Below are 57,671 nucleotides of genomic sequence, written 5' to 3' on the forward strand. Positions count from 1 at the left end.
CTCCTGCGGACTTTTACAAACGTAAACAGCTAGGCGAAGTTACCACAAAGGAAGTCAGACTTTAAAAATGACAGACAGGCTTAGTTTGAAAGTGATTCTGTCCAATTTTCGGGGGTTAATCCGCTTGAGGCTGGTATCCTCAAGGTCTTTCTTTTACCTCCATCCAGTGCCGAATGAATCGGACGGTTGTAATTTAAGTTCCTTATGATTTGGCAACACGTCTATAGAACTTAACACTCATCACATTTGTATGATATTTCCAAATATGCCTGTAACCAACCGACGTACGAATGGAGTTTGGTAAATGAATAATTACAAAAGGTTCATTAGCAGTAAAAAACAATTTGAAGAATCACTGAATTTGATTAAAAAGGTGTTCAATTATGAAAAGCGACTTCCTGAACAAGTTTTCAAAATGGAATTTTCTAAAAACTATGTATTTGACTTCGATATAGTAATGAGTTCTTCATTTTGGGGTGAACTGGAGCGACTTGTTACTTTATCAGATGACCAGCACATATTGATGGCAGTATTAGATCCGCACCCGGAAAGTTATTATTATAAAGAGTTTTCTCAATATAATTGGTGCATCCTTTCCAGAAATTTTACAGAGAAAGAGTATTGGGAGACTATCGAGTCAAGTCCAGAGGCTAGTCCTGCGGATGCTATTGTGTTTAATTCGGAAACGATAGTCTGGGTATCATCTTCTATGAAGTGGGCAATGTGGGGAGAGAGGAGTTACGGTATTTGTATTTTAGGTATAAGCGACGGAGTAAGTACGTTTGAAAGTGAAGTGAATTTAACGTTAGAGCAAGCAATTAATGAATTGGTATCACTAAATTTTGGGGGAGAAGTTTCTAAGGAAGTAGTATCAAAATTGATGATGAATTATTAACACTTGATCAGATCAATAGTAAGATCTGAATTACCAATAGCAAATCAGGCAACATTTTAAGGTTTCTTCGTATTATTGAACAGATGTCATGCATTCCAGTGGTCAGTAAATCGGATGTTTGTTGAGCCAATTGCTACAAAGTAATCACAACACTGACAACCATGTATGTTGGGTTGAAAGCGGAAGGTGGGTGTTTCCATACTTCCATACCTATTCGCTTTGGTCTTTAATGTAAGGAGCAAAAAATATGAAAAATAGAAAAAACAAAAAAATATTTATAATCATTTTGATAGGTCTAATAATTTTTGCTTTAATCGCCATTATTGGAACAATCGTTTTGCATCATAAGCATATGAATGAAATTGAACGTATTATAACATTACATAGTGGAGAAGTAGTTGAAGTAGACAGAGTAAGGCTATCAAAGTCTCCATTTGCAGATGAGAGTGGAAGCCATAACGTGGCCTATAAGATACTTTTTAAAAAGGATGGTCAACATTATGAAGCCTGGTATAGAGGAATTAAAACAGTGAATGATATTCATAGCAAACGACCAGATAATGGAAGAGGTTATCCGGAAAAGTGGATATTCATTGAAGATCCTATCACTCCATAATGAATTCGAATTCTTCCATAAGAATCGTAAGTTTACGGCACATGCAAAATCAAAGGAAAGCTTTACGAGCGTGAACTCGCATGAAGAAACACTTTTTAAACTAAAGACTTGAGGTCAAGTGATGAATTCTTGGAGAAAATACTTTCTAATTATTCTATTGGTACCCCATATTGTCACAATTTTTTTAGGACTTTATAGTTGGTATAAAATAAATAAAACGAGTCACTGTGCCAATAAGAATGGGCTGACATTCATGAAAAAACGCCCAATAGAAATGGTGGATACGGAACTGACCCCATAACGTGAGACAAATCAAAACACCTTCAAGAAAAGATGACCATGTCGTATGATGTGGAGGACAACTTGGAGGTGTTTTTGCGTTGGCAACTAGATTTAATTATCCAGTGGGGAAACCGTACAGCTACGGAAAAGGGCCGGCGCACTCTTCAGAACCCGAGATGTCTTCCCTCATAACAGTCGGAATCGTGACACGAACATAAGATGCTCATCATTTGGTAATAACTATTACCATGAATTGGAGAGATATAGATGTTACCCAAATTGATTGCATGGCTTTTCCTTATTGTTCCGTGGATAACGTTGTTAGGATTGAGAAAAAAAAGTTTGAAGCGCTTCATGCCTGTGGGCATCTTGGCTTCTTTTATTATGGCTGTGTACAATGTTATCGCCTCTCATCAGAAGCATTGGATCATTAAAGTGAATATTATTCCCTTGTTGAAGCCACTTTTTGTTCCCGGAGTGTTTGGCATGTTTTTGGTCGTCACGATCTGGGTATTTCATTTAACATATTCACGTTTCTGGCTTTATTTGGCTGCAAATATCGGGATTGATTTTATGTTTGCTGTCTTCCCTGTTCATTATTTACTGCAAGACGTGGTGGGTATTTATGAATTGGTAAACATTACAACGTGGCAGCGGATGCTGCTGTTTGTTGGCTTTTCGATCATTTTATATGGATTTCAAAGATGGCTGGATGAAGTCCTAATTGAAAATGCAGAACACCATGCTTGATCCAAAACCTCAACACGTGTCAAATGAAGTCAATGGATAACTTTGCTTTTGTAAACAAACACACATAAAAAAGAGAAGACCCCAGCCCAGTCCAAGAATAAAGCCAAAGCCAAAGCCAAAGCCAAAGCCAAAGCCAAAGCTCAGACACGGACACAGGATATCTTCTCTTGCATGATTAGATGCTTCATGAACTACAAAACGATCCCACTCAAGCAGGCCATAAAAATGCAGAACCATGAAAGCGTATGGATGTTTCATTTGAAACCATTAATAATGTTAATTTGAAACCATTAATCAGGTAAATTGGAATCTTTGAGATTTTTGAAGTCCTTGTCCTCTGATCTATTTGACTGAGTGCCCTCCTGCTCTTGCTCCTCGTCAACTCCCGCCTGATTGACCTCGCCTGCATCGGACTCTGTGTTTCCATCCATTTCCCTGCTTCTGAGCAGATCCTGATTTTCCATTTGGTACGCGTTTCCCGGCACGTTGGTTGATCGGCTGTACTTGCGCAACAGCAGAAACAGCGGAATACCGATGATCAGCAGAACGACCAGAATGGGCAGAGCACCAGCGAAGAAAATGACGAGACTTTGGAAGAACATCTTCAGGAAGTTCAAACTACCAGTCATCGCTTCACTGACTTTGTCTGCAAAGGGCCGTTCCTTCTCTTCTTTGCTATTTATGGCCGTCTCTTCGCGCGGTTCATACATTCGCAGCTCAATGGTTGAATAGGATACATTTTGATCCAGGTAGCGAAGCCGCCCCTTCAGACGCTCGATCTCTTCCTGAATGCTGGCCAGCTCTTTCGAGTAGGAGAGCAGATCCTGGCTGCTCTTGGCCGTTTCCATGAAAGACAGCAGTCTCGCTTCTACAACTTGTTTGGCCTTCAAACGGGATTCGATGTCCACATATTCCTCCGTGACATCCTCGCCTTGAATTCGTGTTTGCAGATCCGTTGGATTCAGCAAATCGAGCTGATCGATGAAGGATTGAAATCCACTCGCAGGTATTTTGAGTGTGAAGGTTCCCCCGTTTTCATACTCCGTCTGTCCTTCACTAAAGTGCAACATATAGCCCTTGGACAAATGAACCATATTTCGAATCTTTGACTGTGCTGCCGCATAGTCTTCTACTTCCATCGTGACATTTGCCGTATAAATAATGCTTCGTTGCGTGCTGCTGATCGCGGTCTCATCCCCCAGGCTGGCTTGCGAAGAGACATCCATGTCCGCACTTGTTTCTCCCGCCGTCTCAGCTTCAACACTTGGCTCGCTCAACGACTTGCTGCTGTGATTGGCATCATCCGTCGCCATATCTGCATTTCCGTACTCCATGCTTGCGTTGTCATCGTTTGAACTGCTGCAAGCAGCCAGGACCAGCAGCATGGCCGCCAGCAAGATGGCCACCCATTTGTTTGTTTTCATCTTTAGACCCCCATCTAAAAGATTATTCGTGCAATTTCTTAGACGATCCCTTTTTGTAAAATGTTGCATACGATATGAAGATCGAATGTGCTGGACGATAGGGGACATTCGGTATAGAATAGCAAACGTGTGAATCGGATCGATGAGCTGGCTGGGGATGCCTGCTGGCTGGCTATAGACTGGGAAATACCGCGGAAGAATGAACGGGGTTGAAGGGAGCAAGCGGATGGCACAGTTATACTTTTATTATGGAACGATGAACTCATCGAAATCTGCGCAATTATTGATGGCCAATCACAATTATCGCGATCAGGGCAAGAACACCATTGTGTTTAAACCGAAACGGGATACAAGAGATGGCCCTTATGTTACGTCCAGAGCATTCGAGGAGCAATTGCCTGTCATCTGGATCGGTGAAGATGAGCAGGGCCGAATGTGCGCGACGACGAGAGAACAGATGGCAGAGCGTGACATTCATTGTGTGCTGGTCGATGAGGCACAGTTTCTTACTCCTGCCCAGGTGGACGAACTGACGGATATCGTGGATGAGTTGCAGGTCCCTGTGCTCTGTTATGGGTTGATCACGGACTTTCAGACCCACTTTTTCGCAGGCAGCAGAAGACTGATGGAAATCGCCGACAAGCGCAGCGAGATCAAGACGGTCTGCTATTATTGCACCTCCAAATCCTTGATCAATATGCGCATTGATGAACAGGGACAGGCGGTGACAGCAGGAGAACAGGTCAAGATCGGTGGAAACGATACGTATCGTCCGGTATGCCGAAAATGCTACAAGCAGCGCACGACCAGATCGACTAGGAAGCAGCAGTAGAGCGTGGGGTTACAGTTTTCCTTTACGGGCTTTTTTGCAGATGAGCTTGTAGCGGCGACCGTATCCTTTGCCGTATCGAACGATTTTGCGTAGCGGCCGTGGGTCGTCCAGCAAGGTGAACGGACACGGGTCAGGACGGGTATTGACCTCAAGGATCCATGGGTAGCCCTTTTGATCGAGCGCAATATCCAGTCCAATTTCGCAAATGGCAGCATGGTGGCGGCGGAGCTCTTTGGCTGTCAGCAGCGCAATATGTTCCATCTGGCGTATACGCTTGCGAGTTGCGCTGATGCCGATGGTACGCTCCAGCAGCGGTTTGACCGGAAGAATACTTCCACCCTGACTGCCATTGGTGACGATTCGTCCCTTTTTGGCCATACGGGCAACCATACCCGTGCATATGAAAGTGCCCTTTTCATTTTTTTGTACCATAATGCGGATATCGAAAGGCTGTCCGCGATGCTTGAGCAAATGAATGCCTTTTTGAATCAAATAGGCGCGATCTTCCGTCAACGTATTCAAAGACCTGTACATTCCGGCATAGGAGGTATAGGTCTTTTTTGTCAGGCCGAGTTGATATCCCCACAACTTCACGGCATGATGAAGAGTTCCCCCGCATTTCTTGCATCGTTTGTTGTGCGTGTGCTTTCTGGCTTCCGGGTGTTGTTCCACGCGCATGACCCCTCTGCCCATTGAGCCGCTTCTGGGCTTCATATATACCATGTGATATCGATTCAGCATCCGGGACAGGGTGGATTTGCTGAGGGTTTTTGTCTCCGGGATATAGGAGCGCAAGGTTGGGTGTTTCAGGAGCAATCTCGTCTTTCCTTTTTTATCATGCAAATGAAAGGTGTAGGTCCCGCTTCCATTCTTCTTTAATTTCCTTTGTTCTCTTGTCTCCCTTACCTGATTTGACTTGATGTTCTTGCTCGTCTTTTTAGACTTCGAGTTTCGGATCACGGTGATGGTGCCTGCTTTTGTTCTTCTTGTCTTTCGGCTCATGTTGGATAACCCCTTTCTAGTGACGGGTGCATGCACGTACACTCGCTTCTCTAACACTCATATGCGGCGACGAACCATTTTGTCTAGGTGGATAGCACGATCGAAGAACCCAATCCGCTGCGCCGCATATGGTGAAGCATAAACGGGATTTGAACGGAGGGAAGCCAATGAGTCCGAACCATGATGAACAGGTAGACAAACAGATAGACAGAAAAATTCGACAGGCATGTCAGGCGTTTCCGTGGCTCCAGCAGCTGCTGGAGCAGGAGGGTCAGGTGAACCTGAATCAACCGCTTCAGGCATCTGATTTGATCCGTTGTCCGTGGCTGACAGCTGAGCGTTTGCAGCCTTATTATGAGGGGGACTTTTCTCATCTGGGCACATACGTTTATCGGACTTCCGGTACGAGTGGAGGGAAGCGCAAGGCCATATGGTACTCGGAATCGGATGAGGAACAGTACATTGCCATTAAGACGAAGCTGTTCCGCTCATTGGTCAAAGACTTCGGTCACAGGCGGGTGACAGCCGATATGGGAACCGGTCATGCCGCTTATACCTCCACCGTCATTTTCAAGGCGCTTGGTATGGAAGTCGATGCCATTGATTATACATGGCCGGTGCAAGCGCATATTGACCGTCTGCAAGCTTTCAAGCCGACCTTGCTCTATACCATGCCCTCTATTCTGGAGCGCCTTGCGGATCACCTGGAAAACCCGCAGGAGCTGGGACTGAAGCAGATTCTGCTCGTTGGCGAGATGGCTTCACCGGCCTGGCAGCAGCGAATGGCTGAACGATTTGGCTTACCCGCAATGTCGATTCAGGATACGTACGGTTCGATCGAGATCGGCACCATCGCTTATTATGACCACCGTACAGGACGGTACCAAATTGTGGAGGGCATTTTTGCGGAGGGCCTGTCTGCTTCGGGAGCGGGGGAAGAGCTGGCGCAACTCGGACCTGACGAGCAGATTCTGGTGCTGACCTCCTGGGTAAGGGATGCCTTTCCGGCGCTTCGATTCGTGACCTATGATGTGGTTCGGGATTTGCGTACGGAATGGAGAGATGGCAGGTGGGTGCAGAGCTTCTCGGCGATTGTGAAGCGGGTAGGGCCGGAGCTGAAGCATGGAGAGAAGATCAGCCTGTATGATATCGAGCGCGTTATTTATCGTCATCTTAAGGAGGCTACGATTCGCGTGAAGATGGTTCAGCGTCAATTGCAGGTACATGTGCGGTGTCATCCATTATCAGAGGAAGAAGTTACGGCCATTCAGACCGATCTGCATGCATGTATGCCCGAAATTGGCGCCATGATCCAGGGGGGACTGCTTGGCAGCATCGAACTGATCCAGTCACATCCAGGAGACGGGATGGATGCGGACGGGCAAGGGCCAGTCAAGGGGAAGAAGATCTATTATGACTAACGAGACGGAACAGATATTCATGCGTCGTCATGGCTACTTCTCTGCGGTCGGTCACACGCCGCTCGTGAAACTGGGGAGATTATTTTCGGAGGAAGAAACCGGTCTTGAAGTTTATGCCAAACTGGAATTGCTCAATCCGGGCGGCAGTGCGAAGGATCGTCCGGCTCTCAGCATGCTGAAGAGGGCTTGGACAGAAGGCCGGATCGGTGAAAACTCTGTCATTCTCGAATCCAGTTCGGGCAATATGGCGATCAGTCTTGCTTCCTTGTGCGCCTGTTTGGGTATCCGGTTTATCAGTGTGGTGGACCCGAAGACGACCGCCCAGAATCTTCGCCTTATTCAAGCTTACGGGGGAGAGATCGAAGCGGTGACAGAGCCTGATCCGGTTACCGGTGAATACCTACCTGCGCGCTTGCATCGCATTCAGTCGCTGCTCGCCGAGATTCCAGACAGCTGCTGGTTGAATCAATATGAGAATGAGGCCAATTACCTCTCTCATCAAGAAACCATGGCTGAGATTGCAGATCGGCTCGGTCACGTGGATGTTGTGCTGGCGGGTGTGAGTACGTGCGGAACGGTACGTGGCTTGAGTGAATATGTACGGAAGACCGGAGGGTCCACGAAAGTGCTGGCAGTTGATGCAAAGGGAAGTTCCATTTTCGGAGGCGTGAAAGGTCCGCGTCGATTCCCGGGTCTTGGTGCTGGTATTTCTCCCCCTTTCAGTCAGGGCCTGAAGGTCGAGCGGGTGATCGAGGTATCCGATGAGCAAATGGTGCAGGGATGCCATGCGCTGCTTCAACAGGAATCGCTCATGGGGGGGGCTTCCTCTGGCGGTGTCATCGCCGCTTTGCAATCGATCGCGCCGACGCTACAGCCCGGCACCGTATGTGTCGTGCTCTTGCATGATCGAGGGGAAAGGTATCTGGACACCGTCTATTGCCCGGCATGGCTGGAAGCACAGTTTGGCAGCATAAAGCCTGAAGCAGACAGGAGGGGGATTAATGCTGTATTTGAATGAGGCGGATATTCGTGCTTTGCCTTATCAATGGTCCACGTTGATTGCGGAAATGGAGAGAGCAGTGCGGGTGATGGAAGCAGGCGATTATGCGCAGCCTATCAAGCCGTATTTGCGTTATGGAGACCCCGCCAATCGGATGATTGCCATGCCTGCATATTTGGGTGGATCGTTTGCGGCTGCTGGCCTCAAGTGGATCGCAAGCTTTCCTTCGAACCGGAATGAGGGGTTGCCAAGAGCACACAGTGTCACCCTGCTGAATGATCACAGGACTGGCAGACCGGTAGCCATGCTGAACGCCACCTTGCCCAGTATGCTCAGGACAGCGGCTGTCAGTGGACTGTTGCTGACTCATTACGTCCAGTCACGTCGATGGAGCACGATGAAAGTTGGTATCCTGGGATTCGGCCCGATTGGCAGGCAGCATGTAGACATGTGTAACAGTCAGTTTGGATCGATGATTTCCAGCTATACGATCTATGATCCTTCCGGTGTGGATTTGTCCGGCATCGCTGAACCGGCGCGGTCACGTGCGCAAGTAGCGGATTCATGGGAGGAAGTCGTGATGCAGTCGGATGTGCTGATTACCTGCACCGTATCCGACAAGAGATATATATCGAGCCTGCCGCGTCCAGGCAGCTTGCTGCTGCATGTGTCGCTGCGCGATTATGTCCCGGAGGCAATTGCACAAGTAAAACAAATGATCGTAGATGACTGGGAGGAAGTGTGCAGGGAGCAGACTGATATCGAACGGCTCCACCTTGGATATGGATTGATGCCAGAGCAGGTCTTTACCTTGCAGGACGTCGTATGTCGACACGTTCTGGATCAAATGGACCCCGAGGAAAGCGTACTGTTCTCTCCCATGGGCATGGGGATTTTTGATGTGGCGATCGCGTCCAGGCTCTTGTTACTGGCCAGGGAGCATCAAGCAGGAACCGCGCTCCCGTAAGACAGGGAAGCGCGGTTCTGTTTGTGTTGTATGCGATTAAGTTGTACGGGTTTAGCGAAACGGAATGGCATCGCCATCTACCAGTTCGGAGTTTGCTTTCATATAAGAGACCAGTTCATTCACCTGGGTATAGGCAACCGCGACATACGTATCGGCAGCGCCGTAGTACACCGCGATTCTGCCTGTCTCTGCATCATGCAGCGTCGCACAAGGGAACGCGACATTTGGAACGAAGCCCGTCGTTTCATACGGTTTCTCCGGTGTCAGTAAATAATCACGAGTCCGATACAGCACCTTGGACGGGTCTTCCTTGTCGAGGAGGGCGGCCCCAATGCTGTACACAAATCCATTGCACGTTCCCGTGACCCCATGGTAGAACATGAGCCAGCCTTCATTTGTTTCAATCGGAATCGGTCCGGCTCCGATTTTCACCCCTTGCCACCAGCCTGAACCGCCTTTAGCCATCACTCTGCGATGCTTGCCCCAGTGAACCAGATCCGGGCTCTCACTGAGGAAGATGTCACCGAATGGGGTATGTCCACTGTCGCTTGGTCTGCTGAGAAGCATGTATTTGCCGTTGATTTTTTGAGGGAACAGAACGCCGTTGCGGTTGAACGGAATGAACGGATTTTCCAGGCGGGTAAACGTCTTGAAGTCCTTGGTCATCCCGAGTCCAAGCGTCGCGCCGCCAAAGTCTGTGCACCAAATGATATAGTAGGTGTCTTCAATCTTCACCAGTCGGGGATCATAGGAGTAAGTAGGCTGATAGGATTGCCCCTGTTCGTCCACCCATTGAATCTCCTCATTTTCAATCTCCCAGTTCAGTGCATCCTTGCTCCGTGCCACATGTAGCTGTGGCTTGCCATGCTTGTGATCCGCGCGAAGCACTCCGATAAATTCCTCGCCATACGGTACGACCGCGCTATTGAAAATACGTGCGGTTTTGGCTGTCGGATTCCAGTTGATAATCGGATTCTCTGTGTGTCTCCACATCACACCCTCTTCGTTAGCAGGCTTATCCTGCCAAGGCATGTTAGGCAATGCTGCCCCGATGATCTTCACTTCATTTTCACTCATGTCCTTACCTCCTTGATAGGGTCGAATGGGTCACCATACATGTAATCATAACAATATTATTTTTGTTATGATAAATAAAATATATAATACTAACAAAACTATAATGTTATGATAACGTTTCCCTTGCCGGTTCGTCAATGATGAATTTCGCAATCTGTGAAAAGGGAACGAAACGCGCAAAAAAATACGAAAAAAACGGTAATATAATGCCCTAAAATACAGCCAGGGTTGGCGTATAATAGAAAAAAATAGATGTATTAAAGGGTAGTAGAGGAGGAGAGTCATGCAGAAGACGTGGTGGAAAGAAAGTGTCGTCTATCAGATCTATCCACGCAGTTTTATGGATTCCAATGGAGATGGCATCGGAGACTTGAACGGCATTCGCTCCAAGCTGGATTATTTGAAAGAACTTGGGGTGGATGTGATCTGGATTTGTCCCATCTATCAATCTCCCAACGCAGACAATGGCTATGACATTAGCGATTATTACGAGATCATGGATGAATTCGGTACGATGGAACAGTTTGATGCCCTATTGGCTGAAGCCCATGAACGGGGACTGAGGGTGATTATGGATCTCGTTGTCAATCATACCTCAGATGAGCATCCGTGGTTCATTGAATCCCGTTCTTCCACGGATCATCCGAAGCGGGATTATTACATATGGAGAAAAGGGAAGCAGAGCGGGGACCCGCAGGCGTATCCGAATAACTGGGAGTCCGTATTCGGCCATTCGGTCTGGCAGTACGATGAAGAGACCGACGAGTTTTTCATGCATATCTTTACGAACCGACAGCCTGACCTGAACTGGGAGAATCCGCGCATGGTGCAGGATATCCATGAAATGATCAGGTGGTGGCTGGACAAGGGCATTGACGGTTTTCGTGTGGATGCGATCAATCATATTACACGGGAAGAAGGGCTTCCGGACGAGGAGAATCCCCAGCAGCTGAAGACCGTTCCGGCTTATAAGCGCTTCGCCAATTTGCCAGGGGTGCATGATCACATTCGCCATATCCATGAACAGGTGCTGCGGCATTATGACATCATGACCGTTGGGGAAGCGGGTGGCTCTACGCCAGAGGACGCTTTGCTGTACGTAGGGGAAGATCGCCATGAACTGAATATGTCTTTTCATTTCGAGCACATGGGATTGGATCGGGTAAATGTGAACAAATGGGTTCACCGTCCGTGGCAACTGAGCGAGCTGAAGTCAGTCATGAGCCGTTGGCAGGAAGTGCTGCATGGCAAAGGCTGGAACGCGAATTACTGGAACAATCACGATCAGCCCAGAGCGGTCTCCCGGTTTGGCGAGGATACCGTTTATCGCAAGCCGTCTGCCAAGCTTCTCGCTACCTTTATTCACATGCTGGAAGGCACGCCATTTGTTTATCAGGGTGAAGAGATCGGCATGACCAATATTCGCTTTCAGGATCTCTCGGATTACCGGGATATTGAAATCTTCAATTATGCCCGTATCTCGAAGGAAAAAGGAATGCCGGAGCAGACGATGATGGAAGCGATCTGGCGTACAGGCCGGGACAATGCAAGAACCCCCATGCAATGGAATGCAACGGAAAATGGCGGCTTTACAACCGGAACTCCATGGATGAAGGTGAATCCCAATTACACCACGATCAACGTCGAGGAAAGCAGGCAGGACCCAAATTCCATATTCCACTATTATCAGAAGCTGATCCGTCTGCGCAAACAACATGAAGTGATCGTATACGGAAAATATGAGCTGATTGAGCCTGATCACGCGCAGGTGTATGCCTTCACGCGTACGTTCCAGGATCAGCAGCTGCTGGTCATCTTGAATTTCTCGGAGGAACAAGCTGAATTTGAGTTGCCGGACTCCGTGATAGGCTTCGCGGGAGAGTGGCTGATTGGCAATTATGAACATGACACGGAGCCAATGACTGGGAAGAACGGGAAGCTTCCTTCACGTTCTCTGCGTCTGCTTCCTTATGAAGCGCAGGTTTATCTGGGACATTCTAAAGCCTGACCGTATCACTTCAAGCTAAAGGGTATGCGATTTCTTCAAGGTCGCTGACGTACCATGTCAGTGGCTTTTTTTTATGAAGACGGTAATCATTCCTTCACAAGCATGGCAGCGACTTGTTCCTTCAAAATATGCTATGATAGAAGCAACGAATACGAACGTATGTACTTTGTGTAAAAGGAGTAGGTGAAGATGTCTCCATCTGATTTTGTTCATCTGCATGTGCATAGCGAATACAGTCTGCTGGACGGCGCAGCGAAAATACAGGAGCTCGCTGCCTCTGCCGCTCAAAAAGGGATGAAAGCACTCGCGCTTACCGATCATGGCGTTATGTACGGAGCCATCCCCTTTTACAAGGCGTGCAAGAAACATGGCTTGAAGCCGATTATTGGCTGTGAGGTTTACATGACCGCAGGTTCGATTGAACAGAAGCTGCCCAGACACGAGCAGCCGATTTATCACTTGATTTTGCTGGCGCAAAATGAGGAAGGTTACCGCAATCTCATGCGGTTGACGTCGGTTGCCCATCTGGAAGGCTTTCATTATAAACCGAGAGTAGATGAACGGCTGCTGCGGCAGCATCATGAAGGAATCATTGCACTCAGTGCGTGTCTGGGGAGCGAAGTGTCCCAGCAGCTGCTGCATGACAATTGGGAGGAAGCGGTAGAGGCCGCCAGGAAATATGCGGACATCTTCCCGGATCGCTTCTATCTCGAGCTACAGGATCACGGCTTAATCGAGCAGAAACAGGTCAACGAACGGATGATCGAGCTGAGCAGGCATACCGGTCTGCCGCTCATTGCCACCAATGATGTGCATTACATGGAAGAGCCGGATGCGTCGGTACAGGAAGTGCTGATATGTATCGGAACTGGCAAAACCCTGGAGGATGAAGATCGGCTGCGCTTTCATACGTCCCAGATGTACCTGAAGTCGCCGGATGAGATGATGAGCTTGTTCCCGCATGTCTCAGAAGCCATTGCCAACACTTGCAAGGTGGCTGATCAGTGCAACCTGGAGCTTGATTTTGAGCTGTCGATACTGCCCCGGTTCTCTCCTATACCAGAGGGACGGAATGAGGATCGTTACTTGCGGGAGCTTTGCGAGCAAGGCTTGCAGGCGCGATATGCAGAAACGGCAGAATGGAACTCGGCTGAATTTCAGGACAAATTGAAGCAACGGCTGGATTACGAGCTTCAGACGATCTCCAGAATGGGCTATTCCGATTATTTTCTGATCGTCTGGGATTTCATTCGCTATGCACATAGTCAGGGGATTGTGACCGGCCCCGGCAGGGGGTCCTCGGCAGGCAGTCTGGTCGCCTATGTGCTGCAAATTACAGATGTCGATCCGATCAGGTACGGGCTATTGTTTGAACGTTTTCTCAATCCGGAGCGGGTCACGATGCCCGATATCGATATCGACTTCAATGATTTGCGCCGGGATGAAGTCATCGCCTATGTATCGGATAAATATGGCCGCGATCATGTCGCGCAAATCATTACCTTCGGGACGATGGCAGCCCGCGCGGCTATCCGAGACGTCGGACGTGTGATGAGTGTACCGTTCTATGAGGTTGACAAGGCAGCCAAGCTAATCCCGCATCAGGTTGGAATGACGTTGGCCAAAGCGCTGGAGATCAGTCCAGAGCTGCAAAAGCTGCGCAGTTCCAGCCAGAAGGTGTCGGAGCTGCTCCATACTGCGCAGCGAGTGGAAGGGATGCCCCGTCATGCCTCTACCCATGCAGCAGGCGTCGTCATTTCCAGAGAAGCGCTGACCGATCATGTGCCGCTTCAGGAAGGATCAGAGGGTATCCCGCTGACGCAATACTCCATGGAGCATCTGGAATCGATCGGATTGCTCAAAATGGACTTTCTCGGACTGCGCACCCTGTCCATTATCGAACGAACCTTGCAATGGGTGAAGGAACTGACCGGGGAAGAGCTCGATCTGAAACAGATTCCCCTTCATGATCCCCTTACGTATGAGATGCTTAGTCATGGCGATACAACCGGGGTGTTCCAGCTGGAGTCTGCGGGCATGAGACGTGTCCTCAAGGAGCTAAAGCCTACCGAGTTTGAGGATATCATTTCTGTACTGGCGCTCTATCGACCGGGGCCGATGGAATACATCGGACAATATATCGCTGGCAAGCATGGCAAGGCGGAAGTGGTCTACCCGCATCCGACACTGGAGCCTATTCTGAAAGAAACGTATGGCATTATCGTGTACCAGGAGCAGATCATGCAGATCGCTTCCCGCATGGCCGGCTTTTCACTCGGAGAAGCGGATTTGCTGCGACGAGCCGTTTCCAAGAAGAAGCGGGAGATTTTGGATCAGGAGCGGACGCATTTCGTAGAAGGCTGTGTACATCAGGGGCATCGCCCGGAAGAAGCGAATCATGTCTATGACATGATCGTCAGATTTGCCGATTATGGCTTTCCGAAAGCGCATGCGACCGCTTACGGAGTGCTAGCTTTCCAGACGGCCTATTTAAAAGCCCATTACCCGGCTGCCTTCATGGCGTCCATGCTGACCGCAGTGACAGGAAATCAGGGCAAAACTGCCGAGTATGTCGAGGAATGCAAGCGAATGGACATCGCTGTGCTGCCGCCGGATGTGAATGAAAGCGGCATGTACTTTACCCCGGTTCCTGTGACAGGAGAATCGGACAAGCGCGCCATTATTCGCTTCGGGTTGGCGGCTGTCAAAAATGTCGGCTACCAGGCGATTGAGAGCATTACGGCATCCCGGAAATCCAAGCCCTATCACGACCTCCTCAGCTTTTGCCAGCAGGTGGATCTGCGGGTGTGCAACAAGCGGGTCATTGAGTCGCTGATACAGGCCGGCGCCTTTGATTCCATGGAAGGACATCGCGCCCAGCTCATTGCTGTGCTGGATGATGCGGTGGAAATGGCGATGAAATGGAAAAAAGAAAGCGAGGACCTGCAACTGCATTTGTTCGGCTTTCAGGAAGAAGCGAACTGGGAACTGGATTTGCCGGAGATCCGGCCTTATGATCCCATGCAGCAGCTGGAACTGGAAAAGGAAATGACGGGGCTGTTCATCTCCGGTCATCCGCTGGATGCTTATCAGGAAAGGCTTGCCGGATATTCGATGATACCTCTCCACACGCTAAGCGAGCAGGCTGAACATACCGTGGTCAATGTAGCGGGCATGCTGCAGTCTGTCAAGCCTATCCTCACCAAAAAGGGCAAGCAAATGGCCTTTGCGGAGCTGGAGGATCGCTTTGGAAAAGTAGAGGTGGTCATTTTTCCGGAAAGCTGGCAAACCTACAGCAGTCTTCTCACAGCTGGCAAGCTGGTGATTCTCAAGGGCAAGGTTCAGCACCAGGAAGAACAAACGAAAATCATCTGTGAGAAGGTGATGTCGATGGACGATCTCAAACCTCTTCCAGTCCGATCGCTGTCTCACGGAGGAGCCGCGTCTCACAAAGCAGATCAGCAAGAAGTGCGCGAAGCCCCGGAGGGGTCCTATCAGACGGTATTGCGTTCTGAAAAGGGAGATCAGGCTCAGGCCCGCTCATCAGAAGCCAACAGTAAAGTCACTTGGGGAGACGAAGCTGAACAGAACCGTGATGGAGCCGCGCAGGCAAGGGGAGAAAACAACAGGGGTGTGCGCAACCGCACAGTCTCACCCGGGGCGAAGCTGTATATTAAGATTAGCTCCCACCGGGAGCACCCCACATTATTGAAACAACTGCAAGATATTTTACTGCGTCATGCTGGCGACACGTCCGTGATTCTGTTTTACGAGCGGACGGAGAAACCGGTGGCCCTGAGTGCCAAATATGACGTGACCTTCAGCAAGGCGTTGGTGGAGGAAGTGGAGAAATGGATGGGAAAAGGAGCGGTTGCCGTTAAATAGGGAGGAAAATGAGGCGAAACAAGGACAAGATTGTCGGTCTTCTTGCATACATTGTGTTATAGAGTCTGTTCAGGTACAGGACATAGACCTGAATGCTCTGACAGATGGACAAGGAGGCACCTCGCCTATGACGGAAAAATCAATCATTGCCCTGCTGGCAGAGCGGGGCGTACAGGTTTCGGATGTGGCTGAAATTGTCTACAGCATGCAAAAGCCGTACCACCCTCTTCTCGAGCTGGAGGATTGTCAGGAAAGTGTCCTTGCCGTGCTTCAGAAGCGGGAGGTGCAGTATACTCTGATCACCGGTATTGCCTTGGATATGCTGGCCGAGCAAAAGCAATTGCCATCACCGCTGCAGCAGATCATGGAGGCGGATGAGCCGCTTTACGGCGTAGATGAGACGATGGCGCTCGGCATCATCAGTGTCTACGGCATGATCGGCCTGACCAGCTTCGGCTACCTGGACAAGGAGAAATACGGGATTATACGCAGGCTGAATGACCATCGCGACCGGGTGCATGTGTTTCTGGACGATCTGGTCGCAGGACTTGCTGCTGCTGCCTCTGCACGCATCGCGCACAATGACGAGAAGGTCACAAATTACGAGAGAACAACCCCTAAGGACAAGAAATAGCCTCATTCCTGCCTGTGGAATTGCGCCCCTTTGTTGCGGGAATTCTAGAAATTATGCTATCATGAATCCATTGTATATCATGGACAGGTTTATGGAGTGCATGTTCAGGAGGTTATTCCTTTCTATGTGGACGGTCATTTATATTGCGCCAACCGCAGCCATTGCTGAAAAAATACAACTACGACTAAGCGAAGAGGGATTTTTAGTACGTGCGCGTGCTATTAATCTATCAAAACAGCAATTCAAGATCCTCGTACCCAAGACAGAAGTTCATGAAGCGCAAGAAGTATTGAATACCATTCTTCATTCATAAATCTCGATTCTGTCCATCCCGACGCAGGTAGTGGCAGATCGAAAAAAACGCCTTGTGGGGTGTCAGCGTGTTAAGGGATTTTTTTCAGAAGAAACGCAAGTATGCAACCATACCTAGTGAACGTTCGAAGAAGGACATTCCGGAGGGCATCATGTCCAAATGTCCGAAATGCGGCAAGATCATTTTTAGCAAAGAGCTCGATAAAAATTGCAAGGTTTGTATGGAATGCGGATATCATTTTCGGTTGAATGCGGTGGAACGTATTCATTATACCCTCGATGATGGACGCATCTTTGAGTATGACAGCGATATGATATCCGAAGATCCCCTGGAGTTTCCTGGGTACAAGGAAAAGCTCGTCAAGCAGGCCGAGAAATCCGGTCTGAAGGATGCGGTTGTGACAGGTGAAGGCACCATTAACGGTTTTCCGGTTGTGGTCGCGGTCATGAGCTTTGACTTTTTTAGTGGAAGCATGGGATCAGTCGTGGGGGAAAAGATTACGCGCGCGATTGAGCATGCCCATCAAAAAGGGTATCCGCTGCTTATTTTCTCCACTTCAGGGGGAGCACGGATGCAGGAAAGCATTCTCAGTCTGATGCAGATGGCGAAGACAAGTGCAGCCTTGAAGAAATTCAGCGATGCGGGTGGACTGTTTGTCTCGATCTTTACAGACCCGACGCTCGGGGGCGTATCGGCAAGCTTTGCTACGCTTGGCGATATCATTTTGGCAGAACCAGGTTCCATCGTCGGATTTACAGGCCGGATTGTCATTGAGCAAACGATTCGCCAAAAGCTGCCGGATAATTTTCAAACGGCAGAGTTCAACCTCGAACACGGGCATATTGACAAGGTTGTGCATCGGAAGGAAATGAAGGAAACCCTTGCACAAATACTCGATTTGCATGCGGTCAAGAAGGGGGAGAGCTAAGTGGCAGGAGAATTGTCGTTTGAATCACCGCTGGAGGAACTGAGATCTAAGATCAATGAGCTCAAGCGCTTCAGTGAAGAGAAGGATATGGATTTCTCAGAGGAGATTGCCCGTCTGGAAGCACGGTACGAGGCATTGGAACAGGACGTATACAGCAAGCTGGGCGCTCCGCAGAAAATGCAACTGGCCAGACACCCGCAGCGACCTACCGCACTGGATTACATACCTCGTGTCTTTGACCAGTTCATTGAATTTCATGGTGACCGCGCATTTTCGGACGACCTGGCGATTATCGGGGGCATTGCCAGTCTGAATGGCATCCCGGTAACCGTAGTCGGCCACCAGAAAGGCAAGGACACGAAGGATAATATTGCAAGAAACTTCGGCATGCCTCACCCCGAAGGCTTCCGTAAGGCGCTTCGCCTCATGAAGCAGGCGGATAAGTTTAGAAGACCGGTCATCACCTTTATCGACACACCAGGTGCTTATCCAGGTGGTGCAGCGGAGGAACGGGGACAAGCAGAAGCCATCGCCAAGAACCTTATGGAGATGGCTGGTTTTCGCGTGCCTGTTCTTTGTGTCGTCATCGGCGAAGGTGGAAGTGGCGGCGCATTGGCGCTGGGCGTAGGCAATCGGGTGTTCATGCTGGAGAACGCCATTTATTCCGTCAGCAGCCCGAATGCGGCAGCCTCCATTCTCTGGAAGGATGCCTCCAAGGCTGACGAAGCGGCAAAAGCGATGCGCATTACCGCTGAAGACCTGCTGGAACTGAACATCATCGATGCTGTCATTACGGAACCGCAGGGCGGGGCCCACAAAGATGTAGCCCAGCAGGCCGAAAACATCAAGACCGCTCTGATCGAGCATCTGGAAGAGCTGATGAAGCTTTCCGAAGAAGAGCTGGTGGACACCCGTTATGATAAATTCAGACAGATGGGCCGATTCACCACCTTGCAATTTCAGGCGTAAACTTGCTCAGGCAAGTTCACATAAAATAGATAGAAATACGAACACTATTCCCTAGGAAATGAAGTAGGAGGACGTTAAATCATGCGTAAAACAAAAATCGTATGTACCATTGGACCTGCCAGTGAATCGTTGGAGAACCTGAAGAAACTGATCGAAGCAGGCATGAATGTCGCGCGTTTGAACTTTTCTCATGGAGATTTTGAAGAGCACGGCAACCGGATCAAAAACATTCGTCAGGCATGCAAGGATTTGAACAAAACCGTTGCAATCTTGCTTGATACGAAAGGTCCTGAGATTCGTACCGGTAAATTGAAAGAGGATTCCGTTGAGCTCGTGGAAGGGGAGTATATTACCCTGACAACGGAAGAGATTCTTGGAGATAAAGAGCGGGTTTCCATCACCTATGAGAACCTGCCAAACGATGTACACCCAGGTTCTACGATCCTGATTGACGACGGATTGATTGGCCTGAATGTCGAAGATGTTCAAGGCACAGAGATCAAGTGCCGCATTACAAACGGTGGAACGATCAAGAGCAAAAAAGGGGTTAACGTGCCAGGCGTGAAAATTTCTCTGCCAGGTATTACAGAGAAAGACGCTAACGACATCAAATTCGGAATCGAAATGGGCATTGATTTCATCGCAGCTTCCTTCGTCCGCAAAGCGAGTGACGTATTGGAAATTCGTGAACTGCTTGAGAAGCATGAAGCCCATCAGATTCAGATCATTTCCAAAATCGAGAACCAGGAAGGTGTCGATAACCTCGATGACATCCTTGAAGTATCCGACGGTCTGATGGTTGCCCGTGGAGACCTTGGGGTAGAAATTCCGGCTGAGGAAGTGCCACTGGTTCAAAAGAGCATGATTAAAAAATGTAACCTGGCAGGAAAACCGGTCATCACAGCTACCCAAATGCTGGATTCCATGCAGCGCAACCCGCGTCCGACCCGTGCAGAAGCGAGTGACGTGGCCAATGCGATCTTTGATGGAACAGACGCTATCATGCTGTCTGGTGAAACAGCAGCGGGTAAATACCCGACCGAATCCGTTCAAACCATGGGCCGCATTGCGGAAAGGGCAGAGTCTGCGCTCGAATACCGTGAAATCTTCCTGAAGCAAAGCCATGCCCAGCAAAATAATGTAACCGAAGCGATCAGTCAGGCTGTAGCCAACTCTGCGCTGGATCTTGATGCGAAAGCGATCATCACTTCCACAGAGAGCGGCTATACAGCTCGCATGGTCTCCAAATATCGTCCGAAAGCACCGATTATTGCCGTGACACCAAATGAGCAGGTCATGAGAAGAATGTGTCTGATCTGGGGAACCTTGCCGGTCAAAGGACAAGATGTGAGCAACACCGATGAAATGTTCCAGCTTGCACTTGACCAGGCGAAAGATGCCGGTCATATTACCGAAGGAGACCTGGTTGTCATTACAGCTGGTGTGCCGGTAGGTCGTGCAGGTACGACCAACCTGATCAAGGTGCATCATGTCGGTGATCTGCTTGCCAAAGGCCAGGGCATTGGTTCTCAGAATGCCACGGGTCGAGTGGTCGTAGCCAAAACGGCAGAGGAAGCGAACAGCAAGGCGACCGAAGGCTGTATTCTCGTTACGGCTGTAACGGACAAAGATTATATGCCGGCTTTTGAGAAAGCGGCTGCCGTCATTACGGAATCAGGTGGCATCACTTCTCACGCTGCCGTAGTTGGATTAAACCTGAGCAAACCGGTGGTCGTAGGCGTTACAGATGCGACTACGGTGCTGAAAGACGGAACTGAAGTCAGCGTGTACGGTGAGCTTGGCATGATCAAGGCGGGCAAAGCGTCCATCCTGTAACAGGTTCCATGCCACGACACGGGAATGCGTGATAGGTGATAAGAGATACACGAAGAATCAAAAATAGGGTTTACAGAAGGTATGTATGCAGCATCGCGCTGTGTGCATACCTTTTCTTCTTTGCCATAGTTGCATACAATACATAATAGAGGGATGATGAGGGAGGAGAATCGGCATGGCCGGAACATGGTATCATCATGAAATTCGAGTACGCTATCAGGAAACCGATCAAATGGGTGTCGTCTATCATGCCAATTATTTAACGTGGTTCGAAATGGGCCGCACGGAATGGATACGCGCCTTTGGACATACGTATGAGGAGATTGAGCGCAGAGGCTTGTTGTTGCCGGTGACAGACCTGGAAATCAGCTACAAGCGGGCCGCCCGTTATGATGATATCGTAACCATCTGGACCCGTCTGGCAGCGATGAGCCATGTTCGACTGGAATATGACTTCAAGATTACCCGCGAAGATGAACTGCTCGTCAAGGGGAAAACCAAGCACGTCTGGGTAGGAAAAGATTTTAAACCCGCCCGTATCGATAAAAAGGCCCCTGATTTATATGCCCTGTTGACGAATCATGTAAGTGAAGAAGCATAGTCGTCTTGTTTAGGAGGAAAAAAATATGTTTAAATGGATCATGCTCATCATGATTGTCGTACCCGCTATCGAAATATGGGGATTGCTCACAGTAGGAAGCTGGATTGGCGGTTTGCCTACCTTCCTGCTCATTCTGCTGACCGGGTTTGCCGGAGCCTTGCTGGCAAAAAAAGAAGCATCCCGCGTCTGGAGGGATGCTTCCCGGCAAATGTCCGCAGGCCAGGTTCCTGGTCAATCCATCCTGGATGGACTGTGCATATTTGCAGGTGGACTGCTGCTGCTTACACCAGGATTCTTTACCGATCTGCTAGGTTTTCTGCTCGTGGTGCCCTTCAGCCGAATCTTCTTCCGCCATGGGCTGATGCTCTGGCTGTCCAAGCGTATCGCCAGCGGCAATATCCGGTTTTTCCGAAGATAGCGACCGAGATACCCGTCTTATTCCGTCTTGATCGGGGAAGGCCCGTACAAAATATATTCCTTCAGTGTACGGAAAATATGTACTCTGTGAAACGTCAGCAGCAGCATTAAGGTGACCGGTCCGATGATCAGCCCGACCGCACCGAACAGATTGAGTCCAAGCACCATGAACAACAACGTGGCGAGTGGATCAAGACCGATGCTGCTGGCCAGCACCTTCGGCTCAATCAGCGAGCGCGTCACCAGCACAATTCCGTATACAATGCTTAGTCCGATTCCAAGTGGAACATCCCCCTGAATAAATTCATAGATGATCCAGGGAATCATGACCGCTCCGGTTCCCAAATAAGGGAGCAGATCTACAAATCCGATAAACAGGCCGATACTGATTGCATACTCGACGTTTAGAATCAATAGGCCAACCGTGACAAAGATGGCGGTGATTGAAATCATGACCAGCTGGGCTCGCAGATAGCCGAACAGCGCTTTGTTCAGATTCGTCCACACCTTCATCGTAGGTGCGCGAACGGATTCGGGCAACCACGCAGATGTTCTGCTGGACAGCTTGTCCCAGTCCTTGCTGATGAAAAAGGCCGCCAATAGCGAAATCAGGATAATGACCGCCATATTAGGCAGGGACAACAGAAACTGCACGAGAATATTGATGGTGTTGGTAATCAGCTCGGATACCTTGGACGTGATTTGTTTTCCTGCCGAGTTCAAGTTATCCGTAAAAGTCCCCTGGATGTCTTCGTTCTGCTCAAAGAACGTACTGATCTGATTGATCGCATTTTGAATGCGATCAGACTCAATGAACGAAATGAATTCCTTGCGCCAATTGTCCAGGTTATCGTTGATGACCGCTGCAAATTTGCCAATTTCAATGGCGATCTTGCTGGCGAACAAGGCGATAAATCCGCTGATAATGCCCAAGAACAGCAACAGTCCGGTCGTCGTTCCAAGCCACCGGGGGAATTTTGCTTTTTTCTGCAGGAACTTGACCACTGGATTGATCAAATACGCAATGAGCCAGCCGAAGACAAATGGATAAATGAGCGGAATGACCCAATACAGAAACAGAAAGGTTCCAACGATGACGATGGCTACCCATAGCGCTCGCAAAATAATTTTCCACGGGATATGAATCGATTGCATGGCCTCACCTCCTTATGTATAGATGGAATACGAAACATCTACTGTTAGTTTACCACCAAACACGATGGCGCCAAAGAAAAAAGTAGCAAGTAAGACCGTCATGCAGACTTTACGCTCTGTTTACAAAAACTTAATACGCCAGTAACATTCAACTTCGATAATATAAAGATAATGAGAGTAGACATGTCGGGATATGGAGGGAATTCGCAACATGCACAAGGAGACATCGACAGGTACCGGGCTGAATCAGCAGCCACAGGTCAGCACGGCTGAGAAAGGCCTGGAGTCAGGTACATATAAATACATCAATCGGGATTTGAGCTGGATGGAATTCAACCGGCGGGTCATGGAAGAAGCCGAAGACAACACCACGCCCCTGCTGGAGCGTGTGAAGTTTCTGTCTATCGTCTCTTCGAATCTGGATGAATTCATGAGCGTCAGAGTTGCCGGTATTATCGATCAGATCAAGGCAGGTTATACGAAGAAAGACTTTACCGGATATACCCCCTTTCAACTGTACAAACGTGTGATGCGTCGAAGCGTGAAGATGGTGTCCGATCAGTACAAGATTTATCGAGATCTCCTGCGTCAGCTGGCGAAGGAGCACATTCATATTACCCAGTACACGGATTTGTCCATCAACCAGAAGAAATCAGTTGATCAATATTTCGAGGACATTGTCTTCCCTGTGCTTACGCCGATGGCGGTGGATCAGAGCCGACCGTTTCCACTGGTGCACTCTCTCGGCTTGTACATGGCGGTATTGCTCAAGAAGGATCGACCGCGTAAAACTGACGAGCAGGAAGAGCCGTTTTTCGCCATTATTCAGGTACCTTCTATTTTGCCGCGCTATTACGAGATTCCGGGACGGGCAAACAGCAAGAAGAAAGAATATATCTTGCTCGAGGAAATCATTCGTCATCGCATCCATACGATGTTTGAAGGGTATACCCCGATTTCCATTGGTGGCTTCCGGATGACGCGCAATGCCGATCTGACTCTGAATGAAGAGGGAGCCGAGGATCTGCTTGAGGAAATTGAAAAGGAGCTTCGCAAACGGAGATGGGGAGTTCCGGTTCGCCTGGAAATTGAGAAGGGCATGGACCCGCTCGCCCTGGAAATGCTGCAGGAGGAATTTGAGATTGAGGAAGATATTTTTGAGATTGATGGTCCGCTTGATCTCACCTTCCTGATGAAGCTGTCACTGGGCATGACGGGCAAGGATCATTTGCGCTATGAGAAGCTTGTCGGAGAATACCCGAGAGAGTTTCACGACTGTGAGGATATGTTCGAAGTCATCCGCAACCAGGATGTCCTGCTGTACCATCCCTATGAATCGTTTGACGCCTTGATTGACTTTGCAGAACAGGCAGCGGAAGATCCGCAGGTTCTGGCTATCAAGATGACCCTGTACCGGGTCAGCGGCAATTCTCCGCTCATCAAGGCACTGGAGCAGGCTGCCGAGGCAGGCAAGCAAGTAACGGTCGTCGTGGAACTGAAGGCTCGCTTCGATGAAGAGAACAACATACAGTGGGCCAGACAGCTGGAGAAAGCAGGCTGTCACGTCGTCTATGGTCTGGTAGGACTGAAGACACATGCCAAGATCATGCTCGTCGTACGCCGGGAAGAAGACCAGCTGAGACGGTATGTACACGTTGGAACTGGAAACTACAACGAAAAAACAGCCAAGCTGTATACCGATTTGGGCCTGTTTACGACCAACTCGGAAATCGGGGAAGATGCTTCGGCACTGTTCAATGAAATTACGGGCTACTCGTCCTTGCATGAATGGAAGGCGCTGTCCGTTGCTCCAACAGATATGAAGCCGCTGCTTATCGATTACATTCGGAAGGAAGCACAGCATGCACGCGAGGGAAAACCGGCCCATATTATTGTGAAAATGAACTCCCTATCCCATCAGCCAATGATCGATGAGCTGTACCGCGCCTCACAGGCCGGCGTCAAGATCGATCTGATTATCCGGGGCATCTGCTGTCTCTGCCCGGGCGTCAAGGGACTCAGTGAACACATTAACGTCATCAGTATCGTCGATCGCTTCCTGGAGCATACCCGCATGTTTTACTTCGAGAACAACGGCGATTCCACGGTATTCATTTCCAGTGCAGACTGGATGACACGAAATCTCGTCCGCCGGGTGGAGTTGATGAGTCCGGTACTTGATCCGTCACTTAAAAAGTCTGTCATTGGCATTTTGAATCTGTGCTTGTCCGACAATGTAAAGGCAAGAAGATTGCTCATGTCCGGCAAATATGAACGCGTTGTGGAAGCAAACAAAAAACCGCTTCGCAGTCAGTTCGAAGCGGAGAAGATTAAAAAATGGAAGCTGTAAGCTAGGCGTGGAGACTAGCGGCGGAACTGCAATTCTGCCGTCAGCCCCCACGTTTTTTCAAATTCACTGACCGTATCGAGGAAAGCCTGCTGCTCAATCTCGGCCGGACGAAGCAGGTGAGCCGTGATCTGGAACTGCCCGTCTGCAAGCTGCACATCAAGCGTGTGGATCGACTGGGTTTCACTCCGATCCAGAGAGGCGGCAAGTTGCAGCAATGTGCCGTATCGGACGACCCATTCGAAATCTTCCGGATGAAGAATATCCTTGTGCAAGTTGAAATAAGGCTTGATTTTCTTTTTTGACTTATAGGAAGCCACGAGCGCGCACAGAACGAGCTCTCGATGGGTGAAGCCCTGTAGTCCGGAATTGGCAATTAGATAATACGTATGCTTGTAATACTGGACGAACTGAACAGATACACCGATGCGGTACAACAGACAAGCCGCTTCCACAATTTGCTTGTCTGCAGCGAGAATCGTGTGGCCACCTTGCAGCGCATCCATCATCGACCTGGCATGCTTCATGACCTGACTGACATGCCGCTGTGGCACCAGCGGGTACCGATTCATAAAACTTTCCACATTGTAGCCGATCGGACTTTGCAGGACGGCTCGGCTCGGCCATATGGCGGAATAGAGCAGACCGTCTCGCAGACCCGAGCCGCAGATGACATAGCCGCTGGATTGAAGAGATTGGTAGATGGTTTGGAGGATCAGGACACCGGGTATAATAATATCGGCGCGATCCTTGGACAATCCATCGAGCTTTTTGCGGGAATCGACATCGCTTTCCATGAGCAGATGCATGATTTCCTCCATTTGTGTGCCAGACATCTCGAACGCATGGGTCTGATCAAGAGAATACTGGATACGATGCTGATAGATTTTGCACAGATTGCGGATGGTGCCTCCGAGGCCGACCAGGGGCAAGCCCGGATTTTGCGTGTGCCAGGGAGCCTGCTTCAGCGCCTCCTGAATCGCGGAACGAATGGCTGCTTTGCCAGCTTGTAACGAAGGGGCGGACTGCAGGAGGGTGTAGCTGTTGACAGCTCCGTAGGGCAGCGAAATACTGTGGACCAGCTTTCTTTGCTGAAAATAGCAGATCTCGGTGCTGCCGCCGCCAATATCAATCATGAATCCGTCCTGGATGGGCAGGGAATTGATCATCCCGATGAACCCCATCTCTGCTTCCTGCTCGCCGCTAAGCACTTCAATCGGCAGGTCTGTCCGTTCAATCAGGGAAGAAATCACGGCTTCTTGATTGCTGGCGTTGCGGATGGCAGCCGTAGCCGCAGCACGAATACGGGTCACCTGCTGTGCGTCGCACAACAGCTTGAAGTGATGCAGAATGTCCACCAGTGAATCCACAGCATGGGCGGGGATGCTGCCGTCTGGCTGGATAGTCTGACTCAATCGTGCCGAAAACTTGCTCTGATCCAGAATCTGATGGCCGCCCCGGGTATTGACTTCATATATAACCAATCGAACCGAGTTGGAGCCGATATCAATAATCCCGATTCGTTGCAGTGTCTGTTTCATCATGGACTCCTTTTTGTCGGGCCTGTCGAACGCAAGGCGAGCCGTTTGATCAGGCGGTAATGGAATTTGGTTTTGGACTATTTTATCACATTTGCGACACAAGAATCAGGTGCCCTGTGAAATTATGCAACGCGGCAGCGCATTAAAACATTTTATGACGATGATAACGAACTTTTATGGCATTATTATTCACATATTGTTCAAAATCCGATATGATTAAAGTTGAATTATCGCACAGTCCGGTCAGATGCACACCATCCCCCGAGACGTTCGAGATCGTTTTTCTCATAGACTTTCATATAAAGGAGAGACAAAGATGACGGCAACCAAAGGATTGGAAGGCATTGTTGCGACAACTTCTTCTATTAGCTCCATCATTGACGGTGTCCTCACGTATCGCGGCATCAACATTGATGAGCTCGCTGAAAAAGCGACATTCGAAGAAGTTGTATATTTGCTATGGTTCGGAAAACTGCCCAATCAGTCCGAGCTGGATGATCTCAAGGGAAAGCTGAGCGAAGCCTCCTCCATTCCCGAAGAAGTGATTCAATACGTACAGGGGCTGCCTAAAGAGGTCAACTCCATGGCTGCGCTTCGTTCGATCGTATCTACCCTCTCATTGTACGATGAAGAGGCCAACGAAATGAGCGACGAGGCCAACATTCGCAAAGCGATTCGATTGCAGGCTCAGCTTCCAACCATCGTGGCAGCGTTTGCAAGACTGAGAGAAGGCCAGGAGCCGATTCAACCGAAGCAAGGTGCTTCCATTGCGTATAACTTCCTTTATATGCTGACGGGTGAAGAGCCTACGGATATTGCGGTGGAGGCGATGGACAAAGCGCTGATCCTGCATGCGGATCATGAGCTCAATGCATCCACGTTCGCTTCACGTGTTACGGTGGCGACCCTTTCAGATATGTATTCTGGTGTTGTCTCGGCGATCGGTGCGCTCAAAGGCCCGCTTCATGGCGGAGCAAACGAGCAGGTGATGGCGATGCTGGAGGAAATCGGAACCTCGGATCGAGCAGAATCCGTCATAAAGGAAAAGTTGAGCAACAAGGAAAAGATCATGGGATTCGGTCATCGGGTTTACAAAAACGGCGATCCTCGCGCCAAGCATCTTCAGAAGATGTCGAAGCAGCTGGGTGAAGTGACGGGCAACAGCAACTGGTACGAAATGTCCACGCAGATCGAAGAAATTGTAACCGGATCTAAAGGCCTCAAGCCGAATGTGGACTTTTATTCCGCTTCCGTATACACTAGTCTTGGCATTCCAAGAGATCTGTTTACGCCGATCTTTGCCATGAGCCGCGTATCCGGATGGACGGCGCACATTCTTGAGCAGTTCGAGAACAACCGTCTGATTCGCCCTCGTGCGGAGTATACAGGGCCTTCCAGCGCACCCTATGTGCCGATGGAAGATCGGGCGTAGCACAGGAACGAACGTGATACTCGCGGCATCATTGTATAGAAATGTGGATTTGCGGGAAGTGGAGAAAGGCTCCATCTCCCGTTTATCTATGTCATACCCCATTCCAAGGAGGAACTGTTAGCATGGTAGAATTCAAACAATACGAGCTCCCGACTTCCGGAGAGCGCATTACACTGGAAAATGGAACGATGAACGTACCGAATCACCCGATTGTGCCTTTTATCGAAGGAGATGGCACGGGTCCGGATATTTGGGCGAGTGCCCAGCGCGTATTGGACGCAGCAGTAGAGAAAGCGTACGGCGGTGAGAAGAAGATTGCCTGGTACGAAGTATTTGCCGGGGAGAAAGCGTACAATCAATTCGGAGAGTGGCTGCCTGCGGACACATTGACGGCCATCAAGGAATACCTGGTTGCTATCAAGGGACCACTGACCACCCCAATCGGCGGCGGCATCCGTTCCCTGAACGTGGCGTTGCGCCAGGAGCTTGACCTGTACAGCTGTGTACGCCCGGTTCGTTACTTCGATGGCGTCCCTTCCCCTGTCAAGCATCCGGAGCAAGTTGATATGGTCATTTTCCGTGAAAATACGGAAGACATTTATGCAGGGATTGAATATCAGGCGTTTTCCGATGAAGTGAAGAAAGTGATCGAATTCCTTCAGCAGGAGATGGGTGTGAACAAAATCCGTTTCCCTGAAACATCCGGAATTGGCATCAAGCCGGTATCCGCAGAAGGAACAAAGCGTCTTGTCAAAGCCGCGATCGATTATGCCATTCAGCATAACCGTAAAAGTGTGACCCTTGTACATAAAGGGAATATCATGAAGTTTACGGAAGGTGCATTTAAAAACTGGGGCTATGAGCTTGCCGAGCAGGAATATGCAGAGCAAACTTTCACATGGGGTCAATATGACCGCATCAAGGAAGAAAGCGGCGAAGAAGCAGCCAACAAAGCACAGGAAGAAGCGTTGGCATCTGGTAAAATCCTGATTAAGGACGCCATTGCAGACATCGCCCTTCAGCAGGTGCTGACTCGTCCGAACGAATTCGATGTCATTGCAACCCTGAACCTGAACGGGGACTATCTGTCCGATGCACTGGCTGCGCAGGTAGGTGGAATCGGGATTGCGCCGGGAGCGAACATCAACTACCAGACCGGACATGCCATTTTCGAAGCCACGCATGGCACAGCGCCTAAATATGCGGGCAAGGATGTCGTAAATCCGGGCTCGGTGATTTTGTCTGGTGTCCTGATGCTGGAGCACCTGGGCTGGACAGAAGCAGCAGAACTGGTCTACAAAGGTCTGGAAGCCTCTATCAGCAACAAGACCGTGACGTATGACTTTGCACGTCTGATGGACGGTGCAACCCAAGTAAAATGTTCGGAGTTCGGCAGCGAAATCATCAAAAACATGGGATAGGAGATGGATGGTACATGGCGATTCAGCGTAAAAAATTAGCGGTTGTTGGTGCCGGATTTACAGGCGCCACAACGGCTCTGATGTTGGCTCAAAAGGAACTGGGAGACGTTGTTCTGATCGACATTCCTCAACTTGAGAACCCAACCAGAGGGAAAGCCCTCGATATGCTTGAAGCCAGTCCGGTCCAAGGATTCGATTCCCAAATTACAGGAACGTCCAGCTATGAAGACGCAGAAGGCGCTGATGTTGTGATCATTACGGCCGGAATTGCCCGCAAGCCGGGAATGAGCCGCGATGATTTGGTGAATACCAACGCAGGCATCATGCGTTCAGTCTGTGACAATGTGAAGAAATATTGCCCGAATTCGTATGTGATCATCCTCAGCAATCCGGTCGATGCGATGACCTATGTGGCCTATCAGGCGCTCGGCTTTCCAAAAAACCGGGTGATTGGTCAATCCGGTGTACTGGATACCGCTAGATACTGCACTTTTATCAGTCAGGAGCTGAACGTATCGGTGGAAGATGTGCGCGGCTTTGTCCTGGGCGGGCATGGTGACGACATGGTTCCTCTTGTCCGTTACACGAACGTAGCCGGCATCCCGATTGAGAAGCTAATTTCCAGTGAACGAATTGAAGCCATCGTTCAGCGTACGCGCACAGGCGGTGGGGAAATTGTCAATTTGCTCGGAAACGGAAGCGCCTATTACGCTCCGGCAGCTTCCCTCGTTCAGATGACCGAAGCGATTGTGAAAGACAAGAAACGAGTGCTGCCTGCTATTGCCCTGCTTGAAGGGGAATACGGCTATGATGGCCTGTTCATGGGCGTGCCGACGATCCTGGGCGGAGACGGGATTGAGAAAGTGATCGAACTGGATCTGCTGGAGGATGAGAAAGCGGCGCTTGAGAAATCTGCCGATTCTGTGCGCAATGTGATCCAGATTGTGAACGAAGGCTGATTTGAAATCGAAAGCAAAGCCACGTACAGCAAGGTAAAACAAGGGAAGCGCAACAAGAGTACCTCCGACCAGTCAAATGGCGGGAGGTACTCTTTTTATACTGCTTTGCTTGTACAGCGAAGGGATACCCTTTATACTTGATAATGGTAAGTGTATCCTGACAGGATTCCAATTGAGAAAGGGGTTAGAAACATGTATGATACCGCGTTATGGCTGCACATTGTAACAGGTTATGTGTTGTTTGCCTATGTCCTGATTCCGGTGCTTATTCCACGAGCAGCCAAGAACAGTGCGACAGCAGGCGTGTTGGTTACCGCAAACCGGATCACCCAGTACCTGTTGATTATCGGGTTCCTGACTGGGGGATATATGGTGAGCAAGGCTGGTTATTCCACCTTGTGGATCGTCGTAGCCATCGTGCTGCTGCTGATCATGTTTGCGATGGGCGGCATGGTGACAAAGCCGCTGAAGAAGCTGGCTCAAGGTGACAGATCGGTGATCAACAAAGCCATGATCTTCAGTATCGTGTTCTTTGTCGCATACTTGGGCATGATGGCCATCATGAGCGCACCGCAGATGCTGGCTTAATCGTAGGTGGGGCCTGCGTCTGGATAGGTGCGAGACAATTCATCCAACGTTTTCTGAAAACTGGGTGCCAGGTGAGTGAGGAAATAATTCACTTCAGGCATATCCAGTTTTTTTATTTGCTGCTCAATCTGCTCCCCCGCCATCTTGAATTCCGTGTTGCCCGCTGAAATTTCACTGGCGCACTTCAGATAGGCATCCAGCAAATCGGCGGCTTTGACATACTGATACAGTTCAGGGTCTGATTCCGCTCCGAATATGAGCGGGTGGTAGCTTCGCTGCAGTTCTGGAGGCAGCATTTCCAGCAAGCGTTGAGCGGCCAGCTCTTCAATTTGTCTGAAGTTGCGCAGCAGATGTTCATTATGATGCTTCACAGGTGTGGGAATATCGCCTGTGAAAATTTCAGTCGCATCGTGAAACAAGGCCATGGATACCGCTTTTTCAATCGAAATTTCGCGATCATATTTCTCAATGGCAATGTGACAGAGTGCGTGGGTAAGCACGGCTACGTGATATGAATGCTCCGCGACATTTTCCTCCACAACATTACGCATCAGACTCCAGCGGCGAATATGGCGAAGTCGGTATAAATAGGCGAAAAAATCAGATTCCATCGTCTTTTCCTCCCCGGTCATGGGCTACAGCGCCAATCAGACTCTCTCTCATGATGACCTGAATGGAAAGCGGATGTCAAGAAGAGGGAAGTCATGAACAGGTTTATATGCCTTTCAGGATCAGCCAGATTCCCAGCACCAACTGCTGAAAGGCGATGGGAACGTTGAGAGTGAGGTATGGTGTATCCAGTCCGATGAAGTCGGCCATAAACAGCAAGCTGGCCAAAAGGGACAGGGCACAGCCGACGAGTCCCCATATGGACAACCAGCGCGGCACCTGTCGCGTTCGGTACAGGAGCCAGTTGAGCAACAGCAGGGCCGCCACAAACGTCAAGGTTGTCGCGACATGATTGATCAAATCCCGTGCTGTCTGCAACACTTCACCGAGGGTCTGAAAATACGCCAGATCGGGTATGTCAGTGCTATGAAATGTTTGACTCAGTGTCAGCAGCAACAGCAATACAATGACGCCTGCCAGTATACATACACCTGCCATTATACCGCAAGCCACAGCAGCCAGGCTCAACCCTTTGTAGGCTCGGCTGAATATCGGATAGAGACAGACGGGAATCCCTGCATAAGGTAAGATCATCATGAACTGAAAGAACGCGCCCGTCATCACTTGCCTCTCCTGACCAGCCGCCCTGGACAGATAATCCGCGCTATCAATCACCGGTACCACACTCCCGATGCCTGCTGCCATCCCGGCCAACAATAACCACCCCGCCACTGCGGCAAGCCTTTTGGCTCCACTTGCATCCTCCATCATCATGTAAAACTCCTCCTTGCCAGATATTCGTATTTCTACGTTTGAATCATATATATCACATCCCCATTTGAACAGGCAGATACCAAAGTAGGGGTGGAGGCAGGTAACCTTTCTGAATTTCAATTCGTCTACCTTACATGGATTCGCAATTCCCCGATCAAGGGTAAGGAAGGCTGGAGGGAAGTTCGATGAAAACAATGAAAAAAAGTTACTTGCCCGAACTCCACTGGGTACGGGCCGTGGCGATTGTGGCTGTCCTGCTTGTGCACAGCACGTCGCAAACCATTGTTCTGCTCGACAAACAAAGCCTGCTATATCCACTGTATAATGCCAGCAATATTCTGTTTCGAATCGGAACGACGACGTTCCTGTTTCTCAGTGCATTCGTCCTGTTCTACAGTTATTCCGGGCAACAGATCAGTAAACAGCGCATCCGAACGTTCTATGCAAGGAGAGGGAAATACATCCTCGTTCCCTATGTGCTTTTTTCCATGGCGTATTATGCCTTAATCCTATTGTTTGTGGTGGATGTGCAAGATCCGCTACAGACGGGCATCGTGTTTATGAAGAAGCTGTTCACGGGCAAGGCGTATGCCCATCTATATTTCGTCTTCATTAATTTGCAGTTTTACTTGATGTTTCCGTTCATTCTGTGGCTCGTCCAGCGCAGGCCGGGATGGAGCGTGCATTTGTGGTGGGTGGGATTGCTTGTGCAATGGGCTTTTTATTTTCTGAATCATCATTATTTCCACATTGTATATAAAGGCAGCCTCTCACTGACCTACATGTCCTATTATCTGATCGGAGCCTTTGCCGGACTTCATCTGGATACGTTTCGCAGATGGTTGAGTCAGGCGCAGGGATGGCTGTGGGGTGCCTGGGCCGCTGCAGGCTTTGCACATGTCTGGATTTACCACCAATACCGGGTGGAAGGCCAGGCAGCGCCCATGTTGGCGTTTGAGGCGGCCTGGAACAGCTACACCTTGCTGACGGCGTTGCTGCTCTTTCGCCTTTGCTTTCGGGTATATCCGAGACTGACTGAGGGCGTGAAAAAATGGGTACAGCATCTGAGTGCCTGCTCCTTCGGTATCTACCTGCTTCATCCCATGATCCTGCTCGCTTATCGGGAATTCGTACAGCCTGGCCACATTCTGCTGTATCACGGGAGTATCCTGATTGGCTTTTTGCTGGCGGGACTTGGTTCCTGGCTGATCGTAACGCTGTCGTTCCGCTATTTGCGCGTTTCCTGGATGTTATTTGGCAACGGTCCCGCAGATGACGGGGCAGCGAAGCAACGAAACCCGGTGTGGTCCAAGTCAGAGAGCATATGAAGCCTACCGGTTTTGTGATAAGATGGGAGTAGATTTTTTGTAGAGAGAGGGGAAGCTTTTCTATGCAGCAATTTCAAGAAAGTGTATATGATTTAATCGTACAAACCTCTACCGTATTGCCCGCAGATGTGCGCAGGGCGATTAACCGGGCCAAAGAAAAAGAAAATGCCGGAACGCGCGCAGCCCTGGCTGTCTCTACGATTTCGGACAACATTACGATGGCGGAAGAACAGCTGTCTCCCATCTGTCAGGATACCGGGATGCCGACTTTTATTATTCATTGTCCCGCAGGAGCCAACCAGCTGGAGATGACCCGGCAGATTCAAGCGGCGATTGTGCAGGCTACAAAGGATGGCAAGCTTCGTCCCAACGCCGTGGATTCCATCACAGGAACCAATAGCGGGGACAATCTGGGAGAAGGGACACCCGTCATCCATTATGAGCAATGGGAGCGGGAAGAGATCGAAATCAAGCTGATCCTGAAAGGGGGAGGCTGTGAAAATAAAAATATTCAATACAGTTTGCCAGCTGAGCTCGAAGGTCTTGGCAAGGCAGGTCGCGACCTGGACGGCATCCGCAAATGCATTTTGCATGCGGTGTATCAGGCACAGGGACAAGGTTGTGGCGCCGGCTTTATCGGAGTGGGCATCGGGGGAGACCGGACGACCGGCTATGAGCTGGCCAAGAAACAGCTGTTTCGCAAGGTCGATGACGTGAACCCTCATCCCGATTTGCAGAAGCTGGAGGACTACGTGATGGAAACCGCGGATCAGCTGGGCATTGGTACCATGGGATTTGGCGGAGAATCCACGCTGCTCGGCTGCAAGATCGGAGCCATGCACCGTCTGCCGGCAAGCTTCTTCGTATCGGTTGCTTACAATTGCTGGGCATACCGCAGACAGGGAGTCACACTGGATGCGAAAACCGGGGCCATACAGGAATGGCTGTATGAGCAGGGTACGGCACAGAAGATGACAGATCCGGAGATGAATGACGTCCATGAGCCGGACACCGAACAGCGCAGAGAATTCAAGTTGCAGACCCCGCTGTCTGAAGAAGATGTGCGTCAGCTCAAGGTGGGAGATGTGGTCCTGCTAAGCGGCCCGATGTATACCGGAAGAGACGCACTTCACAAATACCTGGTCGATCATGATGCGCCAGTAGATCTCAACGGGTCAGTGATTTACCATTGTGGACCGGTCATGATGCAGGAAGATGACAAATGGATCGTCAAAGCTGCAGGTCCGACAACGAGCATTCGGGAAGAACCGTATCAGGGAGAGATCATGAAAAAATTCGGCATCCGTGCAGTCATCGGCAAGGGGGGAATGGGGCCCAAGACGCTCGCAGCCCTTCAGGAGCACGGGGGTGTCTATCTGAATGCCATCGGGGGTGCCGCCCAGTATTATGCCAAGACGATTCAGGGCGTGCATGGGGTGGATTTCATGGAATTCGGCATTCCGGAAGCGATGTGGCATCTGGAAGTGGAAGGCTTTGCAGCAATCGTGACGATGGATGCGCACGGGAACAGCCTGCATGCAGAGGTCGAGAAGGATTCGCTTGCGCGACTCGCCAAGTTTAAGGACCCTGTATTTTAAGATCAGAGATTTGGGTTGACACGTTCAAAATTGCCGCGTTCTGAATGACCAGGCTCAGAAAGTCTGGTCCGTGTTCAAAACAAGAAGGAACCGGTTTGAAATCATAAGGCGACACATTTATGCGTATAGAAATGGGTGGAAGTGTGAGGAAGCAGGGACCTCATTCATGGCACAAATGGCATGACAGTCAGAAGCGGCTTCATCGCTGGTTGGATCGATATATGATATACGTAACCCCATCAGCCTTGCTGGTGGGACTTCTTTTTAGTCATCTGCTGGCGGACCGTGCAGGGCTGGTCCCGCTGTTTTTCGCTTGTGTGACCTTTGTGATGGGAACGGGCGTGAAATGGCAGCATTTTGCCGTACTGCGATCACAATGGGTTCTGCTGCTGTGGCTGTATGGCGTCCTTCATCTCCTCATGCCCCTCATCGTCTGGCTGCTTGGCGGATGGTTGCTGGACGACCCGGATTTGATTGCGGGTTATGTCCTCTTCACCGCGATTCCGATTGGCATTTCGGCGGTGGTATGGATAGGTGTCATGCGAGGCAATGTGGCGGCTGCCCTCAGTATGATCGTGATCGATACGATGCTGAGCCCGCTTACCGTACCGGTGACCCTCCTGGTGTTGACCGGGGAACATGCAGCCCTACAAGGAACAAAAATGATGCTCAATCTGCTGCTGATGGTCGGATTGCCGACGGCTGCAGGAATGGGGGTCGGCAGATGGGCGGCTTCAACTGCCCCCGGCGCCCGCTGGATCGAAGCGGCGTTGCCCACCCTCGGCACGGTCTCCAAATTCTCCTTCCTGATCGTCCTTGTGCTGAACAGTGCCTATGTCGCCCCGAAATTGTCCGCGATGGAGGAGGATCTATGGCTGATCATTCCCGTCTTCTCTATCGGCGTTGTCCTGCTTGGCTATGCGGCAGGCTGGCTGCTGGAAAAGCTCTATGTCTATATTGCACCGGGAACAGCGGGGGAAGGACAGCAAGCCAGTCGCCATGATCTGATCTTCTTGAGCGGTCTGCGCAATGTATCTCTGGGATTGGTCATTGCTGCGCAATTTTTGCCGCCACTTGCCGCGATTCCGGTTGTGCTGTCCATTTTGCTGCAGCAGCCTGTCGCTTCGATCGTGCAGAGATGGCGGGTGAGAAGCTGAATTTACAAAAACTTAACTGGCGGCAGCAAAGGGAAACCAGTTAACATTAATTGTGCATGCATCTTCACAATATCTTTGGAATTCATTGGATGCTGTCAAGTGAAGTCAAGCGAAGCCTACAATCTGTAGTCTGTCACATGAATATGAGACGCGACTCATGCGGCTGGAGGATATACATAATGAGAAGATTTCGATATAAGCTGACCCTGATCTTTATGGTATTGATCGGTACCTCCGTGCTGGCAACGGGGCTGATTACCGCCAACAATATGAAGGATTCCCTGATCGAGTCACTGGAGAACAGCATGGAGCGGGAAATTCGGGTCATTACGGCGGCTACGCCATGGCCGGAGGATCGCAGTGAAGAGGAGAAAATGGCCTTTTTCTCTGATAAGGCAGAGCTGCTGAACCGGGTTAGCGGTGCGAGATTGACTTTCATGGATGCAGAAGGCGTGGTTCTGGGCGATTCGGACTATGAAGCCCGTGAGATGGACAATCATATCGGGCGCTCTGAGGTTCGGGAAGCGCTCCGTACGATGGAACGGGGTACCGCGATTCGCTACAGCCACACATTGAAGCAGGAAATGCTCTATTTGGCGATGCCTTATGTCGATGAGAACGGAGACTTGAAGGGGATCGTCCGCTTGTCGTTCAGTCTGGCGGAAGTGCTTAGTGAAGTGCGAACCATGTGGAATTACTACTTCCTGGGCCTGATCGTCCTGTTTATCTTGGCTGGTCTGATCAGCTATCCGATTGCCCGTAATCTGACTTTGCCGCTGGAGAAGATGATGAAGGTGGCCCAGCAGATTTCCCATATGAACTATGAGGCGCGAGTCCCTGTTCGCAGCAAGGATGAGGTCGGGCGGCTGGGTACCGCGATCAATACGATGGCCGACAGTTTGCAGCAGCAGGTGCGGCGCATTTCAGACAATGAAGCGAAGCTTGCGACGGTGATGGAAAATATGATCAGTGGGGTTATCCTCATTGATGAAGATGGTCATTTTGCTGTTCTGAACCGGTCTGCTGAAGAGATACTTGGTTATTCTCTCAAGGAACTGAAGGACAGACCTTATTATCAATCGAATTTGCAAAAAGAGCTCACGGACTGCATTGATGAAGGGATGGCACGCAAGGAACGCATTCGGGAGGAGCTGGTCTTCTATTATCCAATGGAGCGCACCGTTGAGATGAGTCTGGTGCCGCTGACGACCGAGGATCATTTCTCCGGGGTGGTCGTGGTTCTGCATGATATTACCGATATTCGCAGACTGGAGAAAGTGCGCAGCGAATTTGTGGCCAACGTATCGCACGAGTTGAAAACACCGATTGCTGCTGTCAAAGGCTTCGCGGAAACACTGCTGTCGGGTGCACTTCATGATGAAGAAACGCTTAAATCCTTTTTGCAAATTATTTATGATGAAAGTGCACGACTGGATCGTCTGATTGCCGATATTCTGGAGCTGTCCAAGATTGAATCCAAACGGATTCCGCTTCATTTTTCTCCGGTTCATCTGCACAGTTTTTCAACGAAAATGATGAACATGCTATTGAAGTCCGCTGAGAAAAAGAACATTAGCCTGAATATGGACGTGGATGAGGACGTCTACCTTGAAGCGGATGAAGATCGATTAAGACAGATTCTGATCAATCTTATTTCCAATGGCATCAACTACACGCCGGACGGGGGAGAGGTCAAGCTCACCGTACAGCCGTTGTCTGTCAAAGGAAACCGCACGGAGGAAGAAAAGGTGCTGATCATCGTAGAGGATACAGGCATCGGCATCCCGAAGAAAGATATCCCGCGAATTTTTGAGCGCTTTTACCGAGTGGACAAGGCGAGATCTCGCGTCTCGGGCGGAACGGGCCTCGGCTTGTCCATCGTCAAACATCTGGTCGAGCTGCACAAGGGAACGATTCGCGTAGAGAGCGAGGTCGGCATCGGCAGCAAGATCATCATCGAGCTGCCCGTGATTCATTAGGAAGCCACGGGCCAGACATAACGGTTGATGTAATCTTTACAATCGCGTGATATGATAGAAGGAACATGTAAAATGCAACGATGGGGGGAATGCCCATGACAACGGCAAGGATTCTGGTCATAGAGGACGAGCCAACGCTGTCGAGATTGTTATCGTACAATCTGACACAGGAAGGGTATGAGATCAAGATCGTCGATGATGGCGGTGAGGGGTATCAGTTGGCGATGGACAACAGCTTTGATCTGATCATCCTGGACATTATGCTGCCGGGAATGAACGGTTTTGAAGTGCTCACCAAACTGAGACAGAAAGGCAATCGCACGCCTGTCGTGATCCTGACGGCCCGTAATGCCGAGGATGAGGTCGTGCAGGGCTTGCGACATGGTGCAGATGATTATATTACGAAGCCATTTGGCGTGGCGGAGCTGCTGGCCCGGGTATCAGCAGTGCTGCGTCGCACATCCATCTCAAGTAATGCAGCCCCGCTTGAAGTGGCGGAAACCGAACAGTCTATTGAAATGGGTGAACTGGTCATCTACCCGGAGAAGTATGAGGTCCATCTCGCCGGAAAGCCGATTACGCTCAGACCGAAGGAATTTGAAGTGCTGCTCTATCTCGTGCAGCGTCCCGGAGTGGTCATCACCCGTGATGATCTAATGAATGTCGTATGGGGATTTGATTACATTGGCGGCCAGCGAACAGTCGATGTTCACGTCAGTTCCCTTCGCAAAAAATTGGAAATGGGTCAGGAATCTGTTCAGATTGACTCCATTCGTGGCGTGGGCTACAAGCTCGTGATCAAATCACCCGCCAAATGAGCGGGCTAGTTAAACGAGACATAAAAGAGATCATGCATAAAAAAAATGCTCCCTAAGGTGACCAGGAGAGCATTTTTTTACGGAATTCATTGGGTGAACAATCATTGTATTTGCGAAAGCATTTGTAAAAATGAGCCATGTTCGGCATACTGATCATCTCTCCGATGGTCGACACACTGTAGTCCTTGGTAAGCAGTAAGTGCTCCGCTTTCTTGATTTTCTTGTAATTAACGTAATCGGTAAAGGACATGCCCACAGCCCGTTTGAAAAATTTGCAAAAGTAATAATAGCTCATGTTCGCAAGCTTGCACGCGTGCTCTACCTGAAGCTTCTCATGGAGATGCTGCTCCACGTAATCCAGCACAGGCTTGATCCGCTCAAATTCCGGATTGATCCGATCCCGCAGCAGACCGCGCTCATCGTTTCGAAGCATGGCGAGAATAATCTTCTGCACACAGACCGTCACCGCGATCTCATAGCCTCGTTTTTTGTCCTTGGATTCCTCATGAACCGTCTTCACACAATGGAAGACCTCGTCACGCACATCGGGGTGCTTGGAGAAAATATAATTGAACTGACTAAGGCGATTGCCAGCCTCTTCGAACAAATTATAAAATTGCATGATACTCTGGTCAAAAAATTGCTCCAGATCAAACTGCAGCACAATGTAACGCAAGCGAACGTCCCGGCAGCGATCCCGGTGAAGCTGATTGGACCCGATCAAGATCACGTCACCCTTGTTCAGAATATATTCCTCGTTTTCCACATTGACTTCCAGCTGTCCTTCCAGAATAGCCAGCACTTCGGTCTCCTTATGGATATGCCAATCGTTGTACTGATTCAAAATCCGTTTGACACTGAATACCTTTAAGCTGATCAACGGGTTCTCGTAGTTGATCTTCTCGGTGAGGATCATGCAATCAACTCCTTTCTATGACAAAATCACATAAAGGTTGAACATTTATGTGGATGTTTTTTTGTCGTTGTATTCATTATACTAAAAAGCGAAGGACTCGATCATAATTATAAGGAAAAAAGAAAAAAAGTAAATCAATCTGACGATGATGCCAACCGTTTACCGGTGATTTGACAGCATTTAACTGGCATGTATCGAATGAATGGAGGCGCATACAATGACAAAAAAGTTGAAGATCGGTATTATTGGCTGCGGCGGTATCGCGAACGGTAAGCATTTGCCGAGCCTGTCCAAGCTAGCGGAAGTTGAACTGGTGGCATTCTGTGATATTGAGATTGAGAAAGCACAGCGTGCAGCAGACAAATATGGTGCAGAAGGTGCAATGGTGACCGCAGACTATCAGGAAGTCATTGCAAATGAGCAAATCGAGGTCATTCACGTGCTGACGCCAAATGACTCTCATGCAGAGATTACGATCGCGGCTCTGGAAGCCGGCAAGCATGTCAACTGTGAAAAGCCAATGGCGAAGACCGCAGAGGCCGCACGTCGCATGTATGAAGCATCGTTGAAAAGCGACAAGAAGCTGACCATCAGCTATCAAAATCGCTTCCGTGCAGACAGCAAATACTTGAAGCAGGCCTGTGAAGATGGTGAGCTTGGAGAGATTTACTATGCCAAGGCACATGCCATTCGCCGCAGAGCGGTTCCGACCTGGGGGGTATTCCTGGATGAAGAGAAGCAGGGCGGTGGACCACTAATTGATATCGGGACACACGCGCTGGATCTGACCCTCTATATGATGAACAACTATGAGCCGGAAGTCGTGCTGGGACAGGCTTTCCACAAGCTGTCTTCCCGTGAGAATGCTGCGAATGCCTGGGGACCCTGGGACCCTGAAAAGTTCAAGGTGGAAGACTCTGCTGTCGGCATGATCAAGATGAAGAATGGAGCCATGATCGCGCTGGAAGCCTCTTGGGCACTGAACAATCTGGAAGTCGATGAGGCGAAATGCACGCTGTGCGGGACAGAAGGCGGCGCAGATATGAAGGATGGTCTTCGCATCAATGGCGAGAAATACGGCAAGCTGTTTACGAATCACATTGATACCAATATGGCCGGCGTCGCTTTTTATGACGGTGAGTCTGAGAGCGAAGCAGATGTAGAAATGAAAACATGGGTGCAGTGCATCCTGAATGATGAAGAGCCCGTGGTCAAGCCGAAGGAAGCTTTGGTCGTTTCTGAAATTCTCGAAGCGATCTATGAATCCGCGAAAACAGGCAAAGCTGTTTATTTTGACTAATTTCTTTCGACGGACGTGAAAGACCGTCCGTTCGATATTTTCGATAAGTTATCCCCTTTTTGATGTTTATTTGCTGTAGGCCAGGACACGCCGTGTCCTGGTCATTTTTCTGTTTGCCCAGTGGATAATGAAAAAAAGCTGTATGATATTTCCTTGAAAGATGCCCAAAAGCATGGTAATATTTCCAATAATCGATCAACCTTAATCTGGTATACTAGAATAATCTCATAGCAGACAGGAGGTATCTTAATGAACCGGGGAATTTCCCCACCATGTGCAAACGTTTGTACGAATGCAGGTGATCTCTCCCGTGAGGAGCATCTCTCGCCTGTGGTTTACGTCCATTTTGTATGCGCTTAATATTCTGAATTTTCAAACAATGTGAAAAAGAGAGGTCATGCCGTTGCCTACTTCAAGCCATGAATCACACAGGGAGTTGTATGCTCTAACGCATCCTCAAAAACGCATCATGCGCAATGAACAGATTCATCCAGGCACACCCATCCATAATATTGGCGGTTCCATTCATATTCACGGGCCGGTTGATTTTGGCTTGCTGAGAGAAGCGATTACGCGATTTGTTAATCGACATGAGGCATTCTGGCTGCGGTTTACGGAAGAGCAAGGGGAATATCTTCAATACGTGCACAGAGAGGATGCCATTGCCATTCCACTCCATGATTTCTCCGGAAGTGAGCACCCGTTTGACGCTTTTCGGGCATGGGAGCAGCAGAAGGCGGAGACGCCTTTTCCACTGAACGAGGCGGTCCTGTTTGATTTTGCCATGTTTTGCATCTGTCCTGAACGAAGCGGTTACTTCGTTCGACTGCATCATGCCATTGCAGACGGTTGGTCCATTCAACTGATGACCAGCCAGATCGTGGAGCTCTATGAAGAGGTGGAAAGGGGAATGGAGCCATCGGCGGAGGCGTACCCGTCCTATTTGTCTTTTCTGCAGCTGGAATCGCAGTATTTGCAGTCCAGAAGATGCGCCAAGAACAGACAATACTGGATGGATCAATTTCAGCAACTGCCAGACAGCTTTCTTAGCTCGGGCTCCAACCGGACAAACGGGAAAAAAAGGACATTCGTCTTCGATACGACAGCGTCTAATCGGATTCAAGCCTATGCCGAGTCCCGGGGGATTTCCCTGAATACGTTTTTTGTGTCCGTCATGCTGTTGTATCTGTACAAGACGACACATGGGGATGATCTGATTATAGGCACACCAGTTCTGAATCGTTCCGGTCGGGAGGAGCGCCGAATCTTCGGCATGTTTACAAGTACCATGCCCTTCCGCATGAAAATCGGTTCATCCGAAAAGGTGCATGTGTTCGTGCAACAGGTGCATGAGAGACTGGTTTCAGGTTTCTTCCATCAACGGTATCCGTATGATCGACTGGTTCAGGATCTAGCATTAAGAAAAAAGGGGTACAGCCAACTGTTTCAAGCTTCGGTCAATACCTATCATACCAAGTTGCGCACATCGCTGAAGGGATGGCGCATAGAAAACGAGGAATTTTATAACGGGCATCAGTTTGAAGCGCTGCAGTGGATTATCAAGGAATGGTCTGCGACAGAGAACGTGCAGCTGGATATCTTGTATCGGGCTGATGACTATACGGATCTGCAAATTGAACAGATGTACCGCTGGATATCCCGGCTCAGTGAGCAATTGCTGGAGGCGACAGCGGATACGACGATTCAGTCCCTTACTCTTCTGGATGCCAGAGAGGAGCAGTTACTGCTTCATGACTGGAATGACACCGAGGCGCCATACCCGCAGGACAGAACGATGGTCGAGATGTTCGAGGAACAGGTCGCACGTTCTCCACACAGTACAGCCCTCGTATATAAAGAGACAACCTGTAGCTATCAGGAGCTGAATGAACAGGCGAACCGAATTGCGCATGGACTTCGGGCACGCGGTGCAGGACCTGAGACGGTAGTCGGACTGATGTGTGAACGGTCACTGGAAATGATGGTGGGACTGATGGGCATTTTGAAGGCAGGGAGCGCCTATCTGCCAATTGATCCGAGCTGGCCTGAAGAACGATTGACGTACATGATTCAGGACAGCGGGATGAAGCTGCTGCTTACGACCTCTTGGCAACGGAACGGAAGGAGTCTGCTGGATGCCTTTTCAGGTGAAGTGCTCGAGATGGACAGTTCGGTATGGGAAGCCTGCAAGACCATCAATCCGGAACCCGTCTTGCACCCTGAGCATCTTGCCTATATCCTCTATACCTCCGGATCGACAGGCAAGCCCAAGGGGGTGATGGTCGAGCACAGAGCTGTCGTGAACCGCATTCACTGGATGCAGCAGCAATATCCGTTGCAGGAAACAGATGTCCTGCTGCAAAAAACCCCCATCACTTTTGACGTCTCCGTATGGGAGCTGTTCTGGTGGTCCTGGTACGGCGCAAAGCTCTGCATCCTCGAGCCGGGCGCAGAAAAGGAACCGGAAAAGCTGACGCAAACGATAGCGAGACAGCAGGTTTCCGTCCTGCATTTTGTCCCCTCCATGCTTCGTGTCTTTATCCAGTGGCTGCAACATCAGCCAGACGGGCGGGATCGGCTCCACTCAGTGAGGCAGTTGTTTACAAGTGGTGAAGCCTTGAAGGGGAGCGATGTGCAGGAGGTTCATCACTGGCTGGGACCCCGTACCTCATTGACGAATCTGTACGGTCCGACGGAGGCCACGATTGATGTGTCTTATTTTGACTGTACGGCTCCCGGGTTGGAGCAAGTACCGATCGGCAAACCGATCTACAATACGCAGCTTTACGTGCTGGACCCGCAACAGCGTCCGGTGCCCGTCGGGGTTGCCGGGGAATTGTATATTGGTGGCGTCGGACTGGCCAGAGGTTACGTCAATCAGGCCGACTTGACGACAGAGAGATTTATTTCCCATCCCTTCCATTCGGGAGAGCGACTATACCGTACCGGGGATTTGGCGGCATGGATGCCAGATGGCAATCTGGCCTACCTGGGGAGAACCGATCATCAAGTGAAGATTCGGGGATACCGGATTGAACTGGGTGAAATTGAAAAGACCGTCCTTCAGCATCCCCACGTTCACGAAGTCATTGTCGTGGATCGGGTGCAGGCTAACGGTCAGACCGTCCTTTGCTGTTACTTCGTGGCTTCTTTCGAGCTGGCGTGGACAGAGATGCGGACTTTTTTGTCCGGCAAGCTGCCGGCCTATATGGTTCCAGCGCATTTCGTTCAACTGGATGCGCTTCCGCTGACACCAAGCGGAAAAGTGGATCGCAAATCACTGCCTGAACCGGCCGTTTCCACGCAGACGGGGCCCGATGATGAACGCGAACTGGATGAAGTGGAGCAGCTGTTGCTGCAATGGATGGAGGAGGTGTTGCAGGTGAAAGGCATCTCCAGTCAGGCTCATTTTTATCAGCTCGGCGGAGATTCCATCAAGGCCATCCAGTTATCTGCGAAATTGCATGAAGCCGGTTATATGATTTCGGTACAGGATATACTGGCGCATCCGGTACTGGAGGATATGGCCAGATACGTGCGTGTCACGGAGGCGAATGCGACCTCAGATGAAGATCATGAAGAGAGACCTGTTCGATTCACGCCAATCATGACATGGTTCTTCAATCAGGCGCTACCCAACCCTCATTACTTCCATCAGTCCATTCTGCTGGATCTGAAGCAGCGCTGGAAGCGGGAAGAACTGGAGCAGATCTTGACTGCGCTGATTGAGCACCACGGCGTGTTGCGGTTGCGGCTGGATGTCCAGGGCCATTCCCTCGTCTATGAGACCTCACCTGCCCGATCGACTGCGTCTCTCACCGTTATCGATCTTGGAGAGATGACAGCTGACGAACAGCGTCAACAGGTGGACGAGCAGGGCCGGAAAGTCAAGGAACAGATTCATCTGGAGAGAGGTCCGTTATTCCAAGGCTGTCTGTTTGACCGTGGAGCAGAAGGTCAATCCCTGCTGCTCGTAGCGCATCACCTCATTATAGACGGGGTGTCATGGCGGATCATTCTGGAAGACCTGTGCACGATGTTTGAACAAATTCAAGGCCAGAAACCGATTCAATTGCCCTTCAAGACGGCTTCTTATCAGACCTATGCCGAGCATCTGCATGCGTATGGAGAGCAGGGGCTGCATGAGGAACAGGCGTATTGGGAGCAGGCAGCCGCAGCGGCGGCCAGTGCCAGTTTGCCGATTGATCGAGATCGAGCCCCAGCCGACATTCAGTCACCGGGAACCCTGCTTCGTACATGGTGTTCCGAAGTAACCATCCCGCTGTTGCATGAGGCCCAGCAGGCCTATGGTACGCAGGTGAATGAGCTATTGATGATGGCACTCGTACTGTCCCTGCAGGCCGCATCCGATGATCGTACCGTTGTGCTGGAATTGGAGGGACATGGGCGCGAGGACGTGCTACCGCTCAATATTTCGAGAACAGTCGGCTGGTTTACCAGCCTGTTCCCGGTTTGTTTTGAGGTGCCGGCAGGTGGACTGCCTGAGCAGATCAAGTCGCTCAAGGAGCAAATTCGCGGCATTCCGAATAAAGGAATCGGCTATGGCCTGCTGAGAGACAACGTCTCCGCAATCGGGGAGCAGGCAGAGACCAGACTGGTTCGCCTGAATTACCTGGGGCAGCTGGATCGGGAATGGGAGACCGACTGGTTTTCTTTCTCGACAGAGGCTACAGGGCCGGACTCGGACCCGCTGAATCCGATCACAGCGCGTTTGGAGATCAATGCCTGGATTGTGAGCGAACAGTTGCATGTGGCTTTTCATTTCAATCGGCATGAAATGAAAGAGGAACAGGTGAGGGAAATGGCAGCCCGATATGAGCATCAATTGCTCGAATTGATTACGCATTGCTGCGGGAGAGAAGAAGTGATGTATACACCTTCCGACTTTTCAGCGGCAACCTTGTCTCAGGATGAACTGGATGATTTGTTTGAATGAGGCTGCTTGGTCTCGAAGGAATAAAATGAACAGGAGAAGTCCGATATGACAAAACGAATAGGTGCAAGGCTGTTCCGGTACGGGATCACCATAGCCCTGATGCTCATGCTGACACTGCCTCCCTTCCACGTTTATTCGTCTGAAAATTCTGATAAAAAGGCGAGCGATCGCGTACGCGAAATGGATGCCTGGCTGGAGGAGCAGTTGGCGAACAGTGGCATCCCCGGTGCCTCAGTCGTGATGGTTCAGGGGGAGGAAACCGTCTATCAGCGAGGGTTTGGATACCGGGACAAGGAGAAGGAGGAACCGGTAACAGCGGAAACGTTATTTGAGCTTGCTTCCGCCAGCAAGGCATTTACTGGTCTGGCGATCCTCCAGCTGGCCCAGCAGGGACGGCTGGATTTGCAGGCCCCGGTTCAGACGTATCTGCCCTGGTTCGAGATGGTCTATCACGGAGAGAGAAACGGTCAATCACTCGAAGGGCCCGTTCCGGTGACGATTGAACAGGCGCTCTACCAGACGACAGGTATTCCCTTCTCCTCGATTGGCGATATCCCGCAGGGAGATGGAGAGGAAGCACTGGAGAACACCGTGCGGACGCTGGTGGGCACGGAGCTGGATTTCTATCCGGGAGAAAGACATTTCTACGCGACGATCAACTACGATATTTTGGGACTGGTCATTGAGAACGTATCCGGCATGGACTATGAATCATACATGAAAGAGGAAGTGCTGAAGCCGATGGGTCTCGACCAGACCTACCTGCTCCATGAAGAAGCGGAGCAGACTCACCAATTGGCAACCGGCTATAAATACGGTTTTCTGCAAAGTCTGCCTTACGAGGCACCGATCTATCGGGGCAATACGCCTGGAGGCTATGTCCGGTCTAATGCGCACGATATGGCAAGATGGCTCAAGATTCAGCTGGGTGCTGTGCCATTTGATCAAGAACTGCTCGCGAGATCACAGGCGCCCAATCGCAAGGTGCCCCCGGCAGCTGAAGGATATTCCTATGCAGCCGGCTGGCGGGTCTATCAGAGTGGTGGGGGAGAATGGTCTCACGGCGGGAACAACCCCACGTTTTCTTCGTTCGTAGGCTTTCGACCGGAAGAGCAGTTCGGTGTTGCGATTCTGGCGAATATGAATTCGAGCTATACCGCCCAGATCGGTCAGGGACTGCTTGATATGTGGCAAGGCCAGACACCTGCCAAACTGGATGGAGATTTGTATCAGACGGTAGACAAAGTATCGGTGGCGATGCTGAGTATGACCGTGCCCTTTCTGCTGATTACGCTCTGGTTGTGGGGGCGATTGCTGGTAGATCTGGCACGCAGGAAGCGCAGATGGAACGGAAAAACAGGTCGATTCTGGATCACAGCTGTTGGCACGGCCGGCTTTCTTAGCGTAGTAGCCTATGGTCTGTATCAGATTCCGGATGTGTTCTTCTGGGGGCTTCCATGGCGTTTTGTCCAGGTATGGGCGGCTGACAGCCTGATTCTGGCGTTGATCATTCTGATGGTTTCGGTTGCGTTATTCAGCTTGTACGTGCTGCTCTCTTCGTTTTTGCAGCGCCAGCGGGAGCAGGGCTGGTTTGCTTTGCTCATCCTGAGCATCATTAGCGGCCTCGGCAATGCGACCATCATCTTTATCGTGAATGAAACGTTGAATCGTCAAGGACACTTTGAAGCCGGACTGCTGCTGTTTTTTGCCATCGGCATCCTGCTCTATGTGCTGGGACAGAAAATTGTGCGAACCCGCTTGATACATATGACGACGAATCTGATTTACGACAAGCGCATGGAATTGATCAACAAGCTGTTGAAGACCCCCTATCAGCAATTTGAACGGCTCAAAAGCGGGCATATCCAGGCAGCCCTCAACAATGACACGGAGACCATCAGTCAGTTCGCTAAAACGGCGATTACGGGTGGGACCGGCCTGATTACACTCATGTGCTGCTTTATTTATCTGGGCGTGATCAACTTGCAGGGATTGCTGATTTCGCTAGCGGTCATATTGAGTACAGCCGGTTTGTACTTCGTAATGGGGCGCCTGGCAAGTAAAGCCTGGGAAAAGGCGAGGGATACACAAAACGTATTTTTCAAGCTGATCCATGATCTCATGCATGGCTTCAAAGAACTTCGCTTGCATACCGGGAAAAAAGAGGCGTTTGCGCGCGACGTACAGGACAGCTGCGAGCATTACAGACAAAAACGCATACAGGGCGAAATGAATTTTATCCACGTCTTTGTCATCGGAGAGTTGTTGTTTACGTTCGTGATCGGTACAGTTGCTTTTCTCTTCCCGATTCTCTTCACGGAAATGAAGAATGAGACGCTGCGCAGCTATATTTTTGTATTTCTATATATGACAGGCCCTTTGCACGGCGTTCTTCATGCTATTCCCCACCTGTTCCAAATGCGCATCAGCTGGAACCGGATTCAACAGTTTACAAAGGAAATCTCCGCCTTGTCAGCGGCAAGGGAACCTGCATTCGTGGAACATTCGTCTTCCCGGCAGCTGCAGGTCAGCCTGCATGATGTCACGTTCGAATATGTCGGGCGTGAAGAAGAAACGGACATGGCCAAGACGAGGGAACCTGAGTCCGATTCCGAAAGGAACGTCGATCCTCCTGCCAAGCGATTCACGGTCGGGCCATTGAATGTGGATTTTCATGCGGGTGAGATCGTGTTCATTACAGGCGGAAACGGCAGCGGGAAGTCTACCATGGCCAAACTGATCACCGGCCTGTATGAACCTAAGGAAGGATCGATCACCCTGAATGGCCTGCCCGTCTCGTCGGAAGAGCTCGGACAGCAATATGCCGCGATTTTCAGCGATGTGTACTTGTTTGACAAGCTGTACGGCATTGAGGTGGAACCTCAGCGTGACAGGATGACGCAGCATCTTCGTCGTCTGCGACTGTCCGAAAAAGTAGCGATTGAGGAAGGCGGGTTCAGTACGACCAAACTGTCCACCGGTCAGCGGAAACGGCTGGCGCTGTTAATCAGCTATATGGAAGACCGGCCGATCTATTTGTTTGATGAGTGGGCAGCCGATCAGGACCCGGAATTCAGACGATTCTTCTATCATCAGCTTCTTCCGGAGCTGAAGGAAAAAGGGAAGTGCGTCATTGCCATTACGCACGATGATGCCTATTTCCATCTGGCTGATCGGTTGATCAAGATGGAGATGGGTGCGATGACCGAGATGACAGAGCTGACTGCATATCACCAGATCGAGACGGCATCGAAATAGGATGGCAGGCTTGGATGGAAGGAGGAACAGAGCATGGGCAGCAAGCTGAAAATAGCGAGGCAAAATGTAGAAGATATCTTGTCACTAACGGCGATGCAGGCCGGCATCTTGTTTCAGCATCTTCGTGACCCGGATTCACGTGCTTATTTTGAACAGCTGCGATTTACGCTGAAAGGAAAACTGCACATGGACGCCTTTTTGCAGGCATGGAAAGGGGTGCAGCAACAGAATGAGATGCTGCGTACGGTGTTTCGATGGGAAGCCATGGACAAGCCGGTTCAGATTGTGTTGAAAGAGCACGACATTCCGGTTCATCTGGATGAGGCAAGCAGCAGGGATGCAGCAAGTATACGCCAAGAACTCGATGAATGGGCCGAACAAGATCGCAGGGATATGATCGATATCCGGGTAGCGCCACTGCGGATCAAGGTATGCAGGGTGGATACGGAAACGACCGAGGTTCTTCTCAGTCACCATCACATATTGTATGACGGATGGAGTAACGGCATCTTGCTGCGGGAGTGGATGCAGGCCTATCGTCTGTTGCTGGAGGGCGAGCAGCCGGAGCCAAAGGTCAAGAACAAGCTGAAGGCCTATCTGAACTGGTGTGAGCAGCAGCATAAGGAGGATCAGCAGTCTTACTGGCAACACTATTTGCAGCAATTTCAGACGAAATCACGGTTGCCGTTGGACCGCATGGACAGGTCAGAACTGACAGGGGATGGACTCGTACGCCGTACGATATCTGCTTCGCTGATGGAACAGGCAGAGCGTTTCGTACAGACATGTGCCATTACGAAGGCGACGCTTTTCTATACGGTCTGGGGCATTCTGTTGCAGCGTTACAGTCAACAGGACGATGTGCTGTTTGGCACAACGGTGTCCGGAAGACCTTCCGAGCTGCCAGGCGTTGCGGAGATGGTCGGCCTGTTTATCAATACCCTCCCTTTTCGATTGAAGTCGCAAAAGGGGGAGTCCCTGCGCGAGCTTCTGACCCGCATCCATACAGAGCAGACGAGACGAACGCGTTATTCGCATACACCACTGGTAGAGATAGCAGCCTGTAGTGAGCTGGATACCGGCGGAGAGCTGTTCGATTCCATGATGGTCATTGAAAACTACCCCCTGGACCGGATGCTGAGTGATGTGAGTCAATCGGCTTACATGGAACACTATTCGATGACCGAGCAAACCCACTATGATTTGACGTTGGCCCTGCATCTATACGATCAGGCTGAACTGCAAGTGCATTACTCATCCAAATTCGAGCGGGAGACGATTGAGCGGATGATCGGTCATTATCTGTACGTACTGGCAGAAATCATCGATCATCCGAACCGGACGCTGGAAGAGCTCGAGATGATCCCGCCGTCGGAGCAACGACTCATGCTGGATGCTTTTCAGCCGAGTGCAAACGAAAGGACAGAGGAGGTGTGTGTTCAGGTGTGCTTTGAGCAGCAGGTAGCTCGTACGCCTGAGCATGCGGCCGTGATCTTGGATGATCAGACCTGTACCTACCATGAGTTGAACCAGCGGGCCAATCAATTGGCTCATGCGTTAAGGCGACAAGGTGTCGCGAAAAACACCATCGTGGCGGTCATGATGGCGCGTTCTATGGAAATGGTCGTTGCAGCACTTGGTATATGGAAGGCAGGCGGGGTCTATTTGCCGATTGATCCAGGCTATCCGGCTGCCCGGAAGCGTGACATGCTTACGGACAGCCGTTCTACCCACGTGCTGGTCACTTCTGCGGCGCATGCGGAGAATCTCGATCAGCAAGCTGAACGGATCGTCATGGAGGTGAAGGCTCAGATCGATGCTGAACATTCCGTCTCCAACCCGGTCCCCGTGCATACTGCAGCAGACCTGGCCTATATCATATATACCTCAGGTTCAACCGGAAAACCGAAGGGGGTCATGCTCAAACACCGTGCGCTCGTCTGTCATGTCAGGCATTTTCAGTCCGCTTTTCACTTGAGTCCTGCGGATCGGGTCTTGCAATTCGCCAGCTGCTCATTCGATGCGTCCGTTTCGGAAATCGGCATGAGCTTGCTGACTGGGGCTGCCCTCTGTATCCCAGACATGAACACCATTCAGGAACCGAGGCACATGATTTCCTTCATGAATCGGCATCAGGTGAGCATCGCCACACTGCCGCCGCCATATGTGCGCGAGCTTCCGCTGGCTGAACTCACGACACTGAGGCAGCTTATCACAGCAGGCTCTGCCATCGACAAGCAGCTGGCAGCGGCTTGTGCCACATTTACCCATTGGACAAATGCCTATGGGCCTACCGAAGATACGATCTGTACAACGATGTGGCACGGAGACCGGGAGCAGCTTGACCAATATGATTCGGTTCCAATTGGTAAGCCGATCCGGCTTCACGAAGTATATATCCTGAATCCGCACCTTAAGCTCCAGCCAATCGGGGTTGCAGGGGAGCTGTGTATTGGCGGTGACGGACTGGCAGAAGGGTATTTGCACCGGGCAGACCTGACCGCACAAAAGTTTATCGACAATCCCTACCGCCCCGGCACGCGGTTGTATCGCACGGGAGATCTCGCGAAGTGGCTGCCGGACGGCAATCTGGCCTATATGGGGCGAATAGATGACCAGGTGAAAATTCGAGGCTACCGGATAGAGCCCGGAGAGATCATGCAAGCGATACTTGGTCATGCATACGTTCAGGAAGCAGCGGTGACAGCGAAAAAGGATGGGGACGAATCACCGGTGCTGTGTGCCTACTACGTCCAGTCTGCCTCTTCTCCAAAAGCGCTGCAACCTGCGGAGTTGCTCGCCTATTTGAAACAGCAGTTGCCGGACCATCTGATCCCGTCACATGTCATACGAATGGAGGCCCTTCCGCTCACCCGAAATGGCAAGGTCGATACGAGGTCTTTGCCGGAACCGTCCGCTGCGTTGCGAACTCCTGCCTACACCCCGCCATCCAGTGAGTTCGAACTCGAGATGACAGTCATCTGGTCTCAGGTTCTGGGGGTCGAGCAAGTGGGCATCGACGATCATTTTTTTGAGCTTGGCGGTCATTCGCTGAAAGCGATGTCGCTCGTTGCCCGGCTTCAGAAAAAGCTGCAGCTTGTTGTACCGATCCAGGCGGTATTTGCGGCGCCGACCATTCGCCAGCTTGTAGCATGGATGAATGAGAAGGGGGCAGGGAACAGCGACGAGAATGACGAGTTGCCTTATGTCAGGGAGCGGGAGCTTGTGCCGGTCTCCTTTGCACAGAAACGGATGTATATTCTGAGTGAGATGGAAGACAGTCAAGTCGCCTACAATATGCCGGGATGTTTGCATATGAAGGGGCCGCTGGATCTGACAAGGCTGCAGCAAGCTTTTGACTCCCTGGTAGAACGGCATGAAGTCCTCCGAACTTCCTTTCATATGGTGGAGGGTCAACTGATGCAGCGCATCCACCGGGCCCGTTCCATCCCGATTGCGGTGAAGGACGGCACGATGGCACAGCTTCAAGCGTTGCAGGATGCGTTCATACAGCCATTCGACCTGCATGTCGCACCGCTGTTTCGAGTGGAAGTGGTGCGACTGGGCGCAGAGGAACATCTGTGCATGTTCGATATGCATCACATGATTTCAGATGGTGTTTCCATGAATCGTATGATGGAAGAATTGTCGATGCTGTATGAGGGGAATGAGCTGGCATCCCAGCGAATTGGCTATCTGGATTATGCCTGTTGGCAGCTGGAACAGATGGAATCCGAAGCGATGCGCCGGCAGGAGGATTACTGGCTTCAAACGATGTCGGGGGAGCTTCCGGTGCTGGATCTTCCGCTGGATTATCCTCGCCCCCTGGTACGCAGCTTTGAAGGGGAAGAGATGACGTTTTCGCTGGAGGCCTCTTGGACGGCGCGCATTCATGCGCTGGCGGCCCGGACGGGAACGACTCTGTTTATGGTACTGACTGCGATGTATGAAATCTGGTTATCCAAGTACAGCGGACAGGAAGAGATCGTGATCGGAACTCCGGTTGCAGGACGAACACAAGCGGATACGGAAACCTTGCTGGGTCTGTTCGTGAATACGCTCGCCCTGAGGGCTTTTCCGCGAGGGAACAAATCGTTCCTGCAATTTCTGCAGGAAGTCAAGACTTCCACGCTGGACGCATATGCCAATCAGACGTATCCGTTCGAGCTGTTGTGCGACAAGCTGGAGCTGCGCCGGGATCGCAGTCGCAATCCTATGTTCGATACCATGTTCGCCCTGCAGAATATGGAGAAAAAGGAGCTTCGCTTCGGGGAGGCCATACTTACCCGATTGCCCGTAAACAAAAATACGGCAAAGTTCGATCTGCTGCTGGAAGCGATAGAAACCGATGGACGCCTGGACTTCCGGCTTGAATATGCGACCTCCTTATTCAAACGGGAGACGATATCCCGCATGATCGATCAATTTCTGGCGCTGCTCAAGCAGCTGATCCAGCAGCCTGCGATTACGCTGGCACAATTCGAACTGATTACACCCGGTGAGCGGGATCAGGTACTGGTTGCAGGCAAAGGTTCCAGGCAGGAGATAGACGAGACGCTTACGCTGCATGCCGCGTTTGAGCAGCAAGTGAAGCAATTCCCTTCACGGCTGGCTGTACAAGCCGAGGATGCCGCATTGACCTATCTGGAGCTGGATGAGCATGCCAATGCGGTGGCGTACCAGTTAAGGTCAAACGGGGCCACACCCGGGAAGACAGTAGCGCTGCTGGCTGAACGATCAGCAGAAATGATCACGGGCATTCTCGGAATATTGAAAGCAGGGTGTGCGTACTTGCCGATTCATCCCTATGATCCGGCGGACAGGATTGCATATCTGCTTGCGGACAGTCAAGCGGACATCCTGCTGGCGCAGGCGCATCTTCATCCACAGCTTCGGCATAGCGCGCTGCGAGTAAATATGCCAGACAAAAAAACGAGGGAAAAGAAGCCTGGCGTCGTTGGCAGCCGTGAAAGCGGGAAAGTAAATGGTCATACTCCCGCCTATGTCATCTATACGTCCGGTTCTACAGGCAAGCCAAAGGGGGTACGGCTTCAGCATCGCAATGTCCTGAATCTGATCAAGGGTCTGCAGCAGGTCGTGTATGCCAGGTATGATAAACCGCTGCGTATTGCCCTGGTGTCGCCGTACCATTTTGATGCATCCGTCAAAACGATTTTCGGAGCCCTGCTACAAGGACATTCCCTTTACGTTACGAACGAGGAAGCCAGATTGAATGGACGGGAGCTTCTGAGCTTTTATCAGACCCATGATATGGACCTGTCTGATGGCACCCCGATTCATTTGCAGTTGATCCTGGATGCCTGGAAAAAGCAGCAGGGTACCATGCCTGTGCGGCATTTCCTGATTGGGGGAGACGCGCTGCCTGTTGAACTGGTGAAAGCATGTATCCATCAAGCTGGAACCCAAGCACCTGTCATAACCAATGTGTATGGCCCTACCGAAGCATGTGTGGACAGCTCCTGGTTTGAAGTGCCGACAGATCCTGATGAGCTGGAAGCGTTGGCAGAGCGAAGAACGGTGCCGATTGGCAAGCCGCTGCCCAATTATGACGTATTTATTTTGAATCGGGATCAACAGCTGCAGCCACCAGGGGTCCCAGGTGAGCTGTATATCGGCGGACTTGGGCTGGCTGAGGGCTACCTTCATCAGCCTGAGCTGACGGAATCTGCATTTGTCGCGCATCCATTTGTTGAGGGAGAGAAGCTGTATCGAACTGGGGATTTGGCCAGCTGGCTGCCGGACGGAAATCTGGCATATATCGGCCGGGTCGATCATCAGATCAAGCTGAACGGCTATCGGATTGAGCCTGGGGAAGTCGAAGCGGTACTGCTCCGTCATTCCGCGGTCAGGGAAGCAGTCGTGATGGTGTCGTCTGACCCTACCGGTGAATGCCGATTATCTGCTTATGTGGTGCCGACAGATTCAACCTGTACGAGAGCGAAACTTCGTGAGCATGTCAGGAAGCTGCTGCCGCGCTATATGCTGCCCGCTGTTTATTTCCTGTTGGACGAACTTCCGCTGCTGCCTAGCGGCAAGGTGGATCGGCTGGCCTTGTCCCGGTTGTCCAACAGGGAAGAAGAGGATGACGCCGGGGCAGAGCAGCCTCGCAATGAATGGGAACAATGGATGCAGGAAATCTGGCGGCAGGTGCTGGGTCTGAAAGAGGTGGGCATTCATCGTAACTTCTTCGATCTTGGGGGCAATTCCATGAAGCTGATTCAGGTGCATGCCCGCATGCAGGATCGAATGGGAGACCGTGTCAAGGTCACCGACCTGTTTGCACACCCGACCATTGCCGCGTTGTCCGAAGAGCTAATGGGCAGAGAGCAGCGCAGAAAGCTGCCTCGCAGGCCAATCGTGCTGACTGAGGCCTACGTACTACCGAGCGCTCGGGCCAGGGAGATGGTCGTATATGAATCCCGCTTTGACCAAGCGACATTTGCGCGTATGCAAACAGCAGCTGCGCAATTGAGCATAGACGTGGTGGATATATGGCTGTCCGGCCTGTTTTATGTTCTGCAAAATCTGTCAGGTACGACGGATCTGGTGCTGGAGACGATGCTGAATGTGGAAAACGGGGTGTTGCCGTTGTCACTGGGAGAAGCGGAGATCGGCAACCTGGCGCAATATTTAACACGTATTCACGAGCGGAGAAAGCAGTTGGAGCCAGAGACCGCCTATCGCCGGTCAGAATGGATGAGTGGCTTGAGGTCGCCGGACAAGCTGGAGATGCTTCCCATTGCCTATGACCGCAACCTGATCACATCGGATGTGCGTCTGCTTGACGTATATGATATCGCCTTCGAATGGGCGCAGACGGATCAGGGGTGCGAAATCCGCTGTGAGTTTGACGGCGGCAGATTGCGCAAGGAAGCGGTGCGTACCCTGTTTGAGCAGGCGGGCAAAGTCATGATGGCCGTCTGCATGCAAAAAAACTGAAAAAAGAAAGGAATGGATGGACACGATGAACAAGCTTGCATTGCTGTTTCCAGGACAAGGAGCGCAGTTTGTTGGGATGGGCCAGACACTGCACGAGCGGTACGACGCCGTGAAAAAGGTATTTAAGCAGGCGAATGAAGTGCTGGGCTATGATCTGCGCCAGCTTTGCCTGGAAGGTCCGGCAGAGGATTTGAACAAGACGGCATGTACACAGCCAGCCTTGCTTGCACTTGGTTTCGCAACCTATCAGGTATACAGGGAGGAGATCGGGATCGAACCGACCCTGGCAGCCGGCCACAGCCTGGGGGAGATTACCGCACTGACCTGTTCAGGAGCGATGGCGTTCGAAGATGCGTTGCGTATTGTGCACAGACGTGGAGAGCTGATGCAGGAAGCAGCCGGATGGGGACAGGGAACGATGGCCGCGGTGATCGGACTGGATCGCAATGTGGTGGAGGACATATGTCTAGAGGTATCCGACTTTGACCAGTTCGTCGTCCTCTCGAATATTAACTCCAGCAAGCAGCTGGTGATTTCGGGCCATCAACCTGCATTGGCAAAAGCAGAGTCTCTGTTAAAGGATCGCGGTGCTCAAGTGACCTATTTGTCCACGAGTGCACCCTTCCACAGCCCTGTCATGCAGCCGGCGGCAGAAGCGTTGTCCGCTGAACTGGCACGTATCAAGTATTCGCCCTTGCAATGGCCTGTATATGCCAA

39 protein-coding genes (1 of these 39 running past the window's edge) are annotated in these 57,671 nt (G+C 50.6%); 31 read left to right on the forward strand and 8 right to left on the reverse strand.

Annotated features, from left to right (window positions below; genetic code table 11):
• The first annotated feature begins 304 nt into the window (after positions 1 to 304).
• The 3 genes from ACFSUC_RS08400 to ACFSUC_RS08410 all read left to right on the forward strand — a co-directional run bounded on the left by ACFSUC_RS08400 (position 305) and on the right by ACFSUC_RS08410 (position 2,543).
• Complete coding sequence (locus ACFSUC_RS08400; protein ID WP_379929099.1) at positions 305 to 895, forward strand: diadenosine tetraphosphatase; 591 nt, start codon at positions 305 to 307, stop codon at positions 893 to 895.
• Between the two features lie 247 nt (positions 896 to 1,142).
• Positions 1,143 to 1,511 carry a hypothetical protein gene (locus ACFSUC_RS08405; protein WP_379929100.1) on the forward strand — a complete coding sequence of 123 codons (369 nt, stop codon included), beginning with the start codon at positions 1,143 to 1,145 and terminating at the stop codon, positions 1,509 to 1,511.
• A 549-nt stretch (positions 1,512 to 2,060) separates the two neighbouring features.
• The gene (locus ACFSUC_RS08410; protein ID WP_379929101.1) at positions 2,061 to 2,543 is read left to right on the forward strand and encodes a hypothetical protein; all 483 of its coding nucleotides are present in this window, start codon (positions 2,061 to 2,063) and stop codon (positions 2,541 to 2,543) included.
• A 290-nt stretch (positions 2,544 to 2,833) separates the two neighbouring features.
• Here ACFSUC_RS08410 and ACFSUC_RS08415 read toward each other — a convergent pair whose 3' ends face one another.
• Entirely contained in the window at positions 2,834 to 3,967 is a 1,134-nt protein-coding gene (locus ACFSUC_RS08415; RefSeq protein ID WP_379929102.1) for a DUF4349 domain-containing protein, read from the reverse strand.
• Positions 3,968 to 4,193: 226 nt separating this feature from the next.
• Here ACFSUC_RS08415 and ACFSUC_RS08420 point away from each other — a divergent pair, with 226 nt between their 5' ends.
• Positions 4,194 to 4,799 carry a thymidine kinase gene (locus ACFSUC_RS08420; RefSeq protein WP_379929103.1) on the forward strand — a complete coding sequence of 202 codons (606 nt, stop codon included), beginning with the start codon at positions 4,194 to 4,196 and terminating at the stop codon, positions 4,797 to 4,799.
• Positions 4,800 to 4,808: 9 nt separating this feature from the next.
• On the opposite strand, the gene ACFSUC_RS08425 is transcribed toward ACFSUC_RS08420, so the two are convergent.
• Complete coding sequence (locus tag ACFSUC_RS08425; protein ID WP_379929104.1) at positions 4,809 to 5,801, reverse strand: YheC/YheD family protein; 993 nt, start codon at positions 5,799 to 5,801, stop codon at positions 4,809 to 4,811.
• Between the two features lie 167 nt (positions 5,802 to 5,968).
• Here ACFSUC_RS08425 and ACFSUC_RS08430 point away from each other — a divergent pair, with 167 nt between their 5' ends.
• From ACFSUC_RS08430 to ACFSUC_RS08440, 3 genes are read left to right on the forward strand one after another with little or no spacing between them, the layout of a single operon-like run.
• Entirely contained in the window at positions 5,969 to 7,222 is a 1,254-nt protein-coding gene (locus tag ACFSUC_RS08430; RefSeq protein WP_379929105.1) for an AMP-binding protein, read from the forward strand.
• Complete coding sequence (gene sbnA, locus ACFSUC_RS08435) at positions 7,215 to 8,240, forward strand: 2,3-diaminopropionate biosynthesis protein SbnA (RefSeq protein ID WP_379929106.1); 1,026 nt, start codon at positions 7,215 to 7,217, stop codon at positions 8,238 to 8,240. Before ACFSUC_RS08430 ends, sbnA begins: the two co-directional genes overlap by 8 nt.
• Entirely contained in the window at positions 8,224 to 9,189 is a 966-nt protein-coding gene (locus ACFSUC_RS08440) for a 2,3-diaminopropionate biosynthesis protein SbnB (protein WP_379929107.1), read from the forward strand. Before sbnA ends, ACFSUC_RS08440 begins: the two co-directional genes overlap by 17 nt.
• A gap of 51 nt (positions 9,190 to 9,240) precedes the next feature.
• Here the strand turns inward: ACFSUC_RS08440 and ACFSUC_RS08445 are convergent, their stop codons facing one another.
• Positions 9,241 to 10,266, reverse strand: a complete 1,026-nt coding sequence (locus ACFSUC_RS08445; protein ID WP_379929108.1) for a glycoside hydrolase family 130 protein — start codon at positions 10,264 to 10,266, stop codon at positions 9,241 to 9,243.
• A 283-nt stretch (positions 10,267 to 10,549) separates the two neighbouring features.
• Here ACFSUC_RS08445 and ACFSUC_RS08450 point away from each other — a divergent pair, with 283 nt between their 5' ends.
• The 9 genes from ACFSUC_RS08450 to ACFSUC_RS08490 all read left to right on the forward strand — a co-directional run bounded on the left by ACFSUC_RS08450 (position 10,550) and on the right by ACFSUC_RS08490 (position 21,858).
• The gene (locus ACFSUC_RS08450) at positions 10,550 to 12,274 is read left to right on the forward strand and encodes a glycoside hydrolase family 13 protein (RefSeq protein ID WP_379929109.1); all 1,725 of its coding nucleotides are present in this window, start codon (positions 10,550 to 10,552) and stop codon (positions 12,272 to 12,274) included.
• A gap of 189 nt (positions 12,275 to 12,463) precedes the next feature.
• Positions 12,464 to 16,159 (forward strand): DNA polymerase III subunit alpha, encoded by a 3,696-nt coding sequence (locus tag ACFSUC_RS08455; RefSeq protein ID WP_379929110.1) that lies wholly within the window; start codon positions 12,464 to 12,466, stop codon positions 16,157 to 16,159.
• 127 nt (positions 16,160 to 16,286) lie between these two features.
• Positions 16,287 to 16,793: a phosphatidylglycerophosphatase A family protein gene (locus ACFSUC_RS08460; protein ID WP_379929111.1), complete on the forward strand. Its 507-nt coding sequence runs from the start codon at positions 16,287 to 16,289 to the stop codon at positions 16,791 to 16,793.
• Between the two features lie 124 nt (positions 16,794 to 16,917).
• Positions 16,918 to 17,106 carry a glutamate decarboxylase gene (locus ACFSUC_RS08465; protein WP_379929112.1) on the forward strand — a complete coding sequence of 63 codons (189 nt, stop codon included), beginning with the start codon at positions 16,918 to 16,920 and terminating at the stop codon, positions 17,104 to 17,106.
• A 67-nt stretch (positions 17,107 to 17,173) separates the two neighbouring features.
• Complete coding sequence (accD, locus tag ACFSUC_RS08470) at positions 17,174 to 18,034, forward strand: acetyl-CoA carboxylase, carboxyltransferase subunit beta (protein ID WP_379929113.1); 861 nt, start codon at positions 17,174 to 17,176, stop codon at positions 18,032 to 18,034.
• Positions 18,035 to 19,003, forward strand: coding sequence for an acetyl-CoA carboxylase carboxyl transferase subunit alpha (gene accA / locus ACFSUC_RS08475; protein ID WP_379929114.1), 969 nt, complete (start codon positions 18,035 to 18,037; stop codon positions 19,001 to 19,003).
• Between the two features lie 81 nt (positions 19,004 to 19,084).
• Positions 19,085 to 20,839, forward strand: a complete 1,755-nt coding sequence (gene pyk / locus ACFSUC_RS08480; RefSeq protein ID WP_379929115.1) for a pyruvate kinase — start codon at positions 19,085 to 19,087, stop codon at positions 20,837 to 20,839.
• Positions 20,840 to 21,014: 175 nt separating this feature from the next.
• Positions 21,015 to 21,440, forward strand: coding sequence for an acyl-CoA thioesterase (locus ACFSUC_RS08485; protein ID WP_379929116.1), 426 nt, complete (start codon positions 21,015 to 21,017; stop codon positions 21,438 to 21,440).
• 25 nt (positions 21,441 to 21,465) lie between these two features.
• Positions 21,466 to 21,858 (forward strand): FxsA family protein, encoded by a 393-nt coding sequence (locus ACFSUC_RS08490; protein WP_379929117.1) that lies wholly within the window; start codon positions 21,466 to 21,468, stop codon positions 21,856 to 21,858.
• Positions 21,859 to 21,875: 17 nt separating this feature from the next.
• On the opposite strand, the gene ytvI is transcribed toward ACFSUC_RS08490, so the two are convergent.
• The gene (gene ytvI / locus ACFSUC_RS08495; protein ID WP_379929118.1) at positions 21,876 to 23,012 is read right to left on the reverse strand and encodes a sporulation integral membrane protein YtvI; all 1,137 of its coding nucleotides are present in this window, start codon (positions 23,010 to 23,012) and stop codon (positions 21,876 to 21,878) included.
• Between the two features lie 211 nt (positions 23,013 to 23,223).
• On the opposite strand from ytvI, the gene ACFSUC_RS08500 reads away from it, so the two are divergent.
• Positions 23,224 to 25,362, forward strand: coding sequence for an RNA degradosome polyphosphate kinase (locus tag ACFSUC_RS08500; protein ID WP_379929119.1), 2,139 nt, complete (start codon positions 23,224 to 23,226; stop codon positions 25,360 to 25,362).
• A 14-nt stretch (positions 25,363 to 25,376) separates the two neighbouring features.
• Here ACFSUC_RS08500 and ACFSUC_RS08505 read toward each other — a convergent pair whose 3' ends face one another.
• The gene (locus ACFSUC_RS08505) at positions 25,377 to 26,903 is read right to left on the reverse strand and encodes a Ppx/GppA phosphatase family protein (RefSeq protein ID WP_379929120.1); all 1,527 of its coding nucleotides are present in this window, start codon (positions 26,901 to 26,903) and stop codon (positions 25,377 to 25,379) included.
• A 313-nt stretch (positions 26,904 to 27,216) separates the two neighbouring features.
• On the opposite strand from ACFSUC_RS08505, the gene citZ reads away from it, so the two are divergent.
• The 4 genes from citZ to ACFSUC_RS08525 all read left to right on the forward strand — a co-directional run bounded on the left by citZ (position 27,217) and on the right by ACFSUC_RS08525 (position 31,300).
• Positions 27,217 to 28,332, forward strand: a complete 1,116-nt coding sequence (citZ, locus tag ACFSUC_RS08510; protein WP_379929121.1) for a citrate synthase — start codon at positions 27,217 to 27,219, stop codon at positions 28,330 to 28,332.
• A gap of 122 nt (positions 28,333 to 28,454) precedes the next feature.
• Complete coding sequence (icd, locus tag ACFSUC_RS08515) at positions 28,455 to 29,753, forward strand: NADP-dependent isocitrate dehydrogenase (RefSeq protein ID WP_379929122.1); 1,299 nt, start codon at positions 28,455 to 28,457, stop codon at positions 29,751 to 29,753.
• 14 nt (positions 29,754 to 29,767) lie between these two features.
• The gene (gene mdh, locus ACFSUC_RS08520) at positions 29,768 to 30,712 is read left to right on the forward strand and encodes a malate dehydrogenase (protein ID WP_379929123.1); all 945 of its coding nucleotides are present in this window, start codon (positions 29,768 to 29,770) and stop codon (positions 30,710 to 30,712) included.
• 192 nt (positions 30,713 to 30,904) lie between these two features.
• Positions 30,905 to 31,300: a hypothetical protein gene (locus ACFSUC_RS08525; RefSeq protein ID WP_379929124.1), complete on the forward strand. Its 396-nt coding sequence runs from the start codon at positions 30,905 to 30,907 to the stop codon at positions 31,298 to 31,300.
• Here ACFSUC_RS08525 and yfbR read toward each other — a convergent pair.
• The gene (gene yfbR, locus ACFSUC_RS08530) at positions 31,297 to 31,911 is read right to left on the reverse strand and encodes a 5'-deoxynucleotidase (protein WP_379929125.1); all 615 of its coding nucleotides are present in this window, start codon (positions 31,909 to 31,911) and stop codon (positions 31,297 to 31,299) included. The two genes, ACFSUC_RS08525 and yfbR, sit on opposite strands and share 4 nt — an antisense overlap.
• 103 nt (positions 31,912 to 32,014) lie before the next feature.
• Entirely contained in the window at positions 32,015 to 32,683 is a 669-nt protein-coding gene (locus ACFSUC_RS08535) for a DUF4386 domain-containing protein (RefSeq protein WP_379929126.1), read from the reverse strand.
• Between the two features lie 185 nt (positions 32,684 to 32,868).
• Between ACFSUC_RS08535 and ACFSUC_RS08540 the strand changes: the two genes are divergently transcribed.
• The 5 genes from ACFSUC_RS08540 (at position 32,869) to ACFSUC_RS08560 (ending at position 39,563) form a co-directional block, all read left to right on the forward strand.
• A complete protein-coding gene (locus tag ACFSUC_RS08540) occupies positions 32,869 to 34,011 on the forward strand; it encodes an acyltransferase (protein WP_379929127.1) in 1,143 nt (380 codons plus the stop codon).
• 62 nt (positions 34,012 to 34,073) lie between these two features.
• Entirely contained in the window at positions 34,074 to 35,609 is a 1,536-nt protein-coding gene (locus ACFSUC_RS08545; protein WP_379929128.1) for a fumarate hydratase, read from the forward strand.
• 119 nt (positions 35,610 to 35,728) lie between these two features.
• Positions 35,729 to 36,766: a bile acid:sodium symporter family protein gene (locus tag ACFSUC_RS08550; RefSeq protein WP_379929129.1), complete on the forward strand. Its 1,038-nt coding sequence runs from the start codon at positions 35,729 to 35,731 to the stop codon at positions 36,764 to 36,766.
• Positions 36,767 to 36,945: 179 nt separating this feature from the next.
• Positions 36,946 to 38,745 (forward strand): two-component system histidine kinase PnpS, encoded by a 1,800-nt coding sequence (gene pnpS, locus ACFSUC_RS08555; protein WP_379929130.1) that lies wholly within the window; start codon positions 36,946 to 36,948, stop codon positions 38,743 to 38,745.
• Between the two features lie 95 nt (positions 38,746 to 38,840).
• On the forward strand, positions 38,841 to 39,563 hold the full coding sequence (locus tag ACFSUC_RS08560; RefSeq protein ID WP_379929131.1) for a response regulator transcription factor: 723 nt from the start codon (positions 38,841 to 38,843) through the stop codon (positions 39,561 to 39,563).
• Between the two features lie 52 nt (positions 39,564 to 39,615).
• Here the strand turns inward: ACFSUC_RS08560 and ACFSUC_RS08565 are convergent, their stop codons facing one another.
• Positions 39,616 to 40,479, reverse strand: a complete 864-nt coding sequence (locus tag ACFSUC_RS08565) for a helix-turn-helix domain-containing protein (protein WP_379929132.1) — start codon at positions 40,477 to 40,479, stop codon at positions 39,616 to 39,618.
• Between the two features lie 217 nt (positions 40,480 to 40,696).
• Between ACFSUC_RS08565 and ACFSUC_RS08570 the strand changes: the two genes are divergently transcribed.
• The 5 genes from ACFSUC_RS08570 to fabD form a co-directional block, all read left to right on the forward strand.
• Positions 40,697 to 41,779, forward strand: coding sequence for a Gfo/Idh/MocA family protein (locus ACFSUC_RS08570; protein WP_379929133.1), 1,083 nt, complete (start codon positions 40,697 to 40,699; stop codon positions 41,777 to 41,779).
• A gap of 403 nt (positions 41,780 to 42,182) precedes the next feature.
• Positions 42,183 to 46,736 carry an amino acid adenylation domain-containing protein gene (locus ACFSUC_RS08575; RefSeq protein WP_379929134.1) on the forward strand — a complete coding sequence of 1,518 codons (4,554 nt, stop codon included), beginning with the start codon at positions 42,183 to 42,185 and terminating at the stop codon, positions 46,734 to 46,736.
• A 45-nt stretch (positions 46,737 to 46,781) separates the two neighbouring features.
• Entirely contained in the window at positions 46,782 to 49,994 is a 3,213-nt protein-coding gene (locus ACFSUC_RS08580) for a cyclic peptide export ABC transporter (protein ID WP_379929135.1), read from the forward strand.
• Between the two features lie 33 nt (positions 49,995 to 50,027).
• Positions 50,028 to 56,954, forward strand: coding sequence for an amino acid adenylation domain-containing protein (locus ACFSUC_RS08585; protein WP_379929136.1), 6,927 nt, complete (start codon positions 50,028 to 50,030; stop codon positions 56,952 to 56,954).
• A gap of 25 nt (positions 56,955 to 56,979) precedes the next feature.
• A protein-coding gene (fabD, locus tag ACFSUC_RS08590) for an ACP S-malonyltransferase (RefSeq protein ID WP_379929137.1) crosses the window boundary here: on the forward strand, positions 56,980 to 57,671 show its 5' portion. 586 nt of this gene lie beyond the right edge of the window; 692 of the gene's 1,278 nt are visible here — the first part of the coding sequence; it begins with the start codon at positions 56,980 to 56,982; its stop codon lies off the right edge, out of view.

The organism is Marinicrinis sediminis, assembly GCF_042685085.1.
Lineage (GTDB): Bacteria > Bacillota > Bacilli > Paenibacillales > KCTC-33676 > Marinicrinis > Marinicrinis sediminis.

Bases quoted from the DNA above. Each gene is read 5' to 3' on its own strand.
- pyk (WP_379929115.1), top strand. From the start codon at position 19,085: ATGCGTAAAACAAAAATCGTATGTACCATTGGACCTGCCAGTGAATCG.
- mdh (WP_379929123.1), top strand. From the start codon at position 29,768: ATGGCGATTCAGCGTAAAAAATTAGCGGTTGTTGGTGCCGGATTTACA.
- ytvI (WP_379929118.1), bottom strand. From the start codon at position 23,012: ATGCAATCGATTCATATCCCGTGGAAAATTATTTTGCGAGCGCTATGG.
- ACFSUC_RS08465 (WP_379929112.1), top strand. From the start codon at position 16,918: ATGTGGACGGTCATTTATATTGCGCCAACCGCAGCCATTGCTGAAAAA.
- ACFSUC_RS08445 (WP_379929108.1), bottom strand. From the start codon at position 10,266: ATGAGTGAAAATGAAGTGAAGATCATCGGGGCAGCATTGCCTAACATG.
- ACFSUC_RS08500 (WP_379929119.1), top strand. From the start codon at position 23,224: ATGCACAAGGAGACATCGACAGGTACCGGGCTGAATCAGCAGCCACAG.
- ACFSUC_RS08405 (WP_379929100.1), top strand. From the start codon at position 1,143: ATGAAAAATAGAAAAAACAAAAAAATATTTATAATCATTTTGATAGGT.
- ACFSUC_RS08550 (WP_379929129.1), top strand. From the start codon at position 35,729: ATGCGTATAGAAATGGGTGGAAGTGTGAGGAAGCAGGGACCTCATTCA.
- citZ (WP_379929121.1), top strand. From the start codon at position 27,217: ATGACGGCAACCAAAGGATTGGAAGGCATTGTTGCGACAACTTCTTCT.
- ACFSUC_RS08545 (WP_379929128.1), top strand. From the start codon at position 34,074: ATGCAGCAATTTCAAGAAAGTGTATATGATTTAATCGTACAAACCTCT.
- ACFSUC_RS08560 (WP_379929131.1), top strand. From the start codon at position 38,841: ATGACAACGGCAAGGATTCTGGTCATAGAGGACGAGCCAACGCTGTCG.
- ACFSUC_RS08525 (WP_379929124.1), top strand. From the start codon at position 30,905: ATGTATGATACCGCGTTATGGCTGCACATTGTAACAGGTTATGTGTTG.
- ACFSUC_RS08485 (WP_379929116.1), top strand. From the start codon at position 21,015: ATGGCCGGAACATGGTATCATCATGAAATTCGAGTACGCTATCAGGAA.
- ACFSUC_RS08460 (WP_379929111.1), top strand. From the start codon at position 16,287: ATGACGGAAAAATCAATCATTGCCCTGCTGGCAGAGCGGGGCGTACAG.
- ACFSUC_RS08540 (WP_379929127.1), top strand. From the start codon at position 32,869: ATGAAAACAATGAAAAAAAGTTACTTGCCCGAACTCCACTGGGTACGG.
- ACFSUC_RS08455 (WP_379929110.1), top strand. From the start codon at position 12,464: ATGTCTCCATCTGATTTTGTTCATCTGCATGTGCATAGCGAATACAGT.
- ACFSUC_RS08585 (WP_379929136.1), top strand. From the start codon at position 50,028: ATGGGCAGCAAGCTGAAAATAGCGAGGCAAAATGTAGAAGATATCTTG.
- yfbR (WP_379929125.1), bottom strand. From the start codon at position 31,911: ATGGAATCTGATTTTTTCGCCTATTTATACCGACTTCGCCATATTCGC.
- ACFSUC_RS08565 (WP_379929132.1), bottom strand. From the start codon at position 40,479: ATGATCCTCACCGAGAAGATCAACTACGAGAACCCGTTGATCAGCTTA.
- ACFSUC_RS08450 (WP_379929109.1), top strand. From the start codon at position 10,550: ATGCAGAAGACGTGGTGGAAAGAAAGTGTCGTCTATCAGATCTATCCA.
- pnpS (WP_379929130.1), top strand. From the start codon at position 36,946: ATGAGAAGATTTCGATATAAGCTGACCCTGATCTTTATGGTATTGATC.
- ACFSUC_RS08505 (WP_379929120.1), bottom strand. From the start codon at position 26,903: ATGATGAAACAGACACTGCAACGAATCGGGATTATTGATATCGGCTCC.
- ACFSUC_RS08490 (WP_379929117.1), top strand. From the start codon at position 21,466: ATGTTTAAATGGATCATGCTCATCATGATTGTCGTACCCGCTATCGAA.
- icd (WP_379929122.1), top strand. From the start codon at position 28,455: ATGGTAGAATTCAAACAATACGAGCTCCCGACTTCCGGAGAGCGCATT.
- ACFSUC_RS08430 (WP_379929105.1), top strand. From the start codon at position 5,969: ATGAGTCCGAACCATGATGAACAGGTAGACAAACAGATAGACAGAAAA.
- ACFSUC_RS08570 (WP_379929133.1), top strand. From the start codon at position 40,697: ATGACAAAAAAGTTGAAGATCGGTATTATTGGCTGCGGCGGTATCGCG.
- ACFSUC_RS08535 (WP_379929126.1), bottom strand. From the start codon at position 32,683: ATGATGATGGAGGATGCAAGTGGAGCCAAAAGGCTTGCCGCAGTGGCG.
- ACFSUC_RS08425 (WP_379929104.1), bottom strand. From the start codon at position 5,801: ATGAGCCGAAAGACAAGAAGAACAAAAGCAGGCACCATCACCGTGATC.
- ACFSUC_RS08420 (WP_379929103.1), top strand. From the start codon at position 4,194: ATGGCACAGTTATACTTTTATTATGGAACGATGAACTCATCGAAATCT.
- sbnA (WP_379929106.1), top strand. From the start codon at position 7,215: ATGACTAACGAGACGGAACAGATATTCATGCGTCGTCATGGCTACTTC.
- ACFSUC_RS08440 (WP_379929107.1), top strand. From the start codon at position 8,224: ATGCTGTATTTGAATGAGGCGGATATTCGTGCTTTGCCTTATCAATGG.
- ACFSUC_RS08410 (WP_379929101.1), top strand. From the start codon at position 2,061: ATGTTACCCAAATTGATTGCATGGCTTTTCCTTATTGTTCCGTGGATA.
- ACFSUC_RS08415 (WP_379929102.1), bottom strand. From the start codon at position 3,967: ATGAAAACAAACAAATGGGTGGCCATCTTGCTGGCGGCCATGCTGCTG.
- ACFSUC_RS08580 (WP_379929135.1), top strand. From the start codon at position 46,782: ATGACAAAACGAATAGGTGCAAGGCTGTTCCGGTACGGGATCACCATA.
- ACFSUC_RS08400 (WP_379929099.1), top strand. From the start codon at position 305: ATGAATAATTACAAAAGGTTCATTAGCAGTAAAAAACAATTTGAAGAA.